Raw genomic sequence first — 56,179 nt, forward strand, 5'->3', positions numbered from 1 at the left:
CAGCAGCGCCGCCAGCACGCCGCTGCCGGTGCCGATGTCGAAGGCCAGCTCAGCGCCCGGCAGCGGGGCGTCGGCCGCCAGGTCTACGTATTCGCCGCGAATCGGCGCGAACACGCCGTAATGCGGATGGATGCGCGCGGCCAGCGCCTTCACTTCCACGCCTTTCTTGCGCCATTCGTGCGCGCCTATCAGGCCCAGCAGCTCGCGCAGCGACACCAGCGACGCTTCGCCGCCCTCGCCGTAGGCCTCCTGGCAGGCCTGGCGCAAGTCGGGCGCGCGGCGCAGCGGGATGGCGTAGTCGGCGTCCAGCGGCAGCACCAGCCGCGACAAAATCTGCGCGCGTCGTCCCTGGGCCTGGCGGTGCAGATGGAACGATTCCAGCGGGGTGGCGCCGGTTTTGGCGCCCTTGCGGTCCACGCGCCGCGCCAATGCCTGCAGCAGCTGGCGGGCGTTCTGGTAGTCGCCGCGCCACAGCAGGGTGCCGCCTTCGCAGGCCAGCTTGTAGGCGGCGTCGGCGGACAGGCTGTCGTCGGCGATCACGATGCGCTTGGGCGGCGGCAGGCCGGCTTCGGAGCGCCAGCGGGCGCTGCGCTCGGCGCCGTCCTCCTGCCAGTGGGCGATGGGGTGCGCTGGGGCGGCGGGCTGCGGAATCTGGGTCATGTCGTACGTCGGGTAAGGTTGGCCAAGGGTGGAGCCGCGTCTGCGCAGGGCCAATGGGCTGCGACTCGCCGCGAGGCGGCGGGCTTTGGCGTGCAGGACTGCGGGGAAGGGCTGAATGGTAAACGCAACGGGGCCATCCGTCATCAGGAAAACGCGCCGGTCCGCGCGGGCGGTCCGGCGCGATTAGGGGGCTTATTTCAGCTTGACGCCCCAGTTGTCTTCCACGCAGCGCTGGTAGTTGCCGGCCTGCAGCGCGCTGTACGGCGTCTGGTAGCTGATCAGCTGGCACTGGTAGTCGTGTTGCCACTGCCAGTCTTTTTCCCAGTAGATGTTGTAGGCGGCGGAGCTGGCGGAGGTGAAGCGTTGCATATTGGCGCAGGACAGCTGTTCGTTGCCGTAGTCCCAGCCCAGATCGTGGGCGAACTGCTTGTAGTAATCGATGCGGTTCTGCGCGGCCTGGCGCTCGGTGCCGCCGCCGCATTCGCCGTTGATGATCTGGATGGTGGTGGCGAAGTTGTTGCCGGCGCCGGCCGCTTTGTCGGCGGCGTTGGGCACCCAGGTGCCGTCCAGCACGTGCAGCATCGAGGGTTTGGGCGGTTGCGGGTAGACGAAGAAGAAGGTGGCGGAAGCGAGGTTGAGCCAGGTGCTGGCCACCAGGTCCGGGTTCTGCAGCAGCACCGATTGGTCGCCGTTGTTCATCGCCTGCGAGAACGGGCCGTAGTTGTAGTTGTACGACAGTTGCTTGGCGCCGCGGCCGTAGTATTTTTTCCAGCTGCCGTCCGCGTTTTTGCCGCAGGTCCATACCTTGTTGAAGACCGGATCGTTGCATTCTGTGTTGTAGCCGCAGGCGCTGCCGCTGTCGGTGCAGCCCATCTCGCGCAGGTAGGCCAGGCCCTGGCGCCATTGCGGCACGGTGTCGCTGGCGTCGTGGTTGCCGGTTTCCTGGCCGAAGTGGGCGAACATGGTGGCCAGGCTATGGCGGCAGATGGCGTCGGCGTCGCGGCCGTCGCTGTAGTCGTCGCAGACGCCGGGGAATTTGGCTACCGCCTGCAGAAAGCGGGTGTAGGTGTAGCTGGGGTCGCGGCGGCTGAAGTAGTAATCCCATTTGGCCGATGGCAGCAAGCGCTCCACGCGGCGCACGTTGGCGGGATTCGCGGCGCGGCCGGGCGTTACTTGTTCCACCTGGTCATTGGGCAGGGTGCGGATGGACGCCTTCACCTTGCGGAAGAAGTCGTTGTTGGTGAGGTCGGCTTCGTGTTGCAGCGCTTGCTGCAGTGTGGGAATGGGCAGCGCGGCGTCGTCCAGCTTGCGCAAGGTTCCGCCGACATGGGCGACCCACGATCCCTTGGGATTGGCGCCCGGGGCTTCGCCGCGGGTGGGCCATTTGGCCTGCCAGTCGCGGCCTTGCCATTGGACGGTCTGGCCTTTTTGATAGGCTGCGCCGGCGTTCCATGGAGCGGCGAGCGCGGAGCCCGTCAGCAGCGACAGGACAAGGGATGCGAATAGTTTCATATCGGTTCCTCGATGGTGGGGCATGCCGGATGGCACGTAATACCACTATGGAACCAATATGAAGTATGTCAAATGCAAATCAATGCCGCTAGTTCAATCCGTAGAGGAAGCGCCAGGCGGCGAGGGGCCAGAGCCGAGGCCGGCCGATGCGGAGCGCACAGGGCCGAAAAAACGGCCGCAGGCGCTCAGCGGCGGTGGTGCGACGGACGCGGGCCGGCGCCGGGGTTGGCGGTCGGGTGGCGGAAGTTGATGCGACCCTTGGTCAGATCGTAAGGCGACATTTCCACGGTGACGCGGTCGCCCAGCAGCACGCGGATGCGGTGCATCTTCATCTTGCCGGAGCCGTAGGCCAGGATCTCCATATTGTTGTCCAGTCTCACGCGAAAGCGCGACTCGGGCAGCATTTCGATGACGACGCCTTCCAGTTCGATCATGTCTTCCTTGGACATAGCGTTTCCTTTCTCATACGGTAATGAAATGGCTTCGCGCGGCTGTCGGTTCGACTGCCGCGGCGAGGCGTTTTAGCTTCAGTTCGGTGACCTTGCGGGATGGGCGCTAGGCGGGCCCAAGAGGCGAGGCTAAGCGTCGGGCCGCGCGGGGCTCGACAGCTGAAATCCAGAGGCAAGCCGCTATTGTACCGCCAAGCGGGCAGACTGGTCAGCTGTTTTGTTCTCATCGCGGAAAAAAGCGCTCAGCCGGCGCTCGCCTGCTGCTCGCAGGCCAGTTGGCCGACACGCACCAGCGCGGCCAGATAGCGTTCGTCCAGCGGGTAGCAGCAGGACAGCCGCATCGCGTTGCGGTAGCGGCCGCCGGGCGAACTGAGCGGGCCGGGGATCAGGCTGATCTTCTCGGCCATCGCGGCGTGGAACAGCGCCACGCTGTCGCAGCCCTCTGGCAGCTCCAGCCAGATCAGGAAGCCGCCCTGCGGCTGGGTGGCGCGGGTGCCGCCCGGAAAGTGGCGGGCGATCAGGCCGCGTACTTTTTCCACGTGGGCGGCGTAGCGGCGCTTCAGCGTGCGCAGATGGTGGTCGTAGCCGCCGGACTCCAGGAACGCGCCCAGGGTCTCGGCCAGCACCGCCGGCTGCGCGACGGAGGAGGCGAATTTCAGCTTGCGCAGCGCCGCGCCGAAGCGGCCGCCTTCCATCCAGCCGATGCGGAAATCTGGCGCCAGCGTCTTGGTGTAGCTGGCGCAGACGATGATCCAGCCGTCGTTGTCGAAAGACTTCACCGCCGGCGCCAGCGTGTCGGAAAACTGCAGCTCGGCGTACAGCGCATCCTCTATCAGCGGCACCTTGTGCTGGTTGACCAGCCGCGCCAGCCGTTTCTTGTTTTCCAGAGGCATGCAGCAGCCCAGCGGGTTGTGGACGTTGGGCATGGCTACCAGCGCCTGGATGCGCCCTTCGGCCAGCAGCACCTCCACCGCGTCTATCGACAGCCCGGTCTGCGGGTCGGTGGGAATCTCCACCGCCTTTAGACCCAGGCTGGCCAATAGCGGCAGCAGATTGAAGTAGGTGGGCGATTCCAGGCCCACCGCGTCGCCGTGGCGGGTGACCGCGCGCAGCGCCAGTTGCAGCGCCTCCATGCAGCCATGGGTGAGGATGATGTCGTCCGGCTGCAGCGTCATGCCCAGATCCATGCCGCGGCGCGCGATCTGCGTGCGAAGCTTCTCCGGGCCGGGCGGCAGCGCATAGGTGCTGACCATGCCGGGCTGGCGGCGCAGGATCTGGCCCATCAGCCGCGCCAGCTTGTTGCCGGGGTAGAAATCGCCACCGCGCGGGCAGGCCAGGGCCAGATCGATGAAGCCCTCGCTCTGTTGCGCCTGCAGCACGGTGCCGATCAGATCCAGCACCGCGTGCTTGGTCGGCGAGGCCGGGCTGCTCTGGGTGCCGGCCTGCCTGGCCGGCGACGGCAGCCGCGCGCGCACGTAATAGCCGGATTGCGGCCGCGCCTCGATCAGGCCGCGGTCTTCCAGCACGCGGTAAGCGCTGACCACGGTGTTCAAGCTGAGCTGGCGGTTGTGCGCGGTGCGCCGCACCGACGGCAGCCTCGACCCCGGCGGCAGCGTGCCGCGGCTGATCGCCAGCGACAGATCGTCTGCCAACTGCTGGTAAAGGGTGGAGGCGCTGTTCTGCATCGTCGGCTTTCGGCGGGGGAGAAGTACAACGCTCATCATAGTGGATGGTGACAGTTGCTGAAAAGATCAATCTGTAACCAGATCAATAATGGATTTTTGAATCTGTATCCATAAGAACGGTCCGCATAGCATGTGGGAGTGGGCAAGGGCTTGTCGCCGCTTGCTATTTCGCCGGAGAACCGCCATGCCAGAATTCGCCTTGCTGTCCTATGTCGCCCTGATGTCCATCACCCCGGGTCCCAACAACCTGATGCTGGCCTCGTCCGGCGTCAATTTCGGCTTCCGCCGCACCGTGCCGCACATGCTGGGCATCAGCCTGGGCTGCGCGCTGCAGGTGTTCATCGTCGCCATGCTGCTGGCGCAGATGCTGGGCTGGCTCAGCGCCTGGCGGCTGCCGCTGGCGGTGGCCGGCTGCGTCTATTTGCTGTGGCTGTCGTGGCAGATCGCCCGTTCCGGCCAGCCGGAGGCGCGCGAGCAGGCTCGGCCGCTGGGCTTCGTCGGCGCGGCCTTGTTCCAGTGGTTGAATCCCAAGGCCTGGGTGATGGTGTTGAATGCGTCCATCCTGTTCATGCCGGCAGGCGAAGGCGGCCGTTGGCTGGCGGCGTCGCTGCTGGCGCTAGCCTTCGCGGTTGTCAATCTGCCCTGCATCAGCGTGTGGGCCTGGGGCGGCGAAAAGCTGCGGCGCTGGCTGGCCGCGCCTCGTGCCTTGCTGCTTTACAACCTGACGATGGGCGCGCTGATGGCCGTCACCGCGCTCTGGCTGCTCTATGACGAACTGATGCCTGCGCTCGCCCAGATGGCATGATGTCCTTTTTTGGCAGGCGCTTGTCCGCTTGCGGCCTTATTTCCTGGCGCTATCCGCTTTACGATGCTGTCCATATCCACACCGCCGGGAGAGGCGAAATGAAAAAGACCGCATTGTTGGTGATCGATGTGCAGGAATCCTTCCGCCACCGTCCGTTCTGGACCGAGCAAGACTTGCCGGCCTATCGGGAAGCGCAGCAGGCGCTGATCGCCGGCGCCCAGGCGCGCGGCGTGCCGGTGATCAACATCCTGCACGAAGCGGGCGCGGATGGCCCGTTTTCCGCCGCTTCAGGCCTGGTACGGCCGCTGGACTGGATGACGCACCAGCCTGCGGCTACCTTCGTCAAGCACGTGCACAATGCGCTGACCGATTCCGGCCTGCAAAGCTGGCTGATCAAGCATGGGATCCAGAAACTGGCCATCTCCGGCATCCGCACCGAGCAGTGCTGCGAAACCACCACCCGCGTGGCGTCCGACCTGGGTTACGAGGTGGACTTCGTCACCGAGGCAACGCTGACCTTCCCGATGACCCATGCCGGCAGCGGCGTGGTTTACAGCGCCGCCGACATCCGCACCCGCACCGAGCTGGTGCTGGCCGGGCGCTTCGCCACCATCGTCACGGTGGAGGAGGCTTTGAGGAGGATGGCGGACTGATGGTGGGTCGGCCCGCGCGGGTGGCGAAAGTGCATGAAGGCCGCCGGCGCTTGCCGCTTGACGCTGGCATGTCATAAGGTGTCGTCATTGGATTTGTCTAAATAAGGAGAAGGCATGCCGCAACATGTAACGGACATTCCGCCCGATGGCCTGCCTGCATATCGGCTGCTGACCGGGCCGGACGATTCGGCGTTTTGCAAGCGGGTCAGCGAAGCGCTCGCGCTGGGCTACCGGCTGTACGGCTCGCCGGCGGCCACTTTCAACGGCGAGCGGGTGATCGTCGCGCAGGCGGTGCTGTGGCCGGGGAGCGACCATGCCGCTGGCTGACATAGCGCAGGCGCTGGCCATCGTGCTGGCCTGGGGCGTGAATTTCGTGGTGATCAAATGGGGCGTGGCCGGCGTGCCGCCGCTGTTGCTTGGAGCGCTGCGCTTCGCGCTGGTGGCGCTGCCGGCGGTGTTCATCGTCAAGCGGCCGGCGTTGCCGTGGCGTTACCTGGCGCTGTATGGGCTGACGGTGGGGGTGGGGCAGTTCGGCTGCCTGTTCACCGCGATCAAGCTCGGCATGCCGGCCGGTCTCGCCTCGGTGGTGCTGCAGTCGCAAGCTTTCTTCACCTTGTTGCTGGCCCGGGTCTTTCTGGGCGAGCGCTGGCAGGCCAGCCAATTGGCGGGGTCGGCGCTGGCCTTGGGCGGCCTGGCGCTGATAGGCATGGGCAAGGGCGGCGATATGACGGCGCTGGGCTTTGGCCTGACCATCGCCGCGGCCACCAGCTGGGCGGCGTCCAATATCGTGGTGCGCGCGATCGGCCGCGATGGCTTCAAAGTGGAGCCGCTGGGGCTGGTGATCTGGTCCAGCCTGGTTCCGCCGATTCCTTTCTTGCTGCTGTCGTGGCGGCTGGAAGGCGGCGAGCGCATCGAGGCGGCGCTGCGCGGCTTCGATGGGCAGTCGCTGTTCGCCGTCGCCTACCTGGCTTTTGTCGCCACCATGTTCGGCTATGGCTTGTGGAGCCGCCTGCTGGCGCGGCACGCCGCGGCCAAGGTGGCGCCGTTTTCCCTGCTGGTGCCGGTGGTGGGGCTGCTGGCTTCGCACTGGCTGCTGGGCGAGAGCCTGACCGCCGCGCAATTGGCCGGCAGCGGCTTGTTGATGGCCGGTTTGCTGGCGACGGTGTTCGGCGGCAGGCTGCTGGCATTGGCCGCCTCCAGGAGAACCAGCCGTGCGTGACGTTTATTTCGTGCTGTCGCCCAGCGTTTTGCTGCTGGATCTGGCCGGGCCGGCCGACGCTCTCCGCCTGGCGGGGCAGCAGGGCGCGGACTTTCGCCTGCATTACATAGGCGCGTCGGAGGCGGTGGACACTTCGCTGGGCTTGCCGCTGGGCGGCCTGGCGCCGTTGCCGGATGCGTTGCCGGAGGGCGCGGTGGTGGTGGCGCCGGGCTCGACGCCGTCCATCGAGGCCTATGCACGGCCGGAGGCGAGGCGCATTGTCGCCTGGCTGGCCGAGCGCCGGCGCCAGCCGGGCATCCGCTGGGCTGGCGTCTGCTCTGGCAGCCTGCTGCTGGCGGAGGCCGGCTTGTTCGACGGCCGCGCCTGCACCAGCCACCATACGTTGTTGGAAAGACTGCGCGCATTGGCGCCGGCCGCCCGGGTGCAGGAGAACCGGGTATTCGTCGCCGACGGCCCGTGCTACAGCAGCGCCGGCATCACCGCGGGCATCGATCTGGCGCTGCATCTGATCGCAGACTTGGCCGATCCCGCGATCGCCCGCGCGGTGGCGCGCGAGATGGTGGTGTATTTCCGCCGCTCGCCGCAGGACCCGGAGCTGTCGCCATGGCTGGCCTGGCGCAACCATCTGCACCCGGCTCTGCATCGGGCCCAGGACCTAATCTGCGCCGACCCGGTGCGGGACTGGCCGCTGGACGAGCTGGCCGCCAAGGTCCATGTCAGCACGCGCCACCTGTCCCGGCTGTTCCGCGACCAGGCCGGCGTTTCGGCGCACGATTACCACCGCGCGCTGCGCCTGGCGCTGGCCGAGCAGTGGCGTTCGGCCGGCCTGGGCAAGGAAAAGGCGGCGCTGTCGGCCGGTTTTTCCTCGGCCAGGCAGATGAGCCGGGCCGCCGCCGCGCATGACTGAGAAGCCGCGCATGCCGTCCGCTTCTCAAGTTTCATCAGTTATTGCCGATGTTTCAGGTTGACGAGCTCCGGGAATGGTTCATACCATTCCATCAACACCTATCGGTAATTGCCATGAATACAGTCCGTCGTACGTCTCGCTTCGTTTTGTTCGCCCTGATGGCCGGTCTGGCCGCCTGCGCCACCCCGGCCTCGCAGAAAGCCGCGATGTCCGCGCCGATGCCGATGAAGGAGAGCGGCGCGGTGCCGTCGGGCGTCGGCTATGTCGGCTCCGGCGACGAGACGGCCAGCGGCGAAGAGGTGAGGGTGGTGGTCAAGGAGGTTAACCCCTTCCAGCCCATCATCGTCCGCGTGACCGGCTCCGGCGCCGCGCCCTACACCAACAGTCTGACGCCGTCTCAGCGCAAGCTGCTGGCGATGCGCGCCGCCCGGCTGGACGCCTTCCGCGCGATCGCGGAACAGGTGCAGGGCATGAAACTGGTCGGCAACAGCTCGGTGTCCAATATGATCGCCAACAGCGATAGCTTCCGCACTTATGTGGACGCCTATCTGCGCGGCGTCACCATCGTTTCCACCGTGATGAAGCCGGACGGCACCAGCGAGGCGGTGGCTGAGATCACGCTGGACCAGGAGTTCTACAAGCAATTCCGCCACTCCATGGAAAAGACCGGCAGCGTGATGCAGGCGTCCAAGGAAACCGGCACTGCCGGCGCGCTCTGTCCGGAAGGCAATTGCGGCGCCACCAAGATCGTGCCGGCTCCGGCGGCCGCGCCAACACCTGCCGTCATGACCGTTTCGCCAGCCCGCTACAGCAACAATTTCTACGTGACCCAGTAATGACGCGAATCGCTATCCATGCCGCCGCCCTTGCGGCGGCATTTGTTTTGTCGGGCCCGACGCAAGCGGAAATCCTGACCGCCGAGGGCGTGGCGCCGCTGGACAACGGGCCGGTCGCCGCACGCGAGATGGCGATGCAGGACGCGTTGAAGCTGCTCTCCATCCGGCAGGGCGCGCGCATCGAGTCGACGCAGCTGGTCGATGCCGGCCGGCAGGGCGAATCCAGCACGCTGAGGGCCTTGTCTCCAGTGCAAGGCGCGGTGCGGGTCGTCAACGAGTACGCGCAGGGCAAGCTGTACCACGTCAAGGTTGAGGTGGATACCGGCTCGGCCAAGGCCGCTCAGGCGCCCGCGCCGGAACGGCGCGGAGACCCAGCCTGCCAGATGCCGGTGGGCCGGTCGCTGAAGCGCAAGCTGGTGACCACGTATTTCGATGTCGCGCATCCGGCCGACGCGTCCGATATGCCTGATCTGGCCACCGCGCTGCCGACTGAGTTGGCGCGCAGGCTGGCGCACAACAGCATGCTGGTGGTGAAGGACGCCAATACCGTCTCGGTGCTGGCCGACAGCCGCGTTGCCGAACCGGATGCCGGCTGGCAGGTCGCCAGCCAGCTGGGGCAGCGGGAGAACGTCCAATTCGTGGTGGCGGGCCGGGTGCTGTCCACATCGGTGATGGACAAGGGCGTGCGCAGGTCTTTGTTCGAATCCAACAATACCAGCCAGCAGGGGGTGTTCTACAACGGCCCCTTTGCCGGCATGTTCGGCGCGGGGGTCAAGTATGTGCCCACGCAGCGGCAGTTCGATCTGGAATTCTGGATATACGACGGGCTGACCGGCTCGCTGATCGCCAAGGACAGGGTCAGCGGCATCGTGAGCTCGAAAGGGCCGGTGATTCCGACCATGCCGCAGCCCTTCGCCTCCGTCGCGTTCTGGCAGAGCGACTACGGCAGGCAGGTGGATAGATGGCTGGATAATGTGTCGGACCGCATCGAAAGCGTGATTTCCTGCATCCCGTTCTCCGCCCGGGTGGTGCGGCTGGAGGGCAAAAGTGTCTACATCAACGCCGGCCTGTTGGACGGCATGGCGGTGGGAGACAAGCTGTTGTTGTACAAGCGCTCGAGCGGGCAGCCGCTGCGCGACCTGATCTCCGGACGGGAGCTGGGCATGCCGGAAAGCCTGAACGGCGATGTGACGCTGACCCAGGTCCAGCCCAATTTCTCGATAGGCGTGACGCAAGGCCGCGCCCGCGTGGCGGAGGGGGATTACGTCCGCTTCGGAACGGCGCGCTGACGGTGGTTTTTTCTGCCGGAAGTTCCGCCGTTTTCAATTTATTTTTGTATTGATAAGTATTATCAACTGATGTTACGGTGCTCCCCGCACTTCGCTTTTCGTCTCAATCGAACAGGGGATACACCTTGAAACAGCAACTGATGTTGGCCGCCGCGCTGGCGGCCGTGGCCGGCCCCGCGCTGGCCGAGGAAGTGGTGGTTTACAGCGCCCGCGGCGAGCAACTGCTCAAGCCCATCGCCGAGGCCTATAAGAAGGAGACCGGCGTCAACGTCAAGCTGGTGTCCGACAAGGAAGGCCCGCTGATGGAGCGCCTGCGCGCCGAGGGCCGCAACAGCCCCGCCGACCTGCTGCTGACGGTGGATGCCGGCAATCTGTGGCAGGCCGAGCGCATGGGGCTGCTGAAGGCGGTCAATTCGCCGGTGTTGGACGCCAACATTCCGGCCCACCTGCGAGACCCGGCCAAGCAGTGGTACGGCCTGTCCATCCGCGCTCGCACCATCTTCTACAACACCCAGCAGGTGAGGCCGTCCCAGCTGTCCAGCTATGCCGATCTGGCCGATCCCAAGTGGAAGGGCAAGCTCTGCCTGCGCACCTCCAAGAAGGTGTACAACCAGTCGCTGGTGGGCATGATGCTGGCCGAGATGGGCCCGGCCAAGACCGAGCAGGTGGTCAAGGGCTGGGTGGGCAATCTGGCCGCCGCGCCGTTCCCCGACGACACCAAGATGCTGGAGGCCATCGCCGCCGGCCAGTGCGAGGTGGGCATCGCAAACACCTACTACTACGGCCGGATGATGGAGAAGTCGCCGAAGCTGCCGGTAGGCATCTTCTGGGCCGACCAGGCTGGCAAGGGCGCCCACGTCAATATCTCCGGCGCCGGCGTCACCCGCCATGCCCGGAACGAGAAGGGCGCGGTGAAGTTCCTGGAGTGGCTGAGCTCGGAGAAGGCGCAGAACATGTTCGCCGACGTCAATATGGAATTCCCGGTCAATCCCAAGGTGAAGCCCGACGCCCGCGTGGCGGCCTGGGGCGATTTCAAGCACAACTACATCAACGTCTCCAATGCCGGCGCCCGGCAAGCCGAGGCGGTCAAGCTGATGGACCGCGCCGGCTACAAGTAAGCCGCCGCGATTTGTGTTGAACCGGGCTCGCCGTCTGCCGATGGCGGGCCCGCCGCCGTTGGATCGCATCGCATGCCTTTTACCGTTTCGCGCTGGCGCGCGTCGGCCGCCGCCGCCAGCCTGCTCACTTTGATACCGCTGGCGGTGATCGCCCTGGGCCTGTTGGAGCCGGACGCCGAAGTATGGCGCCATCTGGCGGAGCACACGCTGCCGGAGCTGCTGCGCAACACCTCCGTTCTGCTGCTGGGCGTCGGCGCCGGGGTGCTGTTGCTGGGCGTGCCGCTGGCCTGGCTGACCGCGGTGCATGACTTTCCCGGGCGGCGGTTTTTCTCCTGGGCGCTGATGCTGCCGCTGGCGATGCCGGCCTACGTGATGGCGTTTTCCCAGTTAGGCCTGTTCGATTTCACTGGGCCGTTCCAGACCTGGCTGCGCGAGGCTTTCGGCAGCTCTTCCTGGGTGCCCGACATCCGGTCGACGCCTGGCGTGGTGTTGGTGTTGTCGCTGGCTTTCTATCCCTATGTCTACCTGCTGGCGCGCAACGCGTTCGCCGGCATGGGCCGGCGCGCGCTGGAGGTCGGGCAATCGCTGGGCCTGTCGCCGCTGGCCGGCTTCTTCAAGGTGGCGCTGCCGATGGCCCGGCCCTGGATCGCCGGCGGCGTGGGCCTGGCGCTGATGGAGACGCTGGCCGATTTCGGCACCGTCGCCATCTTCAATTTCGATGCTTTCACCTCGGCCATCTACAAGGCCTGGTTCAGCCTGTTCTCGCTGCCCGCCGCCAAGCAACTGGCGTCGCTGCTGGTGTTGCTGGTGTTCGTCCTGCTATGGCTGGAGCAGCGCGCCAGGGGCCAGCGCGGCTATGTCCAGGCGGGCAGGGCGGCGCCGCTGCCGCGCACCCGCCTGGCCGGCACGCGCGGCTGGCTGGCCTGCGTCTTCTGCGCGCTGGTCTTGCTGCTGGCCTTCGTCTTGCCTTTCGGCCAGATCCTGGTCTGGGCGGCTGGGCATCTGGCCAGTGATCTGGACGCCGACCTGCTCGACAGTTTGAAGAGTTCGCTGTCGCTGGCGGCGATGGCGGCGCTCTTGGTGCCGGCCATCGCGTTGTGCCTGGTTTTCGCCGGCCGGCGCGATCCGGGCAGCCGGCCGTGGATCAGGCTTGCGACGCTGGGCTACGCAGTGCCGGGCACCGTGTTGGCGGTGGGGGTATTCGCGCCGGTGGCGGCGCTGGATAATCTGTTGCTCGAGCATTTCAGCCGCTGGCTGCCGGAAGGCGCGTCCGCCGTGTTCAAGGGCACATTGCTGGTCTTGATGCTGGCCTACGCGTCGCGCTTCCTGGCCGTGGCCCACTCCGCTCTGGACGCGGCGATGCAGCGCGTCAGCCGCAGCCAGGAAGAGGCGGCGAACAGCCTGGGCGTATATGGCGGACGGCTGTTGCTCCGTCTGCACCTGCCGCTGCTCAAGGGAGGCCTCTTCACCGCGATGCTGATGGTGTTCGTCGACGCGATGAAGGAGATGCCGATCACGCTGATGACCCGGCCCTTCGGCTGGGACACGCTGGCGGTGCGCATTTTCAACCTGACCAGCGAGGGCGAATGGCAGCGCGCGGCCTTGCCCTCGGTGGCCATCGTGCTGGCCGGCCTGCTGCCGGTCTTGCTGCTGTCGCGGCAGAAGCCTGGAGTGTGAGATGGACAAGACGCTTGAATTCGACGCGGTAAGCCTGGCTTTTTCCGGCCGGCCGGTACTGGACGGCATGAGTTTCTCGCTGGAGGCGGGCGAAATCGCCTGCCTGCTGGGCGGCTCCGGCTGCGGCAAGACCACCGCGCTGCGCTGCATCGCGGGATTCGAGGCGCCGTCGGCCGGTCTCATCCGGCTGGAAGGCGAGACGGTGTTCGGCGTGGGCGTGAATATGCCCGCCCATCGCCGCCGGGTCGGCATGGTGTTTCAAGACCATGCGTTGTTCCCGCATTTGACCGCCGCCGGCAACGTGGCTTTCGGCCTGTCCGAGCTGCCCCGCGCCGAGCGCAACGCCAGGGTGGCGGAGGCGCTGAGCTTGGTGGGGCTGGAGGGCGAAGCCGCGCGCTACCCGCACCAGTTGTCCGGCGGCCAGCAGCAGCGGGTGGCGCTGGCTCGCGCGCTGGCGCCCAGACCCAGGCTATTGCTGCTGGATGAGCCATTTTCCAATCTGGACGCCGAGCTGCGGGAACGGCTGGCGCGTGAGGTGCGCGCCATTCTGAAATCCCAGGGCATCGCCGCCTTGATGGTCACCCACGATCAGCACGAGGCCTTCGCCATCGCCGACCAAGTGGGCGTGCTGCACCAAGGGCGGCTGCAGCAGTGGGATGCGCCGGACGGGCTTTACCATCGGCCCGCCAATCGCTACGTGGCCGGTTTCATCGGCCAGGGCGCGTTTCTGCCGGGCAGAGTGAGCGGCCGCGCGGTGTGGCTGGAGACCGGCGAGCTGAGATGCGACCAGGGCTTGCCCTTCGACGATGGCGTCGAGGTGGACGTGCTGCTGAGGCCGGACGCGGTGCTGCCGGAGCCGGGCAGCCCGCTGCGAGCGAGAGTGGTGGACAGGGTGCTGCGCGGCACGGTCAGCCATTACGCGCTGGAGCTGCTGTCCGGCCGGCGGCTGCTGGCCGAGCTGGGCCATGAGCGGCCGCTGGCGGTCGGCGAGATGGTAGGCATCCGGCTGCAGCCGCAGCCGCTGCTGGCGTTTCCCCGAGAATAAGGCTCAGGCGAAAGCCTGGCAGACGTCTACCCACTGGCCGGCGGTGATGTCGCCCAGACGGCCGGGGCTGATCCGCACCGCGCTGTGCACCGCCCCGGCCGCCGGCAGCACCTCGTCGAAAGCCTGGATCGACACGTCGAGATAGATGGGCAGCTCTCGGGCCAGGCCGAAGGGGCAGACGCCGCCGACCGGGTGGCCGGTGATGGCCTCCACCTCCTCCGGCGGCAGCATCTTGCCCTTGCCGAAGGCATCCTTGAACTTGCGGTTGTCGATGCGGGCGTCGCCGCGCGCGACCAGGATCACCTCGCGGCCGTCGCTGAGGCGGAAGGCCAGCGTCTTGGCGATGCGGCCGGGTTCGACGCCATGGGCGGCGGCGGCCTCGGCCACGGTGGCGGTGCTGACGTCCAGCTCGATGATGGCGATGTCCGCTTGGCGGGCGGCGAAGAAGGCTTTGACCGATTCCAGGCTCATAGGCGGTTCTCGTCGGAAAGATGGGTGCGGGTCCATTATTCCCGATGAGAACCAAAGACGCCAGGCTCTCAGGTCTGGTGGACGATGGCAGCCAGCTTGTCGGCGATGTCTTGCGAGGTGGCGGCTTGTTCTTCGGCGGCGTTGGCGATCTGCACCACGAAATCACGCATATTGTTGATCTCGTTGACGATGGTTGTCAGCGCCTGCTCGGCGCGCAGGAAGTCGCTTTCGGTGGCGTCCACTTGCTGGCGGCCGCGCTCGATGGCTTCCACGTTCTGCTTCACCTCGTTCTGGATGTCGCGGATCATGTCGCCGATTTCCTGGGTGGCCTTGGTGGTGCGCTCGGCCAGCTTGCGCACCTCGTCGGCCACCACGGCGAAGCCGCGGCCCATTTCGCCGGCCCGCGCCGCTTCGATGGCGGCGTTCAGCGCCAGCAGATTGGTTTGGTCGGCGATGTCTTTGATCACGCCTATGATCTGGCCGATGGTGACCGAGCGCTGGCCCAGCGATTCAAGGCTGTCGGCGGTGTCGCGCACCATGCCGCCGACGTTTTTCATGCTGCCGCTGGTTTCGTTGACGATGACGGCGCCTTTGCGGCCTTCGTCCAGCATCAATTCAGCGGATTCCGATGCCGATGTGGTTTGCACGGCTACGTTCTGGATCGTGGCGCTCATCGCCTGCATGTTTTCCGACAGCTCGTTGACGCGGGCCTCCAGAAACTCGCGCCGCTGATTGCCCTGTTCCTGCAGTTTCTGGGCGCGGATTTCGGAGGACACATCCTGGAAACTGGCCATGAAGCACAGCAACTGGTTTGGGTTTGCCGAATCCCAGATTGGAAATACCTTGGTTTCGAACATCACCTCGCCGACGGGAATCATCGCGATATGCTGATCGATTTTGCGGCCGGCCAGGTCGGCCAAAATGCGGCGGTTGTGTTCCGGATCCCGGTGGAACTGGTGGATGCTGTGGCCGTGGGCGTGGTTGACGTCGACGCCGGGGCGGAACTTCTGGTTCATCATGTCGCGATGCTTGCCAAAGGCTTCGCGCGCGGTCTTGTTCATGTAGAAAATCACGTTGTCGCGGCTGGTGTCGCACAGCATGATCAGATTGTCCGCATGGTCCAGCACGCTTTCCAGCTGGCGCACTCGGCGCGCCGCGTCTTCGGCCTTGTCTGCCGTCTTTGTGAAGCCAAACATCCCAGTCTCCCGCCTACGTGTTTTTACTGAATTTGTTATTTTGGGTTTGGTTGACGCGGCAGGTAAAAGCAAGCTTTTTCTGGGTTTTGGTCAAGTTGTATGCATTGATTTTAAAGAAAAATTTATTCATTCAGCGGTAGTTGCAAGGTCTCCTTGACCTCTTCCATCACCACGTAGCTCTTCGATTCTTTCGCCGACGGCAACTGCAGCAGGATGTCGCCCAGCAGCTTGCGGTACATCGACATGTCAGGGATGCGCGCCTTGATCAGGTAGTCGAAATCGCCGGACACCAGGTGGCACTCCAGGATTTCCGGAATGCTCATGATTTCGCGGCGGAATGCGTCGAAGATGTTGCCGGACTTGGCCTCCAGCTTGATTTCGACGAACACCAGCAGCGAGCCGCCCAGCGCGTGGGGGTTAAGGCGGGCGTAATAGCCTTCGATGATGCCGTCGCGCTCCATGCGCCGCACCCGCTCGGTGCAGGGGGTGGTGGACAGGCCTACTTTTTCGGCCAGCTCGGTCATGGCGATGCGGCCGTTTTTCTGCAGGATGCGCAGGATTTTGCGGTCCATCTTGTCCAGGGCTTTGGCGGCGGCGGTAAGTGGCTTCATGTTTTCACTGTTTACATGAGAAAGATTTGAGAAAGATCATTTGATTCTTATCAATTTCAGTGAAAAAAACCAGATGTCAATGCATATACTAGCGGAATTCACTATCTGGTAGTGGCAAGACTACAAACGGAGAAAGACAATGAAGGTAATCGTGCTGGGCGGCGGCGTTTTGGGCGTATCCACCGCGTGGTATCTGGCCAAGGCGGGCTGCCAGGTGACGGTGCTGGAACGCCAGGATGGCGTGGCGCTGGAAACCAGTTTCGGCAACGCCGGCCAGATTTCCCCCGGTTACTCTGCGCCGTGGGCTGCGCCCGGCATTCCGTTGAAAGGCCTGAAGTGGATGTTCCAGCGGCATGCGCCGCTGGCCATCAGCCCGGACGGCAGCCTGTACCAGTTGCAGTGGATCGCCAAGATGCTGGCCAACTGCAATGAAAAAGCCTACGCGGTCAACAAGGGCCGCATGATGCGCCTGGCCGAGTACAGCCGCGACAAGATCAAGGAACTGCGCGCCGAAACCGGCCTGCAGTACGAAGGCCGCCAGGGCGGCACGCTGCAGCTGTTGCGCAGCCAGGCCCAGGTTGAGGGCATGGCCAAGGACATCGCCGTGCTGCGCGAGTGCGGCGTGGACTTCAATGTGCTGGACCCGGACGGCTGCGTCCGCGTCGAGCCGGCGCTGGCGGCGGTCAAGCACAAGCTGGCCGGCGGCCTGCAGCTGCCCAATGACGAAACCGGCGATTGCAACCTGTTCACCAGCCGCCTGGCGGAACTGGCGCGCGCCAAGGGCGTGGAGTTCCGCTTCGGCGTGACTGTGGACGGCATCGAGAACGACGGCAAGCGCATCACCGGCGTGCGCGTCGGCGACGAACTGCTGCGCGCCGACCATTACGTGGTGGCGATGGGCAGCTACTCCCGCGACATGGTGAAGGAGCTGGGCATCGACATCCCGGTCTACCCGGTGAAGGGCTACTCGCTGACGGTGCCGATCACCAATCCGTCCGGCGCGCCGACCTCCACCATCCTGGACGAAACCTACAAGGTGGCGATCACCCGCTTCGACGACCGCATCCGCGTCGGCGGCATGGCTGAGCTGTCCGGCTACAACCTGGAACTGAACCCGCGCCGCCGCGAAACGCTGGAGATGGTGGTGGGCGATCTGTACCCGAACGGCGGCGACATCAAGGCGGCCAGCTTCTGGACCGGCTTGCGTCCGATGACGCCGGACGGCACGCCCATCGTCGGCGGCACCCGTTTCGCCAACCTGTCGCTGAACACCGGCCACGGCACGCTGGGCTGGACCATGTGCGCCGGCTCCGGCAAGGTGCTGGCCGACCTGATCACCGGCGCAAAGCCGGAAATCAGCGTCGACGGCCTGTCGATGCAGCGCTACGCCAAGCAGGGCGAGACCCTGGTGGTGCCGGTGATCCGTCCCGCGGTGCAAGGGGCCTGATCCGATGCGTCCGTTGATTGCGACGATACGGCTGGACCATCTGCGCCACAATTATCTGTTGGCGCGCGCCGCCCACGGCGGCAAGACGCTGGCGGTGCTGAAGGCCAATGGCTACGGCCACAACGCGGTGCGTTGCGCGCAGGCGCTGGCCGATATCGCCGACGGCTTCGCCGTCGCCTGTCTGGAAGAGGCGCTGCAGCTGCGCGCCGCCGGCGTGGCCGCGCCCATCCTGCTGCTGGAGGGGGTATTCGAAGCGGCCGAGCTGGCCGAGGTCGAGCGCCATCGCTTGTGGCTGGTGGTGCAGAGCGAGAGCCAGCTGCGCATGCTGGAGGAAGCCAATCCGGCCGAGCCGTTCCGCGTCTGGCTGATGCTGGACAGCGGCATGCACCGCGAAGGCTTTTTGCCGCAGCATTACCGCGCCGCTTGGCAGCGGCTGCGGGACAGCGGCAAAGCGGAGAGCATCGTCAAGATGACCCATTTCGCCCGCGCCGACGAGCCGGGGGTGCCGATGACCCAGGCGCAGATAGAAACTTTCGACGCCGCTACTGCCGATTTGCCGGGGGAGGAGAGCATGGCCAATTCCGCCGGCCTGCTGTGTCATCCGCGCGCGCGCCGCGACTGGGGCCGCGCCGGCATCGTGCTATACGGCGCCAGTCCCTTGCCGGCGGGCTATCCGCAGGGCGATGAATTGAAGCCGGTGATGCGTTTGAGCAGCCGGATCTTCGGCGTGCGCGAACTGGCCGCCGGCGAACCTATCGGTTACGGCAACAATTTCGTCACGGATCGCCCGACCCGGGTGGGACTGATCGCCTGCGGCTACGCTGATGGTTATCCGCGGCTGGCGTCCAGCGGCAGTCCGGTGGCGGTGGACGGCCGCCGTTCGCGCATCATCGGCCGGGTGTCGATGGACATGATCACCGTGGATCTGAGCGATCTGCCCGAGGCCGGCATCGGCAGCGAGGTGGAATTGTGGGGCGACGCGGTATCGGTCAACGAGGTTGCCGCCGCCGCCGGCAGCATTTCCTATGAATTGCTGTGCAATATCAAGCGCGCCCACTTTGCATTCGTATAAGTTTTTTCTGATTTTCTGAAAGGTATTTCAGAATCAAACGACTAAGGGACAAGCCCGGCCATTGGCCGGGTTTTTTATTTATATTGCATCTTGTGTTGCGTCAACGCCGCAAGGCTGGCATCAAGCTTGGGTAATTTTGTCATTATTTGATAGTTATTCTCATTAGCCTGGACGTGCAATGGGATTTCTGTTTTCCTTTGTTAAAAATAGTTAAGAATCTAGTGATGATTAAATACAAAAAACTATCTTCGGCCAGATTGTGGCGGATGGCGGGGATGGTCTGCTGGGGCGTGGCGGCGCAAGCCGCGGAAGTGCCCGGCATGTCCGGCAGCATGCATCAGCAGATGGAAAACGATTCGCGGCGCTTGTTGCAGGACAACAGCCGCCGCTTCGACGCCATTATCCAGCAGCAGCGCCTGCGGCAGATGCTGCCGGACAGCAACACCATGCATCGGCCGGAAGCGGAGGACATGAGCGAGCTGGATTGCCTGCGCGTCAAGGGCGTGCGTCTGGCCGGCATCAAGCTGCTGAGCCGCAAGGAAGTGGCTTCGCTGGGCGAGCTGGCGGGCGACTGCCTGAGCAATGAAGAGCTGAACCGCTACAGCCGCGCCTTGACCCAGCTTTATCTGAAGAAGGGCTATATCGCCGCGCGGGTGGCGGCCGAAGGGCCGGACGAACAGGGTGTGCTGACCTTGCGCGTGCATGAGGGCCGGGTGGAAAAAATCGTCAGCGCCGACCGGCGCAGCAACCCGGCCACCTTGTTTCCCGGGGTGATTGGACGGCCGCTGAACATCCATGACGCCGACCAGGGCCTGGACCAGGCCAACCGGCTACCGTCCAGCAAGGCGACGCTGGACATTTTGCCTGGCGAAACGGTAGGCGGCTCCATCCTGAGCCTGCGCAACAATATGGATGCGCCCTGGCGGCTGAACTTCAACGCCGACAACACCGGCCGCGACAGCACCGGCCGGGTGCAGGCCGGGGTGGGGCTGTCCTGGGACAGCCCGCTGGGCTTGTCTGATTTCGTCAGCGTGTCGGCGCAGCGCACCAGCAACGACAACGCGGTGCGGCACAGCCGCAGCGAGTCGCTGTTTTATTCCTTGCCCTACGGCTATTGGACTTTCAGCGCCTTCGCCAGCCGCGCCGATTATCTGAACACACAGCAGTTTCCTAATGGCGTGGCGCAGTTGTCCGGCAGTACCGCTCAGAGCGGCCTGCGTACGGACTGGGTAATGAGCCGCGGCCAGGACCAGACCACCTCACTGATGGCCCAGCTAACCCATAAGCGGGTGCGCAATTATTTTCTCGACAGTGAACTCGGCGTCAGCAGCCCGACGCTGAGCGTGGCCGAGCTGGGCTTGTCGCGTCTGCAGCTGCTTAGCGGCGGGGTGTTGATCGCCGATGCCGGCGTGCAGCGCGGCACCCGTTGGCTGGGCGCCAGCGCGCCGGACCCGCGTTCGCCGGACGGCCCGAATCCGCAGTTCACCAAGTGGAAGGCGTCGCTGAACTGGTTCCAAAGCCTGGCCTTTCCCGGCGGGCCGTACCAGCTCAACAGCGCGCTGGTCGGCCAGACCAGCCGCGACTACCTGCCCGGCGTCGAGCAGATGGACGTGTCCGACGCCAGCGCGGTGCGCGGCTTTCGCCGCAACACGTTGGCAGGCGAAACCGCCTGGTCCTGGCGCAACACGCTGTCGCGCCGCTTCGAGATGGCAGGCGTTGGCATGACGCCGAGGCTGGGATTGGATGGCGGCCGGGTATTGCCGAACGGCTCGGTCCAACAGTGGCAAAGCATTGCCGGCGCCAGCCTGGGCCTGGCGTTCAGCTATCGCAAGGCCAGCCTGGATCTGGAATACAGCCGACCTTTGCACAAGCCCGCCGGCTGGCAGCCGGAAGGCCATCAGTTGTTCGCCAGGCTGGCGTTGTCCTGGTGATGCCTTTGGCATCTGTTTTTAAAAGTATAAATATTCTGAAAGAAATTAGCTGCGTACGCGACTAAGCGGTATTGGCAGTTTTTCATTTGAATTGATTTAAAAAGAGACGTAGATTAGAAATCAAACGTATGTTTTAGTGCGGGTAAGAACGGCAGGCAGGCCGGCGATGCTCGCGCGACATGGGTTGGATGAAGCGGCCTGAGGCCGGATCTGCTTGTTCTTTGGATGAACGGGACTCAAATCATGAAGAAAAAAATAAATTTCGGATTATCGGCAACGGGGAAAGTGGCCGCGACGCTGACCCTGGCGTTTTGCGTGGCGGAAGCCACGCTGGCAGCCGGCATCGTAGCCGGCGGCAACGGCGCGCAGCCTCAGGTGAGCAATGCCGCCAACGGCGCGGCGGTGGTCAATATCGTGGCGCCCAGCGCCGCGGGCCTGTCGCATAACCAGTACCAGGATTTCAACGTCGGCAAGCCGGGCGCGGTGTTCAACAACTCCGCCACCGGAGGCCAATCGCAGCTGGCCGGCCAATTGGGCGCCAACGCCTTGCTGGGCGGGCGCGAAGCCAGCGTGATCCTGAATGAAGTGATCAGCCGCAATCCGTCTCTGCTGCTGGGCAAGCAGGAAGTGTTCGGCAAAGCCGCTGATTATGTGCTGGCCAATCCCAACGGCATCACTTGCAGCGGCTGCGGCTTCATCAATACTCCGCGCGCGTCGCTGCTGGTGGGCAATGCCAATATCGAAAACGGCGCCATCGCTTCCTTGCAGGCTGCGCGGAACGGCAACGCGCTCACCGTCAACGGCTCCGGCCTGAGCGGCGTCAACGTGCTGGACCTGATCGCGCCGCGCATCGATGTGCGCGGCAATGTCGCCGCGCGCGACCGGATCAATGCCCGCGCCGGTTTCAATCTGGTGGATTATCAGGGCGACGACGCCAAGATCATCCGCAGCGACAAGGCGCCTGAGGGCGTGGGTTCGCTGGACAGCGTGTTCTTGGGCGCGATGCAGGCCGGCCGCATCAATATCATCAGCACCGCCGACGGCGCGGGCGTGAACGTGGGCGGCAGCCTGAACGGCACGCAGGAAGTGTCGGTCGAGGCCAATCAGGGCAAGCTGGCGCTGGAAGGCGCGCAGATTCGCGCCAGCGAAGGCAAGGTGGCTTTGGCCGCGAGGCAGATCGACAGCCGCGGCCGGGTGGAGACTTCGACCACCCAGGACAGCAGCCATGACGAGAGCTGGTTCATCTGGAAAACCGGCGAAACCAATACCGCCAGCAACAGCAGTGACACCCGCATCAAGCGCAGCGCCATCAGCGCGCGCGACGATGTGGCGCTCAGCGCCGGCGACGCCGCCACGCTGGCGGCCACCGACATCAGCGGCCGCAATGTGGCGCTCAGCGGCAAGGATGTGACGCTGGACAGCCAACTGGCGGAAAGTACATCGAGCAGCAGCAATCACGCCTGGAAAAACTCCTGGGCGTACAACCGCGACCAGAACGACACCACTCAGCGCCAGGAAGGCGTGCGCATCCGCGCAGACCAGGATGCCACGCTGACCGCGGCGGCATCGGCGGCGGACAATCAAGCCGCCGACGGCGCGCAGCCGCGCGGCCAGATCGCCATCCGCGGCGGCAGCGTCACCGCCGGCCAGGATATCCGCCTGCAGGCCGACGGCGGCGTGAAGCTGAGCGGCGTGACGGAGACCGACACCCACCGCGACCAAGGCAACCGCAAGAATGACGGCGCCAGCCTGGAAACCGGCTCCTGGGACAATACTTCCAGCGAGCAGCGCCTGGCGCAAAGCCAGCTACGCGCCGGCCGCGATCTGAACATCCGCGCCAGCGGCGACATCGACGCCAAGGCGGCCAAGCTGGCCGCAGGCCGCGACGCTGGTCTGGAAGCGGGCGGGGCGCTTAGCCTGGGCGTGCAGCAAACCGTGAGCCTGAACAACCAGCGCAACGACCAGGTGTACTGGGGCGGCATCGGCGGCGGAGGCAACCGCGACAACGGCAAGACCGATACCGTCAACACAGGCAGCGATCTGACCGCCGGCGGCAAGCTGACGCTGCAGGGCGACAGCGTGGCGATCGCCGGCAGCCGCGCCCGCGGCGAGCAGGACGCGGTGGCGATCAGCCGCAACGGCGATGTCAGCATCGACAGCGTGGTCAACCAGTCGCAAACCCGCACCGACCAGCGCAGCGGCACCGCCTTCAACATCACCAAGAGCAGCAGCAAGGGCAACGCCAGCCAGCAGCAGGCGGTCAACGCCGAGCTGAAGTCGGACACCAATCTGACCATCCAGTCCGCCAAGGACGTGGCGATCAGCGGCAGCCAGGTGCGCGCCGGCGGCGAGCTGAACGTTTCCGCGAACGGCGACATCAAGGTGGCGGCGTCGCAAACCCGCGACACTGTGCAGAGCAAGGATACCGAGCTGGCGCTGCGCGGCGTCGGCGAAATCACCGGCGACAAGCAGTACCGCGGCGGCGTGCGCATCGAGCACACCAGCAGCAGCGTGGACCGCGATGCGACCCAGAACCAGGCGGCGACGCTGTCCGGCGGCAAAGTGGCGCTCAACGCCCAGGGCGACCTGGCGGTGACCGGCTCCACGCTGAACGCCGGCGCCGGCGGCGCGGCCCTGAGCGGCCAGAGCGTCAGCCTGAACGCGGCGCAGGACACGGTGAAGGAAAGCAAGAGCAGCAGCGTCACCGGCGGTGGCATTTACATCGACGCCGGCCTGGACAAGACCGGCCTGGCGCTGGGCGTGGACCAGAAGAACAGCAGCAGCCGCTCCGAGAGCAGCACGGCCCAGGCCAGCGCCATCAATTCCAAGGGCGGCGTCAGCATCGTCGCCGGCAATGGCGACGGCGACATCCGCAACCAGGGCACCCAGGTCAAGGCTGATGGCGACATCAAGCTGGCCGGCGGCCGCATCGACAACCAGGCGGCCAACAGCACGCAGAAAACCACCACCGACAGCAGCCATTGGGGCGTGGAGGTGGGCGTCAGCGCCGATTACAGCGGCGTGACCCGTCCGCTGGTGGCGGCTGGCGAAAAAGTCGTCAAGGGCGATGTGGCCGGCGCCGCAGGCGCGGCCGGCAATCTGGGCGCGGCCAATCTGGGCGTGGATGTCGGCGTCAAGGCCGGCGTTGGCACCGAAACCAGCCAGTCCAGCACCGCCCAGGCCAGCAGCCTGAACGGCGGCAACGTCAAGGTGGACGCCAAGGCAGGCCTGAGCGACCAGGGTACCCAGTATCAGGCCGCTAATACGGTGGAGATCAAGGCGGACAGCCACCAGTTCACCGCCGCGGCCAATACCCAAAGCCAGAGCGGCAGCAAGACCGAGGCCGATGTCGGCGTGCGCGTCTACACCACCACCGGCGAAGACGTGAACGTCAAGGCGGCCGGCAGCGGCAGCACGGTGACCAGCGCGTCCTCCAGCTCCACCGCGGTGACCGGCGGCATCCGCGCCGGCAACGGCGTCAAAGTGGACGTGGACAACAACGCCGCTTACCAGGGCGTGGCCATCGCCGGCGGCAAGGGCGCGGCCAGCGTCAACGCCGGCGGCGACCTGAGCTTCAGCCAGGCCAACAACACCCGCAGCAGCGAGCAGCGCACGGTGGGCGGCAAGGCCAACCTGGCCATCACTACCAGCCCGATCGAAGGCGGCGGCAAGAATGTCGGCGGCAGCGGCGGTGTGGCGGTGAGCGTGGACAAGCAGCAATCCAACTCCAGCGCCGCCGTGGTCGGCGGCGTGGACGCCGATGTCGGCGTGGCATTGACGGCCGGCGGCAAGCTGGCCCTGCAGGGCGACAAGATCGCCAGCCGCGGCGACGTGGCGCTGAAGGGCGACAAGGTGGAGTTCAAGGCCGCCGAATCCAGCGCCGACAAGTCCGGCAGCCAGTGGGGCTTTGACGTCAAGGCTGGCGGCAGCCAGAGCAATGGCCAGGAGAAGGCGGGCCAGGGCTTCAATGTGGGCGCCGGCGGCAATTACGCCAGCACCGACGAGTCCAGCCGCAGCCAGGCCGGCGGCAGCGTGGCCAGCGGCGGCAAAGCCAGCATCGAGGCCGGCAGCGGCGGCATCCGCCTGAGCGGCACCCAGGTGCAGGGCGACACCGTCAAGCTGGATAGCCAGGGCGATGTCCGCCTGGAGTCGGCGCAGTCCAGCAGCCAGCGCAACAACTGGGGCGTGGCCGGCAATATCGGCGGCGGCAACAAGGCCAGCAGCGACAAGGAAAACGGCCAGATCAAGCCGGACAGCACCAAGAACGTGCATGACGTGAGCGCGGGCTTGAGCGTCAAGGTGGATCAGCAGGACAAGCTGAGCAACGCCAATGCTTCTGTCACCGCCAAGCAGCAGGTTGAGCTGAACGCCGAAGGCAACGCCACTCTGGCCGGCGCCAACGTCAGCGGTAAGGCCGTCACTGGCCAGGTGGGCGGCAAGCTGGCGCTGGAAAGTCGTCAGGACCGCGACAACAGCGTGAAGGTGGATGTGGCGTTGGGCGTCAACAGCTCCAACGGCAAAGAGGCCAGTCTGGTCGATCAGGCCGCCGACAAGGCCGGCCCGCTGAAGGACAAGGTGAAGGAGAAGGGCACCGAGCTGGTCAACGCCGCGTCTGACAAGGTGAAGGAGAAGTACGACAGCCTGGCCTTCAACAAGGGCCTGAAGGAAGACACCACCAATGCGGTGAGCTTCAACGCCAACAGCGAAACGGTCACCCTGCCCGAGCAGCCGACCTCCGGCCCGGCCAAGTCCGGCACGCTGGACACCCTGGCGCGCAAAGGCGGGAACACGCTGAAGGACAAGCTGCTGAACGCCCAGGACAAGGGCACCGAGCTGAAGGCCGATGTGGACGTCAGCGTCAAGCGCGACAACTCGGTCGGCGCCGTCACCGGCATCGCCGGCGCCGACGGCGTGACGCTGCAAGTGGGCGGCAAGACCCAGCTGACCGGCGCGACCATCTCGTCCGCCAACGGCAAGGTGGATCTGGGCGACTCCAAGGTGGAAACCGCCGACATCGCCACCGAACGCTACAACGGCGGCGGCGGAGTCAAGCTGAACAGCACGCCGTCCGGCATCCTGAAGCAAGCCGTCAGCGATGTGACCTCCGGCAAGGCGCCGCTGATCCGTGCCGAGCACGAGAATGTGCCGACCGTGGTGCAAGGCGGCATCCAGAGCAAGTAAGACGCTTGATCCAAGCGAAAACCCCCGTCAGGAATCTGGCGGGGGTTTTGTTTTGGAGTGGCTGTTAGAGCGGCTAGCAAACCCCTGATGCTGCGTTGCGCCGACTTGCCGTACTCAAGTACTGCCTGCGTCGGCGCGCCTTGTCTCAGCCGTGAAACTGGTTTTTGTTAGCCGCTCTTATTGCAGGGGTATGAACTCGGTCTCGCCCGGCACCATGGGGAAGCGTTGGGCGATCCAGTCCGCGCGGGCCTGAGCCAAGCGCTCGCGGCGGCTGGATACGAAGTTCCAGTCCAGATAGCGCGGGCTGGCCGGCGGCGTGCCGCCGAGCAGCATCACCCGGCTGTCGCGCCGCGCGATCAGCTCTCCGCCCTGGCCGTTTCGCAGCAGGCCCAATTCGTTGGCGTTCAGTACGGCGCCATCCACGTCCAGCTCGCCGGCGGCGACATAGGCGGCCAGCTCGTCCACGCCTTCGGGCAGCGCCAGCCTCGCGCCGGCCTGCATGACGGCGCTGGCGTAGAACACCGGCAGAGGATAGGCGACTGGCGCGCGGCGGCCCCAGCCTTCGCCCATCAGCAGGTTCAGCTCCACGCCGTCCTGCTCCCAGCGCGGCAAGTCCTCGGCTGGGTAGTGGGCGAAAGCCGGCTCGCACTCCTCCAGCTCGTCCGGCAGCGCTAGCCACAACTGCATGCCTTCCACCGCCGCGCCTTGCCGGCGGATATCGGCTGGCACCCGCTCGGAGTGGGTGATGCCGCTGCCGGCGGTCATCAGATTGACCGCGCCGGGCTCGATGCGCTGCACGGTGCCCAGGCTGTCGCGGTGCATCATTGCGCCGGAGAACAAGTAGGTGACGGTGGCCAGGCCGATGTGCGGATGCGGCCGCACATCGCCGGCGCTGCCTTCTGCGGCGAAATGGGCCGGGCCCATGTGGTCGAGAAACACGAAGGGACCGACGCGGCGCGCCTGGCGGGTGGGCAGCAGCCGGCGCACCGGAAAGCCGATGTCGCGGGTTTGGCTGGCTATGGTTTGCGTAAGCAGCGGCATGATGCCTCCTGGCAATGGCATGCGGGTCAGAAACGTCCGTCGCGGAAATCGCTGATGGCTTCTTCCACTTGTTCGCGCGTATTCATCACGAACGGCCCCCACTGGGCGATGGGCTCGCCCAGTGGTTTGCCGGCGATCAGCAGCAGGCGGCTGTCGGCCGCGGCGCGGATGGCGACGCTGTCGTTGCCGGCGCGGTTGTCCAGCACCGCCATCTGCCTGGCCTTGACGCCGCGCTGCTGCGCGCCGACGGCGACTTCGCCCTGGTAAACATAGAGGAAGGCATTGTGGCCGACCGGGATTTCCAGCGTTTCCTCACTGCCGGCGTCCAGATGCAGATCCAGGTAGAGCGGTTCGGTGGCTTCGCGCTCCATCGCGCCGGCCTGGCCCCGCCAGTGGCCGGCGATCAGGCGGGCCTCGCCTTGGGCTGGCGCAGACGGGATCTCGGCGGCGGGAATGTCCCGATACCAGGGCTCGCACAGCTTGCGTTCCGCCGGCAGGTTCAGCCATAGCTGGAAGCCGTGCATCAGGCCATCCTCCTGCTCCGGCAGCTCGGAATGGACGATGCCGCGCCCTGCGGTCATCCATTGCACGCCGCCAGGGCCGAGCAGGCCTTCGTTGCCGGCGTTGTCGCGGTGGCGCATGCGGCCGGCCAGCATGTAAGTGATGGTTTCGAAACCGCGGTGCGGGTGGCTGGGAAAGCCGGCGATGTAATCGTCGGGATTGTCGGAGCGGAATTCGTCCAGCATCAGGAAGGGGTCCAGCCGCCGCTGCAGGTCGGCGGTGAGCACCCGCAGCAGGCGCACGCCGGCGCCGTCCGATACCTCGCGGCCATTGATGATGTGTTCCACTTCGCGGCTGGTCTTGCTCATGTTTCTCTCCGGTCTGGATTCATGCCCTTTATTTTTGCAGTGAAAAATCAGATAAAAAAGCGCAAAATTCAGCGTATATATATCTAAAAATATGATCAATTATGAAAACGACGCTGGATCAATGGCAAGTGTTGCGGACCATCGTGGAGGAGGGCGGTTTCGCCCAGGCGGCGGAGAAGTTGCATCGCAGCCAGTCATCGGTCAGCTACGCGGTGGCCAGGCTGCAGGAGCAGCTGGAGGTCGCTTTGTTGCGGCAGGACGGGCGGCGGATGCGGCTGACCGGCGAGGGGGAGGTGCTGCTGCGCGAAGCCGCCGAGCTGCTGCGCCACGCCGACAGGCTGGAACGCCGCGCGGGAAGCCTGCGCCGGGGCTGGGAGCCGGAGCTCAAGGTGGCGTTGGACAGCTTGCTGCCGGCCGAGGTGATGCTGGCCGCATGCGGCGATTTCGCCGGCCATTGCCGGGAGACGCGGCTGCAGTTGCATGAGGTGGTGATGTCGGGCGCCGACGACGCCTTGTATCAGGGCGACGCCTCGTTGGCGGTGGCGGGGAGGGTGCCGCAGGGTTTCCTGGGGGACTGGCTGCTGGACGCGGAGTTCATCGCTTGCGCGGCGCCGGGCCACCGTTTGCACGCCTTGGGCGGCGAGCTGGACAGCGAAAGGCTGCGCGGCGAGGTGCAGGTGGTGTTGAGGGATTCCGGCATCCGCCAGCCGAGGGACGAGGGCTGGCTGGGCGCGCATCAGCGCTGGACGGTGTCGCAGCCGGAGACTGGCATCGCGATGGTGGAGGCTGGCCTGGCTTTCGGCTGGCTGGCGCGCCATCGCATCCGGCGTCAGCTGGCCGAAGGCAGCCTGAAGCCGCTGCCGCTGAAGAGCGGAGCTGTGCGCAAGGCCTCGCTGCACCTGGTGCTGGCGGAACCTTCGTCCGCCGGGCCCGCTTGCCTGTATCTGGCCGAAGCGCTGAGGAGGGCCGCCGCCGACTGGCGGAGCGGCTGCGCTCAGTGATTGGCCTGCTGGCCCTTCAGATAGCTTTCCAGCGCATGGCCGGCAGACAGGATGTGGAAGCGCAGGAATTCCGCCGCCTCGTCCGCCTTGCCTTGGCGGCATAGCTCCAGCAGCCGGGTGTGCTCTTCATGAGCGCGCTCCATGGTGCGGGTGAACAGGATCTGCATCCGGGTGTAGCGGTCGGTCTTGTTATGCAGCTGCTCGATCAGCGCCAGGGTGTTTGGCCGCTTGGCTGCGCGGTACAGCGCCAGGTGGAAGCGGGAGTTGATCTCGCCCCAGTGGCGCACGTCGTTGTTGTTGAGCGCCACTTCGAACTCGCGCAGCGTCTGCTGGGCGGCGTCGTGGTCGGCCGAGCTTTGACAGGGGATGGCGGCCTTCAGCAGCGAGCACTCCAGCATCGCCCGCACTTCCAGCAACTCCAGAATGTCCTCCAGCGACAGCTTGGAAACCAGCGCGCCCTTGTGATCGATGATCTGGATCAGCCCCTCGGCCTCCAGCTGCCGCAGCGCTTCCCGCACCGGCACCCGGCTGACGCCGTATTCATTGGACAGCGCCTCTTGGCGCAGTTGTTGGCCGTCGGCGAACTCGCCGGACAGAATGCGTCGGCGCAGGGATTCGGTGACGGCACTGGTAAGCGTCTGGCGCTTGATCGGCTGCAGGGTGGTCATGGTGGATGGGCTTATCTGTCAGTCAATCGGATACATGCAAATGTATTCGATTATACGGAGCTTCACTGTACTGGCAAGCGGCAAAACTGAACATTTTTGTCGCAATTCTATAATTGCGGAGGCGGGAAAAGATAAAGCCCGACGCGAGGTCGGGCTTTGCTGTTTCTGGGGTGGATGATGGGACTCGAACCCACGACAACCGGAATCACAATCCGGGACTCTACCAACTGAGCTATATCCACCACTGTTTGTTGCCGCCGCTTAAGCGACTGGCGCGCCCGACAGGAATCGAACCTGTAACCCCCAGCTTAGAAGGCTGGTGCTCTATCCGGTTGAGCTACGGGCGCTCTATCGGGCATTGTGTCTGGTCGGGGCGGCGGGATTCGAACTCGCGACCCCCTGATCCCAAATCAGGTGCGCTACCAGGCTGCGCTACGCCCCGAACAGAGACCGCAACTATACGGATGAGGCATGGGGCTGTCAACGGCTTTGTGCAAATATTTTCGGGGCTTTCCGGGGTGTTTTCGCCTTGGCGGAATGGCGTGTTTGTTTTTTCTTTATTTATCTTGATCTTAAGAAAAATAATCCGCCGAGCGCTCTTACTGCACTGCGCAATTAATGCGAGAATAGCGGCCGTTATTCATTGCACCAATATGGGAATCAGGCATGTCGGCACAATTGATCGATGGCAAGGCGGTAGCGGAAAAACTGCTGGAGAAGGTGCGCGCGGGCGTGGAAGAGCGCCTGGGACAGGGCAAGCGGGCGCCGGCGCTGGCGGTGATCCTGGTCGGAGACAATCCGGCCTCCGCGGTTTACGTGGGCAGCAAGAAAAAGGCCTGCGAAAAGGCGGGTATCCGTTCTGTCGCTTACGATTTGCCGGCCGCCACCAGCCAGAAGGAATTGCTGGAAATCATCGATGGCTTGAATGCGGATGCCGGCGTGGACGGCATTCTGGTGCAATTGCCGTTGCCGGCGCAGATCGATCCGCAGGCGGTGATCGAGCGCATCGATCCGAAAAAGGATGTGGACGGTTTTCACCCGTATAATGTAGGCCGCCTGGCGATCAAGATGCCGCTGCTGCGGCCGTGCACGCCGCGCGGCGTGATGACGCTGCTGGAAGAGTACGGCATCGATCCCAAGGGCAAGAAGGCGGTGATCGTCGGCGCGTCCAATATCGTCGGCCGCCCGCAGGCGCTGGAAATGCTGCTGGCGCGCGCCACCGTCACCGTCTGCCACAGCGCGACGCAGAATCTGGCGGAGGAAGTGGCCGGAGCGGATATCCTGGTGGCCGGCGTCGGCATTCCCAATTTCGTCAAGGGCGAGTGGATCAAGCCGGGCGCAGTGGTGATCGACGTGGGCATCAATCGGCTGGATACCGGAAAGCTGTGCGGCGACGTGGAATTCGATGTCGCGCGCGAGCGGGCAGGCTTCATCACCCCGGTGCCGGGCGGCGTGGGGCCGATGACGGTGGCGACGCTGTTGCAGAACACGCTGGATTCCGCCAATCTGAACGACTGAGCCGACAGCCGCCCGAGCGGCGGCCCAAGCCAGCTCGCCACAGCCGCCGCAGCGCCGGGCTGTGGCGATTTTGTTTTCGGGAATGCCGGCTTGCCTGCGTCATGGCGGCGTTCGAATGTGCAGACAGCCGCGCTTGGCTGTTTTAGTATCAGATTTAGTATCACATAAAACTAATTTACGGATTTGCTTCATGAGTCACGACAAGCACTCGGCGACGCTGTTGATCAGCGCGCCGGACAAGAAGGGCCTGGTAGCGGCCATCGCCAATTTCCTGATGACCTACAACGCCAACATCATGCATGCGGACCAGCATCAGGACACCAGCGAAAATCTGTTCCTGATGCGGGTGCAGTGGGATCTGGACGGCTTCACGCTGCCGATGGACAGCTTCGCCGCCGCGTTCCAGCCGATCGCCGACGAGCACGGCATGAACTGGAAGGTGTCGCTGTCCGCGCGCAAGCCGCGGATCGCCATCTTCGTGTCCCAGTACGAACACTGCCTGGTGGATCTGATGCACCGCTGGCGCATCGGCGAGCTGGATTGCGACATCCCGCTGGTGATCTCCAACCACGAAACCTGCCGCCGGCTGGTGGAATTCAACGGCATTCCTTTCCATGTGATCAAGGTCACCAAGGACAACAAGGCCGAGGCCGAGGCCGAGCAGTTCCGCCTGCTGGAAGAGGCGGGCGTCGATTTCATCGTGCTGGCGCGCTACATGCAGATCCTGTCCAGCGGCTTCGTCGAGCGCTATCCGGACCGCGTGATCAACATCCACCACAGCTTCCTGCCGGCCTTCGACGGCGCCAAGCCTTATCACCGCGCCTTCGCGCGCGGCGTGAAGCTGATCGGCGCCACCAGCCACTATGTGACCGAGGATCTGGACGAGGGCCCGATCATCGAGCAGGAAGTCACCCGCATCTCGCACCGCGACACGGTGGAGGATCTGGTGGAGAAGGGCCGCGACCTGGAAAAAGTGGTGTTGTCCCGCGCCGTGCGCTGGCATCTGGATAACCGCGTGCTGTCGTACAGCAACAAGACCGTGGTTTTCGACTGAGGATGCCATGCGCCTGTTGATCGACGATGTGCTTGATTTGCTGCGCCTGCGGGTCAAGCCGCTGGCCGCCTACCAATATGCCTGGTGGCAGCCGGCGCTGTTGCTGACGCTGATGGGCGCGGTTTCCAGCGGCGATACCGCCGAGCTGGGCGGAAATATCGCCGGCCGCATCGGCTTCATGGTGCTGTTCACCTGGCTGCAGACCCTGCTGTTCGCCCGCTTCATGGGTGTCTGGCTGCGCTGGGGCAAGGGCGAGGTGGGCGGCTCGCTGTTCGGCCTGGTGGTGGTGGCCAGCGGCCTGCAGTTCGTGGAGCCGCTGACCAGTTGGCTTCCGGGGGACGCCGCTAAGGTGATGGACATCCTGCTGTCGCTGCTTGGCCTAGTGGTGCTGGTCAACGCGCTGTCCAAGGTGGCGCAGGTGTCCGTGATGCGCACGCTTGCCGGCGTGGTGCTGTTCGCGCCCTTGTCGCTGCTGTTGCTGGCGGCCACGCTGTCTTTCGCCAAGACCGCAGGCTGGGTGGAGCTGCCCCAGGAGATGGTGGAGATGATGCAGCAGCAGGGTGCTGCCAGCGATGCCGCGTCGGCGGTGAAAAAATAAACCGCATGGGAGGCAAGAAAAAAGGACACGCGCACGCGTGTCCTTTTTGTTTTGAGGATTGAATCCTTCAGTCCACCTTGGCGATGTAGCGGGCCAGGCCTAGCAGCGCGCGCAGCGCTTCTCCTTTGGCGGTTTCCTCGTTGCGCAGCCTGGCGTAGCGGCGCAGGATGGCCCGTCCTTCGACGAATAAATCCATATCGGTATCCGGCGACGACACCAGCGCGATGCGCTCGATCTCGTTCTGCGGCTTGGGCTGTCCCTGGGCGATGCACAGGTAGACCTTGTGGGCGTTGAACGGGGTGATGTGGTCGAACAGGTACAGCATGGAGTTGATGCGAAGCCCGGTTTCCTCGCGGATTTCGCGGATCAGCGCCTGGGAGCGCAGTTCGCCGCGATTGGCCTTGCCGCCGGGGAGGTTGTAACGGCCGCCGCGGCTGGCGGTGACCAGCACGCCGTCCGGCATCTCGATGATGGCCGTGGCGCGCCTGGCCAGGTCGCTGGGCAGGCGCTCGTTTTTACGATCTTCCAAAACACTCATTCTTCCAATAAATATTATTTGACGGGGTCTTGATGCCCCGGGCCAGCATTCCAAATGCAGATGGCGCTCTTTGAGGAGCGCCGTCTGTACTTCAATAGGTAGAATTACTGGTTACATGCCATTTTATATCAAGGCATGGCCAAGTCCAGTGCATTTATACGAGTTTGACCAGTAAGCCGCCAAGGCCGACGAGCAGGCAGTAAAAGCCGAAGGGACGCAGCGACTCGATTTCGGTTTTTTTGAAGTAGCGCATCAGGAACCAGGTGCTAGCATAGGCGCACAGTCCCGAAACGGCGCCGCAGGCCAGTAGCAGCCCCCATTGCGGGGCGTCGCTGCCATGGTGCGCCAGCTTGGGAATTTCCAGCACGCCCGCCGCGGTGATGATGGGCGTGGCCAGCAGGAAGGAAAAGCGGGCGGAGGAGGCGTAGTCCAGGCCGTGGGCCAGGCCGGCCACCAGCGTGGCGCCGGAGCGCGAGAAGCCCGGCAGCAGCGCCAGCGCCTGGCCGGCGCCGATCTTGATCGCGCCGGCGAAGGTCAGCTCGGACAGCTCGTGCGACGCGGTCTTCTTTTTCAGGCGGTCGCCCCACAGCAGCATCAGGCCGTTCAGCGCCAGGAAAACCAGTACCGCGGTGGCGCTGGTGAACAACGCGCGCAATTGTTTTTCCAGCAGCAGACCCAGCAGGCCAGCCGGTATGGTGCCGGCTATCACCAGCCACATCAGGCGCGCGTGCGGATTGCTGGCGCGGCCGCCAGCTTTCAGCCAGCCGCCGATCAGGTCTGTCCAGTCGCGGCGGAAGTAGATCAGCAGCGCGGCGGCGGTGCCCAGATGCAGCATCACCATGAAGGGCAGGAAGTCGGGATGGGTGCGGTTGATCGACCAGTGCAGCCAGTCGGGTATCAGCACGCCGTGGCCCAGGCTGCTGACGGGAAATAATTCGCTGATGCCCTGGATCACGGCAAACAGCAAGGCTTCGGTCGCGTTCATGGCTCCCCCTTGGATAGGACGCGGAAGAAACGGGCGGCGGATCCGCCGCGCCCGTTTTGGAAGAATGACCGCTTCTTAACGCGCAAGCCAGCTGTCCGGTTTACCGGATCGTTCAGTGCGGGCGGCGCGGCTCTTCCCGATCCAGCTCCTGCTCTTCCTGCTCCAGCTGGCGGCGGATGGCGGCGAAGAAGTCGTGGATGCCGTGGACGGAGGGGGAGAGCGATGCCAGCAGCTCAGCCCGGGTCTCGGCGTCGATGGCGTCGACGAAGGGGCGCATTTCCGGGTCGGGATGGCGCTCGAAGCCCAGGATCATGATCGGCTCGAGCAGCGGCGCGTTGTCGGGGGAGTCGAACAGCAGGCCCCAGTCGTCGTTCAGCAGCTCCATGCCAGCGGCGAAGCCTTCGGCCCAGTCATTGCCGGTGGTCTGGCCGGCCGCGTCGGCATCCAGCCATGGCTGAAACTCGCCTTGCTTCAGCGCTTCGGCGATGTCCTGCCAGTGTCCGCGCAGCAGCGCCACGAACTGCTCCAGCGCTTTTTCGCTGGGAAAGGCCGACTCGTCGTCGAAAGCGTCCCCCAGGATCAGCGGCAGGCACTCCGCCGGGCGCACGGGCTCCGGGCCGGCGAGCAGCGCGGCGAAGAAGCCGTCCAGCCGCTCCAGATTCATGCAGCCGTGGCCGGCGAAGCGGGCGAGGGTGGCGGACAGGCGTTGATAATCTTGTTCGCTGAGCGGCTTGTGCGACATGGCGGATTCTTCTAGTTAGGTCAGGCGGCCATTATGGGGCAGGGCGGGGCAAAACAAAACCGCCCGCGCAGGGGCGGGCGGCTTGGCGGGGCGGTCGGGGCTTAGTAGGAAGCCAGCACCAGGCCGGCGATCAGCGCCGACAGGATGCTCACCAGCGAGGAGCCGTAGACCAGCTTCAGGCCGAAGCGGGACACCATATTGCCGCGCTCTTCGTCCAGGCCCTTCACTGCGCCGGCGATGATGCCGATCGAGCTGAAGTTGGCGAAGGACACCAGGAAGATGGATAGCACGCCGCGGGTGTAGCTGGACAGGTGCGCCGCCTGGTTCTTCAGTTCCAGCATGGCGACGAACTCGTTGGTCACCAGCTTGGTGGCCATGATGCTGCTGGCGGTCAGCGCTTCGTGGCTAGGCACGCCCATCAGCCAGGCGAACGGCCAGAACACGTAGCCCAGGATGGTCTGGAAGTTGATGCCGAAGATGGAGGTGAAGATGAAGTTCACGCAGGCGATCAGCGCGATGAAGCCGACCAGCATGGCGGCCACGATCACGGCGATCTTGAAGCCGGTCAGGATGTACTCGCCCAGCATCTCGAAGAAGGACACGCGGTGCGCGTCGCTGCTGATCAGTTCGTCCTCGCCCAGCGCGCTGTCGTAGGGGTTGATCAGCGACAGCACGACGAAGGTGCTGAACAGGTTGAGCACCAGCGCGGTCACCACGAAGCGCGGTTCGATCATCTGCATGTAGGAGCCGACGATGGACATCGACACGGTGGACATCGCGGTGGCGGCCAGCGTGTACATGCGCTTCTCGTCGAAGGTGTGGATGATGTTCTTGTAGGCGATGAAGTTTTCGGACTGGCCGACCATCATTGAGCTGATGGCGTTGAACGACTCGATCTTGCCCATGCCGCTGATCTTGGACAACACGAAGCCGATCGCGCGGATCACTACCGGCAGCACGCGGATATGCTGCAGGATGCCGATCAGCACCGAGATGAACACGATGGGCATCAGCACATTCAAGAAGAAGCTGAACTCATCCTTGTTCTGGATGCCGCCGAAGGCGAACTTGGTGCCTTCGCCGGCGAAGTCCATCAGCTTGGTGAACACGCCGGAAATGCTGCCGACGATGGCGAGGCCGTAAGTGGTATTGAGCAGGAAGAACGCCAGGGCGATCTCGATGACCAGCAGCTGGATCACGGAGCGGATCTTGATGTTCTTGCGGTCGCGGGCGACCAGCTGGGTGAGGGCCAGTACCACGATCAGGCCGATGATGAATTGGACGATATGCATGATGAATGTCGCTTTGTGGGTTCCTCCTGCCTAGGCAGGTATCGAGCATGGTTCCGGTCCCGCCTGATGCCGCGGGCCGTATGCCGGTTTTTATAAAATGCGGTCAGCGCCGCGCCGGGCGGCATGCGCTTGGGGCGGATGCCATCGGCGTGAGCACAATGCGCTGAAGCAGAGAATAATACTTGTCTTTAGATCAAACAATCTGTCTTTAGATAAAGAGAAGCGGCCCGCCCCGGCGCATGCCTGGGGCGGGCCGCTTTTCATGTCTATTGACCCGATTGGGCTTCCTCCGCCTCGCGGCGGGCTTGCTCGGCGAAGTAATGCGCGCGGCGCGCTTCCTTGGCTGCGGCTTTCTCCGCCAGCTCGGCGGCTTTCTTTTCCTTCTCAGCGTTTTCTTCCGCCAGGCGGGCTGCCTTGACGGCCTCGCGTTCGGCGGCTTCGATCGCCTCGATCTCCTCGACTTCCTTGCGCGTTTTGCACGGGCTGGTTTTTTCGAACCAGGCCACGGACTCGACGTGCGCGGTGTGCGGGAACATGTTGATGATGCCGGCCGCCTTCAGCGTGTAACCTTTGGTGTTGACCAGGATGCCGGCATCGCGCGCTAGCGTGGCCGGGTTACAGGACACGTAGACGATGCGCTTGGGCGCGGTGTCCTCGGTGATGGCCTTCAGCAGCTGCACCGCGCCGTCGCGCGGTGGGTCCACCAGCATCTTGTCGAATTTTCCTAGGGCCGCGAACGACTCCTCGGTCACTTCGAACAGGTTGGCCATCTCATAGCTCACCTTGTCCTGCAGCTGGTTATGCGTGGCGTTCTCCACCGCGCGCTTCACCAGCGGCTGGCTGCCTTCCATGCCGTGCACGATGGCGCCGGAACGGGCGATGGGCAGGGTGAAGTTGCCGATGCCGCAGAACATGTCGGCGATGCGCTCGCCCGGCTGCGGGTCCAGGAACTTCAGCGCGCGGGCCACCATCACCGCGTTGATTTGCGGGTTCACCTGAGTGAATTCGGTGGGGTAATAGGGCATCTCCACCGCGAACTCCGGCATGCTGTAGGTCAGCTTGGGCGCGTCCAGCGGGTAGATCGGGTAGCAGGTCTCCGGGCCCTTGGGCTGCAGCCAGACCTGCAGCGGGCGCTCGGCGGTGCCGTGGGTGTCGGAAAACGCCTTCAGAATGGCGAAGTCGGCGTCGGTGATGGCGTCCATATTGCGGAACACCAGAATGTCCAGCTTGTCGCCGACCGCCACTTCCACCTGCGGCATCCGTTGGCTGATGGACAGCGTGGCGATCATCGCGCGCAGCGGCATGATCAGATCGGAGATGTGCTTGGGCAGGATGTGGCACTCGCGCATCTCGGCGATGTAGCTGGAGTTTTTCTCGTGGAAGCCCACCAGCACGCCGCCCTTCTTGGCCACCATGCGGGCGGACATGCGGGCGCGGTGGCGATAGTGCCAGGCCGGACCGGCGATGGGGGTGAGCACGCGTTCCGCCTTGACCTTGCCGATGCGCTTGAGATTGTCTTCCAGCACGCGCTGCTTGACCGCCACCTGGGCGGTGAATTCCACGTGTTGCATCGAACAGCCGCCGCAGACGCCGAAGTGCGGGCAGCGCGGCTCGGCGCGCATGAAGCTTTCCTTCAGCACCGCGGAGGTGTTGGCGTTTTCGTAGCTGGGCTTTTTGCGGTAGCTGCTGTAGACAACTTTTTCGTACGGCAGCGCGCCATCGATGAAGATGGTCTTGCCGTCAACGTGGGCGACCCCCCGGCCTTCGTGGTCCAGCGATTCGACCAGGGCAATAGTCTGTGCGTGCGTCATCGTCTTGCTTGCAAAATCAAACGGTAAAACGCGGATTTTCTCAAAAACCGGCGATTCTTGCTGGTTTTTTTACGATCCCGGAATTCGCCGCCTTTCTGTTAGAATCAGCAGAGTGAATCATGGTTACAGAAGGTGCGGTATGTTGAAGCGGTTGTCGGTGCTGGCGCTGGGATGGTGGCTGGCTGTTCCCGTACAGGCGGCGGTGATGCCCGCGCCGGATGTCGCGGTCAATCCCATAGGCCGCCACCTGGTGCTTAATCTGCCGCAGGCGCGGCTATTCCTGTACCAGGACGGCAAACTGGCGCGGATCTTCCCGGTGGCGGTTGGCAAGATGCTGACCCAGACTCCGACCGGCAGCTTCGACATCACAGGCATCTACCGCGCGCCGAGCTGGCATGTGCCCAAGTCCATCCAGGAAGAGATGCGGCGCAACGGCAAGGAAGTGCAGACCGTGGTGCCGCCAGGGCCCAACAACCCGCTGGGCCCGGTCTTCGTACGCTTCGGCGAGAACAGCCTGGGCCTGGGATTCCACGGCACCAACGCGCCGGGCTCGGTGCCGGGTTTCCGCAGTCACGGCTGTGTCCGGCTGCGCAACAACGACGCGTTGGAACTGGCAGGCACAGTGAGCCGCGGCGACGCGGTCACCGTCGCCTACCAGACCATCATCTTGAGCGAGGACGAGGCCGGCCAGCTGTGGCTGACCGTCTACCGCAACCACTACCGGCAGAGCGATCCCTCGCTGCCGTACTTGGCGGACACGCTGCTGGCCTGGCAGCGCCAGCACCAGCAGGCCTTGTTCGGCCAGCGGGTGGACAACGCGTTGAGGCAGCGCGACGGCAAGCCTGTTTGCCTGAGCTGCAAGAGCGCCAAAACCGACATCAACGGCAGTCTGAGCGCCTTGCCCTGGCTGTCGAAGATGAACCCGCCGGTTCCGCCCGCGCCCGCCGCGCCGGCGGCCAGCCAGCCGCAGAACGAGCGCCAGCCGGGACCGCCGTCGGCCAGGGCCGGCCAGCGTGTCCGGCCGGCCGCCAAGGCGGGCTGAGTCCGTCGGTTTGAGCCAACGCATCCGGGCCGCGATCGCGGCCCGGATGCGTTTGGCGGCGCGTTTACTGCGCCGCGGCCTTCAGCGCCTGGCCGATATCGGCCAGGATGTCGTCGATGTGCTCGATGCCGATGGAGAGCCGAATCAGTTCAGGCTTGACTCCGGCGCTCAGTTGTTCCTCCGGCGACAACTGGCGGTGGGTGGTGGTGGCTGGGTGGCAGGCCAGAGATTTGGCGTCTCCGATATTGACCAGCCGCGTCACCAGTTGCAGCGCGTCGATGAAGCGGCCGCCGGCCTCCGCGCCGCCCTTGATGCCGAAGGACAAAATGCCGGAGGCGCGGCCGCCCAGGTAGCGGTCGGCCAGCGGCTTGCTGGGGTGGTCCGGCAGGCCGGCGTATTCCACCCATTCCACCGCCGCGCTTTCCTTCAGGAAGCTGGCCGCTTTCAATGCGTTGTCGCAGATGCGGTCCATCCGCAGCGCCAGTGTTTCTATGCCCTGCAGGATCAGGAAGGCGTTGAACGGCGACAGCGCCGCGCCCATGTTCCGCAGCGGCACCACGCGGGCGCGGGCGATGTAGGCGGCTTCGCCCAGCGCTTCCACGTAGTTGACGCCGTGATAGCTGACATCCGGCTCGTTCAGGCGCTTGAAGCGCGCCTTGTGTTGTCCCCATGGAAACTTGCCGGAATCGACGATGGCGCCGCCTATGCTGTTGCCGTGGCCGCCCAGATATTTGGTCAGGCTGTGGACCACGATGTCGGCGCCGTGTTCGAACGGCCGGCACAGATAGGGCGAGGGCACGGTGTTGTCGACGATCAGCGGCAGGCCATGTCGATGGGCCTCGGCGGCGAAGGCGGCGAAGTCCACCACATTGCCCAGCGGGTTGCCTATCGATTCGCAGAACACGGCCTTGGTGCGCTCGTCCACCAGCGCGGCGATCGCGGCCGGGTCCTTGTAGTCGACGAAGCGGACTTCGATGCCCAACTGCGGGAAGGTGTGGGCGAACAGGTTGTAGGTGCCGCCGTACAGGGTGCGGGTGGCGATGATGTTGTCGCCGGATTCGGCGATGGTCTGGATCGAGTAGCTGACCGCCGCCATGCCGGACGCCACCGCCAGCGCGCCGATGCCGCCCTCCAGCGCCGCGATCCGTTTTTCCAGCACGTCGGTGGTGGGGTTCATGATGCGGGTGTAGATATTGCCCTGCACCTTGAGGTCGAATAGGTCGGCTCCGTGCTGGGTGCTGTCGAAGGCGTAGCTGGTGGTCTGGTACAGCGGCACCGCTACCGCCTTGGTGGTCGGGTCGGGGCTGTAGCCGGCGTGGACGGCGAGGGTTTCCAGTTTCATCGTGGGCTCCGGTTGAGTGGGCGGGTGGCTGCAGGCGCTTGTCATGATCGCTTACCTTAATGCCGCCGCGCGCTTGCCACAAGGAGATATCGATGATGCCGGATATAACTTTTGAATCTATTTAATCCATCATCGATCAGTCTTGCTTGGTTTATTCCCATCCAGGATGGTTGCGCCGCAGCTCCGCCCAGATTTTCAAAACGTGGGCCGCGTAGGGCTGGGCCTTGCTCGGGGTGGGGCTGTGATAGGCGCCGATGCCGGCTACCCAGCTGCCGGTGCGCCTCACTTCGGAAGAGAGCAGCCAAGCGGCGACCTGAACATTGACGCAGGGATCGTATAGCCGGGCGCGGTCGATATTGTAGCGCGCCAGTTTGGGCAGCCAATTGTCGTTGATCTGCCAGTAGCTGATGTCGTTGCTGCCGTTGCGGTTATGGCCGGTAATGTAGGGATTGCTGAACTGGACGCCGGACTCTTTTACTTTCAGCGCCATCAGCAGCAGATAGGGCACGCTGAAGCGGCGGGAGGCGTCCAGCGCGCAATTGGCGGTGCGTCTGATGTCGAAGTGTTCCGTGACCCGGTCGGCGGGGGCCGCTTGGCAGGAAAGGGCCGGCAATAGCGCAAGGATGAAAGCCCATTGCCGGCGAGAGGGATGGAATCGGCGTGTCTGGGGGTTCATGGCAGACGCCGCAGGGGTCCCAGGGCTTCCCGAACCTTGCGCTCTCCGGCGCCGTCGTCGAGGAAGGGGCCGATTCGAACCTGGAATTTCCTGCCGACATCCTGGATCTGGCTGTCAAATCCCTTGGTTTTGTAGGCGGCGGCTACGCGCGCGGCCAAGGCGCGTTTGGCGAAGATTCCGCCGTCCATCGCGTATTTCTGCGAGGGTGGCTTGTCTGGCGCCTTGGCGGCGGCCGGCGAGCCGATGATCATTCGCGTGTAGTCGAGCGCGATGGTCCTGGTTTTTGCGTCCACCACCAGTACGTAGGGAAACTGATCGCCGATGGCTTGCAGCACCGTCAGCGCCGGTTGCGACGCGCTTTTGATGCGTACGATGGCGGTATTGTCGGCGGCGCCGCGTTCTTCGAAGCGCCAGCCAATGGCGTCGGCGAGGTCTCGGGCGATCTCGCGGGGCGAGCCGGTGTAGTCGGCAGAGTACGCCTGTCTGAGATCCTCGGCCGGATTCGTCGCAGCGCGCGGCATCCCCTGGCGGCCGTCTTTCGCCGCATCCGTGGCTTTGGTCACGGTTGCCAGTTCGGAGGAGCCGCCCGGGCGATTGTATGGGGGCGGGGCGCAGGCGCTGAGGGCGGCTGTGAGCAGCGCCAGCCATGATGGTATTTTCATTCTCTAAAATTTATTTGATAAAATAGTAACTATATCAAACAAAAAATTGGTAGGCTACTCCCTCGGTGGCTGAGAGGGTTGCCGCTTTGGATTCGCATTGTGTTGATCTGTGCATGATCTTATTTGACTGGCATCTATAAAATGTTTGATATAATATTCACTAAAGTGAACTATTAGGGTTCGGCTGTGAAGAAGAAATTATTGCTGGCGACGTTTGTTCTGATGCACGCGGTCCAGGCGCGCGCTGGATTTCTGTACTTGGGCGGCGATACCGGTTTGCAGCCTCCTGGCACGGGTTTGGTTGGCGGGGCCGAGGTCAAGGCGCCGCCATCACCGCCGCCTTCTCCGGCCGCGGCGCCATCGCCAGCAGCGCCTGCGCCCGCGGCGGTGCCGCCTGTGGCGCCGCTGCCCATGGCGGCGGCAAGTCCGTCCGCAAAGGAGGCAATGACAGCAGCGACAGCCGAAGGGGCTGCCGCCAGCCGCGTCGTGCTGCGCTTGCAGCCTGGGGCGGGCAGGGTTTCCGCCGCGCTGCGCGACTTTGCCAAAACCAATGGCTGGGTTCTTGCCTGGGAGTTGGATCGCGATTTTCCAATCGACTATCCCGCGACTTTCAGCGGCTCTTTTCTCGATGTGATCGAGCAGGTGGCCAGGTCGCTGCAGAACACGGATTCGCCGGTGCGGGTCAAGGTCTACGAAGCGAACAAGGTCATTCGCGTGCTTCAAGCCGCACGATGAGGGGATGTATGAGGAATATGCTTGTTGTCGCGTGCTGCTCGGTCATGGCGGCCGGCTGCGGCACGCCGGGCCTGTTGCAGAACACGGATGAGCGCATCGGCGACGTGCAGGACGCATCGCGCAAGGCCGGCGCGGAGTTGGCGTATCCGGCGGCGGAGCTGGTGGAGCGGAATGGCGGAGCCTGGCTTGCCCATCGTTCGGTCGTGATGGATGAGGCGGACGCGTTGCCGGCTCGCTTCGAGGAGCCGGCCAGCTTCGCATCCGGCAGGGCATTGCCGCTGTCGCTGCTGCTTGAACAGATCGCCAAGGAGCAGGGAGTCGTCATCCGTCTGGCGCGCGATATCTTCAGCGCCGGGGCGGCGAAGCAGACCGGCGCCGCGCCGCAGACGGCGGCGCTGCCGGCGCTGCAGCCGGGTTTGGGAGCATTGCCGCTGCCCGCAGCGACTGGAGGCGATGGAGAGCCCAGGGCGCAAGTGAATTACAGCGGCAGCCTGCGCGGCTTGCTGGATGCCGTGGCCAACCGTACCGGCACCTACTGGGTGTACCGCAGTGGGGCGGTCAAATTCTCTCGCTTGCTTACCCGGACTTTTCAGATCAAGACCATGCCGGGCACCTCCAGCTATGTGGCCAAGGTGGGCAAGAGCTCGCAGAGCAGCACTGGCGGGGGCGGCACCGCTGGCGGTTCCAGCCTGAATTTCGGCTCGGACTCATCGGTCAGCATGAATTCGGAAATGAAATACTGGGACCGGCTCAGCGATACGGTCAACAGCATGCTGTCGCCGCTTGGGCGGGCGGTGTCGTCCGAGATGACCAGCTCCATCACGGTGACCGATTCGGCCGACGTCATTGAGCGCGTGAGCCGTTACGTCGATGGCGAAAACGCGGTACTGGGGCGGCAGGTCAGCTTGTCGGTGCAGGTGTTTTCGATCCGCCTGACCCGCGACTCTGCGGCCGGCATAGATTGGGATCTGGTGTATCACGCAGCGCAAAGCGGCTGGGGCAGCTCGTTCCGGATGGCGGGCAATTCGGATACTAGCCAAGGCGTGTTCGGCATCACGATGGATTCCGGGCAGTTCAAGGGATCGAAAATCCTGTTGCAGGCGCTGAGCCAACAAGGACGCGTGAGCACGGTGGTCAATACCAATGTCGTCACCCTCAATAATCAGCCGGCGCCGGTGGCGGTCACCAGCAACCGCGGCTATCTGGCCCGGGTCACCAGCACGCCCGGCACCAACGGTTCCGGACCCAGCGTTGGGTTGGAGCCGGGCCTGATCTCGACCGGCTTCGTCATGAATTTGCTGCCGACCTTGCTGAACAACAGCAGCGTCATGTTGCAGGTTCAGATCGATCTGTCCGAGTTGATGGGGATCGATGAGGTCAAGTCCGGAGACAACCTGATCCAGACGCCGAATACTTCGTCGGTGCAGACGATGCAGCGCGCGGCGCTGAAGTCCGGACAGACGCTGATCCTGAGCGGGTTCCGCCAGGCCAGGAACAATACGCGGCGCAAGGGCGTGATTGCGTACGAGGGCGGCACGAAGACCGCCTCGCAGAGCGACGAGGAAGTCATCGTGGTCATCTCGCCGCAACTGACCGAGGGCGTGTGAGGTGTCCCGGCTGCTGTTCGGCAATCTGGTTGTCGAGGTCCAGTGGGAAGCGCTGCTTGGGCTGAGCAAGGAAGCGGACGAGATCCGCGAACTATCCTCACGTCGGGGAACCAAGCAGTTCCTGGTGTTGCGCAATCAGCTGGGTCCGCATGTGGTGGGCTTGGCCGACTTGCCCGGCAATGTGCGCAAAACGGCGTATTTCGCTCTGGCCGGCCTGCTCCGGGAAATGTCGGACGATGACAACATTCTCTTCCTGCATACCGATCCGGAGGATGCGGAAAGCCTGATTTTCATCGCCATACACGAGGGCAAGCCGACATATGACCGCGTGGTTTCCCGCGGCGAGGCCATCGCCGCGGCCAGGCAGTTCATCCAGGAGGTCGGGACCGGGGTCACCGTCTTGGGCGATGTGTCCGAAGGCCCGCTGGTTGCGACCAGGTTGCTCGATCTCGAGCATATCGTCAGCGCGCTGGCCGATGAGGATAAGGCGGCGTCACGCTTCCAACCCTTGCCTGGCGGCGGCCGCTGGGCGGTCGCCTTGTTGATGCTGGTTCTGGCGGGCATGGGGTGCGGCGCCTGGTGGTGGACCCAGGAACAAGAGCGCGAACGGCTGGCGAGCCTGGCGACGCTGCAGGCGGCCAGCCCAGATCCGGCGGCGATCTATCGCGGCCAGATGGAAAAAGCCTGGCAGGGACTTCCGTTGCGGCATGGCGTGGGGTATGCCCGGGCGATGCAGGGCGTCGTCCAGCAATTGCCGTTGTCGGCGGGCGGATGGCGGATCAGCCGCATGTTTTGCCAAAACGGCGTTTGCGCGCTGACTTGGCTGCGCGGGGTCGGGGGCACGTTCGAAACCTTGCTTGCGCAGCGCCGTAATGTCCGTTTCCAGGACATGAATACTGCGGAGGAGAGCCTGGATTTCGCTCCGCCGGCCGGCGCTCCCGCGATTGAAGCGATGGATGCCTCGCAGTTCTACCTAAGGGCTGGTGTGCGGATGCAGATGCTGGATGACTACGGAAAATCCTTCTCTGGGGAAAGCCGGCTGCAGGTGGCCTTGAACAAGATAGAGCCTCTGGTGCCGGTGCCGCCGGAGTTAAAGAGCCGGGCGGTCCAGCTTCGGCCGCTGGGCAAGGGGGACTGGATGCTGCAAGGCCATCTGGCGTTTCTGGATTCCTTGCCGGGCCTGATGGAGAAAGCCAACAACATGACGATAGATCAACTCGCAGTGACGGTAGATGACAAGAATCCCGCATTTTCGGCGAAGGGAGCGTTCTATGTCCGCTAATCCGCTGAAATGGCTGGCGCTCGCCGGGTTGGCGCTGGCTTTGCCCGCGGCGGCGGAAACCGTAGACAGTTTCGCAAGAGGGGCGTTGTCGTCGAGCGGCGGCATGCCGCCGCTGCCCGCCGCGGGAGCCGCGCCCGCACTGCCAGGGCCGGGGGGGGAGGCTGCGGCGCAGCCGTTCGACCTGATGTTTATCCAGAGCCGGGGCAAGGTTCGCAAGGCTTATATCGTGGTGGGCGGAAAATACGGCCGGGCAGTTCAGGCCGGCGACATGTTGCAGGAGTGGAAGATCGCGGCGGTGGGCGAAGACTATGTCGACATGGCGCGCCGCGGCAAGCGGACGCGTTTGCTGATGGATGCCGGCGCGGCGATCTCGGAGCCGCGCTGAACGCGGGAAGGAGTGGATCGTGGAAGTGTGGAAATGGTTGACTGGCGCGTCGCGGCGGGATGAGGGCGCGGAGCGCAGGGCACATGCCCGGAATGCGACGAGAGGGGTGAGAGCCATGCCGGCGAGCCCGATCGCCCAGCTCAAGCTGGAGGCTATCCGGCATCAGGGATGGCGGCAGGAGAGCGAACTGATATTGCCCGGCCATGAGAACGACGCGATGGTGCTGGTCGCGGCCAAGGCGAAGCAATACATCCTGCTTCTGGAAGATGCCGCTTATCGCCAGCTTCGGCACAGCGATCTGCTGCAGCGCTTCGACGCCGGGGTGCGCGGCCGGACCCGTTTCGCTTGTCTCGGCATCTTCGTGGGCAGCATGGAGGAGATCCTGCTGGTTCACTCCCAGCTGCAGCAGCATGGCATGGAGACCGGGCTGAGGGGAGGAGACGCCAAGACCGGCGGCTATCGAAATTTCGACATGGTGATCGAAAAGGCGATCGATCTGCGCGCCACCGATATCCATTTCGAGTTTCGCGACAGCGGCCTGGTCCAGGTTCGCTACCGCGTCCACGGCAAGCTGAGGGACAGCGACCCTAAGGATAAATTGCTGCGCGATTTCAACGCGATGATGGATGCGGTTTCCACTGCTTACAACTCCCGTGCTGACTCCAGCAGCCGCAGCCACAACCATTTCGATGAAAACAAGCATCAAAGCTGCTCCATCAGCCTGGCTATCCAGGGACGCAACTACCAGTTGCGTTTCCAGAGCATCCGGGAAAACCGCGGCGTCGACATTGTCCTGCGGATACTGCTGAACGAGGCGGTGGAGAAGGACATCATGAGCCTGGCTGAGCTGGGCTACTCGGCCGATCAGGTGGAAGCATTGGAGGACGCGGTGTTCCGCTCGCCCGGGCTGACCATCATCGCCGGCGAGACCGGCTCGGGCAAAACCACCACTTTGCGCACGTTGATGACTTACGAGCGCCATTCCGGCAAGAAGTTTTTCTCCATCGAGGATCCGGTGGAGTATATCCAGCCGCATGTGACGCAAATTCCCATCCAGCGCAAGGCGGAGGACAGCCGCAAGGACGGCAGCGAGACCGCGTTCGGCGCGGCCTCCAAGGTCTTGCTGCGCGGCGATCCGGACAAGGTGATGGGCGGCGAGATCCGCGATGTGGAAACCGGTTCGTTCGCCAAGGCCATGACCCAGACCGGCCACCAGGTGTTGTCCACCGTCCACGCCGCCAGCGCTTTCGGCATCATCCCGCGGCTGAGCGACGACGAGGTCGGCATGCCGATCCACGCGCTGGCGGCGCCGGACTTCCTGACCGCGCTGGTTTATCAAAAGCTGGTGCCGGTGCTGTGCCCGGCATGCAGCCAGCCGGCGGCAGGCTGCCTGGATGAGTCGTATCTGCGCACCATCGCCGATCTGGGCATCGATATCGAGGCGGTGAGAGTGGAGGGGGCGGGGTGTCCCGAGTGCCGGCATCTGGGCAGCATGGGACAGACCGTGGTCGCCGAGGTGTGCGAAGTGACTGAGGAAATGTTGCCGCTGATCCGGGAGGGACGGTTCTGGGAGGCGGAGAAGCGCTGGCGCGCTCTGAGCAACGGCCGCCTGGACGATCCGACGATGCTGGGAAAGACCGCGATGGAGCATGCGCTCTACAAGATGTCGCTGGGCTTGCTGGACCCTCGCGATGTGGAGTCGGCGTTCCGCAAACTCAAGAAGTACCGCCCGCTGACGCCGGCGGAGAAAACGGAATGCGCATGAGCCGGTTTCGCGGAGAAGGGCCGGGCGAGGCGAGGAGGAGCCAGTCATGCTGGATTTGCTGAAGCGGTTTTTCGGCATCGCTCCCGCGGATGAGTCGAAATACGCAGGCCTGGCCAAGGCGCGGCGGAAGTTTCTGAAACTGCGCGCCAAATTCTACGGCGATCTGGCCGATTCGATCGAGGACGGCGCCAATCCCTATGAGTTGTTTTCCCACAAATACGCGTTGGCGCGCGAGCGCGGCAACCCGATGGCGCCCTTGTTCGCCTATTGGCGCCAGCGGGCGGCGTCGATGAATCTACGCGGCACCTGGGAGGGAACGGTTCCGGCGGACGATCTGATGGTGATCGGTTCCGGCGAGCGCGGCGATCTGCCGGAGGCGCTGCGCTTTTTGGCCAGGGTGGTGAAAATCAGGGAGGGCAACGCCAAGGCCATCAAGATGGCGGTGGCGTTGCCGATTTTTCTGCTGGTCCTGATGAGCGGGGTGCAGCTGGGGGTGGCCATCGGCATGATGCCCATCATGGAGCAGATCATGCCCGCCGAGCGCTTTCCATTCATTGGCAAGGTGCTGTACTACATGTCGGCGGCAATACGCGATTTCTGGTTTCTGATCTATGGGCTGCCGGTGTTGCTGGGCTTCGCCTATTTCTGGTCGCTGCCGCGCTGGACCGGCTCGCTGCGCAACCGGCTGGACCGCCATCTGCCGTACTCCGTGTATCGCGATTTGAAGGCCAGCGAATTTCTGGTGTCGCTTGCGGCGCTGTCGCAAGCGAATACCGCGGTGTTCGATGCGGTGATGCTGCTGGAGCGCGGCGCCACGCCATGGATGCGCTGGCATTTGGCGCGGATCCGGATTTCGCTTACCGCCAACCGCAGCATCCTGAAAGCGATGGATACCGGTTTGTTTTCCGAGGAGATTTTCGACCGCTTGTCGGAATATTCCGAACGCAGCAATTTCGAAGACGGCATCCGCAAGATAGGGCTTGGCACGATCGAAGAGATCGCCGAGGCGATAGGCGAGCGCTCGGCCATCATGCGCAACGCGCTGGTGGTGATGGTGGGCGGATTCATCCTGCTGACCATCGCCGGCATGATGATGACGGCGCTGGAAGCGGGCAATCAGATTCAGCAAATGACCACCGGAGGGTAATTTACTCTACCTATACAAATAAATATTTATCATAGTTACTATTTTAATTAACTTTACATAGTGGTGGGAGATACTCATGCATGCATTGCCAATACAAACTATGGCGACCCGTAACGGCTCGCTCAAACGCCAGGCCGGCATCGATCTGATCCAGCTTTCGGTCGCCGTCGGCATCATCGCTTTCATTCTGGCGGTCGGCTTTTTGGTGGTGCCTACGGTAATGACCAATATCAAGGTCAACTCGGAAACCTCGGACATTCAGCAATCGGTTTCCAATGCCCTGCGCGTGTTCGGCAGCGGCGCTGACAGCAGCGGCTTGACAACCGATGTGGCGGTCAGCCTCAAACTGTCGCCGCCGGATCGCATCAGCGGCAAAAACATTCTGAACCGCTTTGGCGGCACGGTGGACTGGAGCCATGGCAGCGTTTTCGGCAACGAAGACGGCTTGACGATTACGTCGAAGGGCTATTCGGCGGAAGCCTGCGCCAAGCTGGTGCCGAATGTGCAGGCATTGTTTGCCAGGATCAAGATCGGCGGCACTACGGTGAAGGACACCGCCAATGGCACGGCGCTGAGCGTGAGCTCTCTGGGCATCGCGTGCAATCCTGGCGGCGGCAAGACTGCTGATATCGAGTTCGCATTCACCAAATAACAGCGGCGCCCCGCCGGAAGCGGGGTGGCGGCGAGAGTATCCGGATACATGATGCAAGAAATGATTACCGACGTTCAGTTGCACGTGCGCGACTGGCAGTCCTGCGTGCTGTTTCCCGGACAGATCCGGCCGGCGGACGCGCACAGGGCTTTCCTGCAGGAAATGGCAGAAGCGGTTTTGGCCGAGCAAAAACAGATGGAGCAGCGCTCGGGTTTCACCGTGGCGGTTGGCGGGGCGCGCTGGCGCGTACAGCGCATGCAGCCATTCCGTTACGCCTGCCGCAAGGTGATGGGTCAGGCGCCCAAGCTGAATGAGCTGGGCTTGCTGGAATGCCACGTGCGGATGATGCAGTCGGACGAGTTGAAAAAGAGCGGCGGCTTGGTGCTGTTTTCCGGCCTGACCGGCTCCGGCAAGACCACCACCTTGAATGCGATGCTGGTGTCCCGGCTCGAGAAGTTCGGCGGCTTCGCCCAGACCGTGGAGGATCCGGTGGAGATCGTCATCGAGGGCTGGCATGGCGAGGGCTATTGCACCCAGATCGATGTGACGGATTGTCCCTCGGGGCAGGAAATCAGCTTTGATCACCGTTTCGCCGAGGCGATCACTACGTCCTTGCGCTCCTTCCCGGCGCGCGAGCGTTCGATACTGATGATAGGCGAGGTGCGCGATCCGCATAGCGCGGCAGAGTTGCTGCGGATCGCGGTGGACGGCCACCTGGTCTTGTCCACCATACACTCGCGCGATATTCCCACCGCGCTGAGCCGGCTGGCTTCGCTGGCGCGGGCCGGCGGCGAGATCCAGGCCGACAAATTCATCGCCGACGCCTTGCGCATGGTATTTCACCAGCGCCTGGACAACGGCATTCCGCAAGTAAGTTCGCTGGATGTGCGCGAGCGCAGGGATCTTTACCAGTTCCTGAGCAAGGGCGAGTACGCGCGCCTGGAAGGAGAGGTGGACATCCAGCGACGCATGAACGTTCAGAACAGGGGAAGCTGATGCGCAGGAAGCAGGCAGGGGAGTTGCTGATCAGCCTGGCGATCGCCGTGACCTTGATAGGCATGTGCCTGGCTTATCTGGGGGTGCGCCAGGTGAACGATTGGCGGGAAAGCCGGGGCCGGCAACTGGGCGGCGCGCTGGCGGGGTTGGCCAGAGGCGTGAACAGTTATGTCGTCGAATATCACCCCAAGATCGTAGAGGCCCTGTTTGCTTCCGGACCGCCGATTCCCTTGGTGGACAAGGGCGTGTTGGTCGCCAAGGATGTGTTGCGCCCCACGGTCCAGGAAATTGTCAAGTACGCCGGCATGGGCGGCTTTGGCGACAAGCCGCCGGGCACGGATGGCAATTACCAGATCGTATTGAAGAGGGGCAGTCAATGCGCGGATGCGGCGACTTGCAATATCGACGCGCTGACCTATGTCGATAAACCATTGATTTTGCCGTACCCCTCCGCCTCGGACAAAGTCGACTATGTGGCCGCCGCCGCCGCCGTGCAGACGATAGGAGTCAACGGCGGGATGTCGATGCTGCAGAGCAAGCAGTTTCTGACGTTTCCGGATAACCGCGGGCAGAAGGCGCTGCAGATGGAAAATCCAGCATCGGATCAGCAGGGCGGCATCGTCGCCGTGCGCGGCGGCTATCTGCGCTCGGATATGGACCAATTTCTGCGGCGCGACGGCAGCCGGCCGATGACGGGCAATCTGAACATGGGGGGCGGCAACATCGGCGCCGCCAAGGACATCGCGGGGACGGGCTCGCTGACGATGGATGGGAGTGCGATTGTTGCCGGCAGCATGGCGGCCTTTCAGAACATCACCGCAGGAGCGGATTTGTCTGCCGGCGGCAACCTGACGGTGGAGAAGCTGGCGACGATGAAAGGCGAGCTCATCGCCAAGGAGCGGCTGACCGCCAATAAATACCTGCAATTGGGAGGAGACTCCAGAGCGGTGATTGGGGCGGATTGCTCGCCGAACGGCTTGGTGGGGCGCGATGAGGATGGCTTGATCCTGTCATGCCAGAGGCTGAAGTGGGCGCCGGGCGGTTTTTCGCAAACCAAGCCCGCGGTGGCGGAGGTTGAAACTTGCGGCAAGCAATCGATGCGTCCGCCCAAGGGGGACAGGGGCAATGCGTCGATCGCCTATTGCGAGGAAGGGGCTCGATTGGTGGCGGGGGGCTACTACCTGACTGGCTGGCCCAATCAGGCAGACGAACATCTATATGAGAAGTACACCCTCGCGCCGGAGGAAAGCGCGCCGCTGGCCTTTTACACCATAGCGCGGGACGAATATCCGCAGGGCTTCAAGTCCCGCAACGACGAACGTCCGTTGCCGCGCGACAAGTTGAACCGCGAGGGCTGGTATGTCTGGACCGGGGGGGCGGAGTCGGGCTGCTGGAAGGCTGTAGCCATGTGCACCAAATAAATATGGCCAGGGCGCGGCAACCGGCTGCGTCCTGCGCCGTTTTACGTCTTCTTGATCCATGGCAGCGTTGGTCTGAGGCTGCGGTTTCCTCTCCATGCGTTCGCGCTCCTTCCTTCCTTCTCGCTGCGGACATGGCCGCTGCTGGGCCGCCTTTGTCGCATCCTGACGCATGTTATGAGTAAATTTGATGACTATGTCTTGAGGCGCTGAGCAATCCGGATGGACATTGCGGATTGGGCGCGCATTCTCGATCGCTAAGGCCGCGCATCTAACGCTGTACTCATGGGTGATGACTTCGGCATGTTTCGGCTTCGCCGACTTGTCGCCAGGCCGGGCGCCTGCGGGCAGGGCGGGCCATGCCATTATCCAGGATGAATGAGCATTAAAATACCGGGTCGGCGCGCTTGTGCGGCAATGCGATGTTTCGCGCTTGGCAAGCATTGTAGCGCGTGGATTTGCGTGGAAAATCACCGTTTTGCATGAGCGTTATTTAGCGTTTTTTTAATAAAAAGTTGTGTTAAAGTATGTATCTTAATAAATTATTAATTGGATTTGGCATTGCCGTTGACATGCTTTTCCGTTATTGAAGCTTGCAGCATGTATTGATTGAACGTTCCGGCGGCGGTCTCCCTTGTTGGGTGTCAAGGCGGTTTTGGGCGATTGGATCAGGGTGACGAGTTGGGAATGGGTGTGAAGCGGATGATGATGCGTGTCGTTTTGTCTGGCATATGCTCTGGTGTGTTGGCTGAGACTTCCTTGGATAGGGCTGGAAGGGTTGATAGAGGTTTGGTATGAAAAAAATTCAAGCGGTGCTGAAGGACATTGCGCAAAAATCCCTGCTGCTGGCTAGCTTGATCGATGAGGCGATTCGGGTCGGCGCGCTGACCCAGGAGCGGGCCAATGATCTTGTTCAAGGATTGAGCGTCAGGGGACAGCTGGCTGATAGTCTGGAAACCATGCTGCATTGGTGTGCGGATGATGTCGGCGATCCAGCCGTGATTGAGGAGTTTCAGGAACTTGCAGTCTGCATGCGCGACTATTTGTTCTGGGTGGAAGATACGGTGTGCCAAATCCGGGTCGCTTTGAGGAGCGCCGCTGACTGCGTCGAGCGGTAGAAACACTCGGAACTCATGTATTTGGACCTGCGGCGGCAACGCCGGCGGATTCGACCGAAGGTGGTTGGCAGGCGGTTATTTCGCCTTGAGGGCGGACGGGCTGGAGGCGAGGCATTATTGAATGCTTCTTGAGTTGATAGTCGCGGTCATTCCTTACCTTTCCTGTAGACTTCGTTTTCCGATGATACTAAATCAATATTTTTGTTTTTTTTATCTTGAATTTGGCATGTCAGGCTATTTGCCGTGGTGGTGGTCGCCCAGGGACGAGCTGGGTGTTTTTATGCCCGTTGATTGTCTGACAATGGTGGTTTGTGTTTCTGGCAGCGCGGCGGAGTGGCTGGCAACGTACCGTTTTAAAATGCGGATAACCCGGACATGGAGGAGGCTCATGTATGAGCGGCGTAGTCGTTGGCGTTCGTGGAAATGAATTTTTGTGACCTTGTGGTACACTCTAGTAGTAATGAAACTAAAAGAAACTGTAACCTCCGGGCTGCGCCAAGAGGCAGGGTCACTCATGGTAACTGAGTGAGGGGAAAAGACATGTACGATGACGGACGCGTATTTTTGGTTGCGGGCTATTGGGCAAAACTTAAGAAAGCGTTCTCGGCGGCTTCTGTGTATGTCATTGCGGACACTGCGACCGTCGCATCCAGTTTGGCAAAGCGTTGCATGCCGCAGTTTCAGCCGGCGGGTGTGATGAGTCTGGCCGAAGTGCGTCGATATGTAAATTACATGAATCGGATCGCCGCCGGCGACGAGGCTTGCCTGATGCAAGAGGGGGTGGCTTTTGGCGATGACGGCCGCCTGCCCGCGGAGCGGGTTTTCGTTGTTGTCGGGTTTTCTAAGACTCATGCGCCGGACCGGAATCCCGTGGTCAATTTCGTGGCTGCGCGCAGTGAGGCTGAGGCGGCGGTTCTGCAGCAGGGCGCGATGCCTAGTCTTTCCGTTTCTGGCGTGGTGGATTTGGCCAGATTGACGGAGTTGTTGTACCGAATGGAAAGGGTGGCAACTGGAGAGGTGCCGGCGCTAAAAGAACATGGTGTCATTCGGTAATGATCGGGTCTATCGCAAAAAGGTGTGACAGATGTCTACGGTGAACATCCCGGTGTATGAACGTCAACTTGCGGCGGTATTGCCGGAGGAGTTGCAGGCTTGCTACTTCAGGGGCGAGGTGCCTGAGTCGATGCGGCAACGGTTTGACGAGTGGAAGGCCGGCGCTTTTCTGGATGGAGCGCCGCCGGCTTCCATGACGGAAAGCAATGTAGCGAAGTTTTTCCTGAGGGCGGAGGCGCTCGGGGCGCGGGATGCGTTGGGCGCCATGGCGTTGTCCGTGTTGTTCCCCATGAGCAACGCGCCCATCACCGCGCTGGATGCTGCTGCGGTGAGGCGCGCTGCGGTTGCCGGCCACGCTCAGCTGGCGCGAGAGCTGGTGGATATGGCCATCCATCCCGCCGATGTCGCACCGGCCAACCGCCAACCGCCGGCCGCGGATCGGCGCCTGGCCGAATCGGCGCAGCCTGAAGGGGAAAGCATTGACCGCAATTTGCTGGATTTTTTTCAAATGCGAGGCAATGCCAAGTACCGCAAAGACTTGATGATTAATGTGGCGCTGGAGGAGGCTCACGGCGCCAAAGGGCTTGCCGAGCGGGTGGAGCGGCGCATGGGCGTCCTGGCCGAGCCGGAGCGGGGGTGGGTGAAGCGACTGCTGGATGGCGAGCCGCCCGCCGACGTCATGAAGGATGTGCGCCGCGCCAAGGCGCCTTAGATCCAAGTATGGTTTCGCCGAGCGATGGCCCTTGGGGCCATCCGGCGCAGTGTCAAGGCTGGCTGCTAGCCCTGCCCCAGGGCTGTCTTCAGATACCAGGCGGCGATTTCATTTCCCCAGAGCAACGCTACCGCGGCTGCGCCGATGAGGTAGGGGCCGAATGGTTGTGGCGCATGGCCGTCAATCTTCCGCATCGCGATCAGCGCGCCGCCGGCCAGCGCGCTGCTTATGGCGCCGAGTCCGATAATCAGCGGCAGTTGCTGCCATCCTAGCCAGGCTCCCAAGCCTGCCATCAGTTTGACATCTCCGGCGCCGAGTCCATCCCGTCCTGTGCATAGGCGGAACGCGGCGGCGATCGCCCGCATCAGCAGATATCCGGCCATCGCGCCGATTACCCCGTCTTGTAGTGGAATGAATAGATGAAAGAGATTGGCGGCTAGACCCAGCCACAGCAATGGCTGGGTCAGCGTGTCTGGCAACAGTCTGACATCAAGATCAATCAGCGCCAGCGCGGACAGCAGGAACAGAAAAACCAGGCTGGCGATGGCGGTGGGATGGGGGCCTAGCCGCCAGCCTATTCCAAAGAAGGCTAGGCCGATGCCGAGCTCGACCAGGGGGTAGCGCAAGCTGATCTTGGCGGCGCAGCCGGCGCAACGTCCGCGAAGCAGCAAATAGCCAAGAAGCGGAATCAGCGTCCATCCGGCCAGCGGGGCATGGCAGGCGGGGCAATGCGAGCGCGGGTGGGATAGGGTCAGCGTTTCAAGCGGCGGCATCGGCTGGCCGGCGGCTTCGGCGCATTCGCGTCGCCAGGCGGATTCCATCATTTTTGGGAGCCTGTGAGCCAGCACATTCAAGAAGCTTCCAAGCAGCAAGCCCAAGACCAGCAGCGCGGTGGCGAATTGAGCGGTGAGTGCGGCGTTTAGGCTGAGCCAGGAAAATAGCCCTGTCAGCGCGATGCTCGCGCTTCCGATGAGAAGCGCGCTTTTCCGGTCGATCATGTGTTCCTGGCTTTCTTTCGGACAAGGTTTGTCAGTGGGAATGTGGCATGCAATTTTTGTGATCCGCCAACATAAAGTTTGATTTAGTATCTACTTCAATATAACATATTTCTGGCATTGACCTATGTGACGAGGTGTCGGAATGAGTGGAATGCATGATTTTGGCGATGCGGAAAGCCTGGCCTTGGATAGGGAGGAGCCTGGTTTTGCCGATGAGCGCTCAGCCGCGCGAGATGCATGGCGGCAATCTTTGCCGCACCAGGACTTCAAGATGGAGGAAAGGCCCGCGCACCCGCTGCAGGGGGGCAAGCCTAAGCGCGATATCCGGCGCGTGGCGGTGCTGGCGTTGATCGCATGGCTTGTTCTCACCCTGCTGGGGTTGCTGTTATGGCAGAAGTTTTTGAGTCCGCAGCCGATTGTCGAGCCGCTGGCGGCTGCTGCGGCGCCTGTCAGCCGGCCGGCGATGCCGGCGCCGCGTCAGAACGCTGCGAAAATTGGCGCGGCATCCGCGGCGGCCGGGCGTGCTGCGCCGCCAATGCTTGCCACGCGGACCAACGCTTCCGCCCCGTTTGCCGCTCAGCAGTCTGCAACGGCGCCGGATGCGCCGACATCCGCTCCATCCGGGCGAAAATCCGCGGCTCCGGCGCTTGACCCCAGGGCCATCAACCAGAAGTCCGCGCCCCCGGAGGAAACGCTGGCGGCCAAGGT

50 protein-coding genes, 3 tRNA genes and 1 pseudogene (1 of these 54 cut by a window edge) are annotated in these 56,179 nt (G+C 63.7%); 32 read left to right on the plus strand and 22 right to left on the minus strand.

Going from position 1 to position 56,179, the window contains the following annotated elements; all coding sequences use genetic code 11:
• The 4 genes and pseudogenes from LQR33_RS01440 to LQR33_RS01455 all read right to left on the minus strand — a co-directional run.
• Nucleotides 1-660, minus strand: a pseudogene (locus LQR33_RS01440) (methyltransferase); the annotation flags it as partial.
• 192 nt (nt 661-852) lie between these two features.
• On the minus strand, nt 853-2,172 hold the full coding sequence (locus LQR33_RS01445; protein ID WP_231467141.1) for a glycoside hydrolase family 19 protein: 1,320 nt from the start codon (nt 2,170-2,172) through the stop codon (nt 853-855).
• A 185-nt stretch (nt 2,173-2,357) separates the two neighbouring features.
• Entirely contained in the window at nt 2,358-2,621 is a 264-nt protein-coding gene (infA, locus tag LQR33_RS01450) for a translation initiation factor IF-1 (RefSeq protein ID WP_021478917.1), read from the minus strand.
• Between the two features lie 242 nt (nt 2,622-2,863).
• Entirely contained in the window at nt 2,864-4,306 is a 1,443-nt protein-coding gene (locus LQR33_RS01455) for an aminotransferase-like domain-containing protein (RefSeq protein ID WP_231467143.1), read from the minus strand.
• Nucleotides 4,307-4,490: 184 nt separating this feature from the next.
• Between LQR33_RS01455 and LQR33_RS01460 the strand changes: the two genes are divergently transcribed.
• The 10 genes from LQR33_RS01460 to LQR33_RS01505 all read left to right on the plus strand — a co-directional run bounded on the left by LQR33_RS01460 (nt 4,491) and on the right by LQR33_RS01505 (nt 13,855).
• Nucleotides 4,491-5,111, plus strand: a complete 621-nt coding sequence (locus tag LQR33_RS01460) for a LysE family translocator (protein ID WP_231467145.1) — start codon at nt 4,491-4,493, stop codon at nt 5,109-5,111.
• Nucleotides 5,112-5,209: 98 nt separating this feature from the next.
• Nucleotides 5,210-5,764, plus strand: coding sequence for an isochorismatase family protein (locus tag LQR33_RS01465; RefSeq protein WP_231467147.1), 555 nt, complete (start codon nt 5,210-5,212; stop codon nt 5,762-5,764).
• A gap of 114 nt (nt 5,765-5,878) precedes the next feature.
• Complete coding sequence (locus LQR33_RS01470; protein ID WP_231467148.1) at nt 5,879-6,091, plus strand: DUF1737 domain-containing protein; 213 nt, start codon at nt 5,879-5,881, stop codon at nt 6,089-6,091.
• Nucleotides 6,078-6,983 carry an EamA family transporter gene (locus LQR33_RS01475; protein WP_231467150.1) on the plus strand — a complete coding sequence of 302 codons (906 nt, stop codon included), beginning with the start codon at nt 6,078-6,080 and terminating at the stop codon, nt 6,981-6,983. The genes LQR33_RS01470 and LQR33_RS01475 overlap by 14 nt, the downstream gene beginning before the upstream one ends.
• The gene (locus tag LQR33_RS01480) at nt 6,976-7,890 is read left to right on the plus strand and encodes a GlxA family transcriptional regulator (protein ID WP_231178801.1); all 915 of its coding nucleotides are present in this window, start codon (nt 6,976-6,978) and stop codon (nt 7,888-7,890) included. The genes LQR33_RS01475 and LQR33_RS01480 overlap by 8 nt, the downstream gene beginning before the upstream one ends.
• A 113-nt stretch (nt 7,891-8,003) precedes the next feature.
• The gene (locus LQR33_RS01485) at nt 8,004-8,726 is read left to right on the plus strand and encodes an LPP20 family lipoprotein (RefSeq protein ID WP_231467152.1); all 723 of its coding nucleotides are present in this window, start codon (nt 8,004-8,006) and stop codon (nt 8,724-8,726) included.
• Complete coding sequence (locus tag LQR33_RS01490; RefSeq protein ID WP_231467155.1) at nt 8,726-10,015, plus strand: flagellar assembly protein T N-terminal domain-containing protein; 1,290 nt, start codon at nt 8,726-8,728, stop codon at nt 10,013-10,015. Before LQR33_RS01485 ends, LQR33_RS01490 begins: the two co-directional genes overlap by 1 nt.
• 125 nt (nt 10,016-10,140) lie before the next feature.
• Complete coding sequence (locus tag LQR33_RS01495; RefSeq protein ID WP_221668713.1) at nt 10,141-11,133, plus strand: extracellular solute-binding protein; 993 nt, start codon at nt 10,141-10,143, stop codon at nt 11,131-11,133.
• Between the two features lie 72 nt (nt 11,134-11,205).
• Nucleotides 11,206-12,810 (plus strand): ABC transporter permease, encoded by a 1,605-nt coding sequence (locus LQR33_RS01500; protein WP_231467156.1) that lies wholly within the window; start codon nt 11,206-11,208, stop codon nt 12,808-12,810.
• 1 nt (nt 12,811) lies between these two features.
• Entirely contained in the window at nt 12,812-13,855 is a 1,044-nt protein-coding gene (locus LQR33_RS01505; protein WP_221668715.1) for an ABC transporter ATP-binding protein, read from the plus strand.
• 3 nt (nt 13,856-13,858) lie between these two features.
• Here the strand turns inward: LQR33_RS01505 and LQR33_RS01510 are convergent, their stop codons facing one another.
• The 3 genes from LQR33_RS01510 to LQR33_RS01520 form a co-directional block, all read right to left on the minus strand.
• The gene (locus LQR33_RS01510) at nt 13,859-14,326 is read right to left on the minus strand and encodes a YbaK/EbsC family protein (protein ID WP_021475684.1); all 468 of its coding nucleotides are present in this window, start codon (nt 14,324-14,326) and stop codon (nt 13,859-13,861) included.
• A gap of 68 nt (nt 14,327-14,394) precedes the next feature.
• Nucleotides 14,395-15,522: a methyl-accepting chemotaxis protein gene (locus tag LQR33_RS01515; protein WP_166440422.1), complete on the minus strand. Its 1,128-nt coding sequence runs from the start codon at nt 15,520-15,522 to the stop codon at nt 14,395-14,397.
• A 122-nt stretch (nt 15,523-15,644) separates the two neighbouring features.
• Nucleotides 15,645-16,133 carry a winged helix-turn-helix transcriptional regulator gene (locus LQR33_RS01520; RefSeq protein ID WP_166440423.1) on the minus strand — a complete coding sequence of 163 codons (489 nt, stop codon included), beginning with the start codon at nt 16,131-16,133 and terminating at the stop codon, nt 15,645-15,647.
• A gap of 139 nt (nt 16,134-16,272) precedes the next feature.
• On the opposite strand from LQR33_RS01520, the gene LQR33_RS01525 reads away from it, so the two are divergent.
• The 4 genes from LQR33_RS01525 (at nt 16,273) to LQR33_RS01540 (ending at nt 25,764) form a co-directional block, all read left to right on the plus strand.
• Complete coding sequence (locus tag LQR33_RS01525; protein WP_231467158.1) at nt 16,273-17,580, plus strand: D-amino acid dehydrogenase; 1,308 nt, start codon at nt 16,273-16,275, stop codon at nt 17,578-17,580.
• A gap of 4 nt (nt 17,581-17,584) precedes the next feature.
• Complete coding sequence (gene alr, locus LQR33_RS01530; RefSeq protein WP_221668717.1) at nt 17,585-18,652, plus strand: alanine racemase; 1,068 nt, start codon at nt 17,585-17,587, stop codon at nt 18,650-18,652.
• Nucleotides 18,653-18,876: 224 nt separating this feature from the next.
• A complete protein-coding gene (locus LQR33_RS01535) occupies nt 18,877-20,583 on the plus strand; it encodes a ShlB/FhaC/HecB family hemolysin secretion/activation protein (protein WP_231467160.1) in 1,707 nt (568 codons plus the stop codon).
• A 243-nt stretch (nt 20,584-20,826) separates the two neighbouring features.
• Nucleotides 20,827-25,764, plus strand: a complete 4,938-nt coding sequence (locus LQR33_RS01540) for a hemagglutinin repeat-containing protein (RefSeq protein WP_231467162.1) — start codon at nt 20,827-20,829, stop codon at nt 25,762-25,764.
• 177 nt (nt 25,765-25,941) lie between these two features.
• On the opposite strand, the gene LQR33_RS01545 is transcribed toward LQR33_RS01540, so the two are convergent.
• Both LQR33_RS01545 and LQR33_RS01550 read right to left on the minus strand, forming a co-directional pair.
• A complete protein-coding gene (locus tag LQR33_RS01545) occupies nt 25,942-26,805 on the minus strand; it encodes a pirin family protein (RefSeq protein WP_221668721.1) in 864 nt (287 codons plus the stop codon).
• Nucleotides 26,806-26,831: 26 nt separating this feature from the next.
• Nucleotides 26,832-27,674, minus strand: coding sequence for a pirin family protein (locus LQR33_RS01550; RefSeq protein WP_221665580.1), 843 nt, complete (start codon nt 27,672-27,674; stop codon nt 26,832-26,834).
• A 101-nt stretch (nt 27,675-27,775) separates the two neighbouring features.
• Between LQR33_RS01550 and LQR33_RS01555 the strand changes: the two genes are divergently transcribed.
• Nucleotides 27,776-28,675, plus strand: a complete 900-nt coding sequence (locus tag LQR33_RS01555) for a LysR family transcriptional regulator (protein ID WP_221665581.1) — start codon at nt 27,776-27,778, stop codon at nt 28,673-28,675.
• Here the strand turns inward: LQR33_RS01555 and LQR33_RS01560 are convergent.
• From LQR33_RS01560 to LQR33_RS01575, 4 genes are all read right to left on the minus strand, one after another.
• The gene (locus LQR33_RS01560; protein ID WP_021475694.1) at nt 28,669-29,343 is read right to left on the minus strand and encodes a GntR family transcriptional regulator; all 675 of its coding nucleotides are present in this window, start codon (nt 29,341-29,343) and stop codon (nt 28,669-28,671) included. The genes LQR33_RS01555 and LQR33_RS01560 overlap by 7 nt on opposite strands.
• Before the next feature lie 166 nt (nt 29,344-29,509).
• A tRNA-His gene (locus LQR33_RS01565) sits at nt 29,510-29,585 on the minus strand.
• 28 nt (nt 29,586-29,613) lie between these two features.
• Nucleotides 29,614-29,690, minus strand: a tRNA-Arg gene (locus LQR33_RS01570).
• Nucleotides 29,691-29,708: 18 nt separating this feature from the next.
• Nucleotides 29,709-29,785: transfer RNA gene (locus LQR33_RS01575), tRNA-Pro, on the minus strand.
• 224 nt (nt 29,786-30,009) lie between these two features.
• Between LQR33_RS01575 and folD the strand changes: the two genes are divergently transcribed.
• The 3 genes from folD to LQR33_RS01590 all read left to right on the plus strand — a co-directional run bounded on the left by folD (nt 30,010) and on the right by LQR33_RS01590 (nt 32,513).
• A complete protein-coding gene (gene folD, locus LQR33_RS01580) occupies nt 30,010-30,861 on the plus strand; it encodes a bifunctional methylenetetrahydrofolate dehydrogenase/methenyltetrahydrofolate cyclohydrolase FolD (RefSeq protein ID WP_166440431.1) in 852 nt (283 codons plus the stop codon).
• A 190-nt stretch (nt 30,862-31,051) separates the two neighbouring features.
• A complete protein-coding gene (gene purU / locus LQR33_RS01585; RefSeq protein WP_231467164.1) occupies nt 31,052-31,915 on the plus strand; it encodes a formyltetrahydrofolate deformylase in 864 nt (287 codons plus the stop codon).
• A 7-nt stretch (nt 31,916-31,922) separates the two neighbouring features.
• Nucleotides 31,923-32,513 (plus strand): hypothetical protein, encoded by a 591-nt coding sequence (locus LQR33_RS01590; protein WP_221665582.1) that lies wholly within the window; start codon nt 31,923-31,925, stop codon nt 32,511-32,513.
• A 67-nt stretch (nt 32,514-32,580) separates the two neighbouring features.
• Here LQR33_RS01590 and LQR33_RS01595 read toward each other — a convergent pair whose 3' ends face one another.
• From LQR33_RS01595 to rlmD, 5 genes are all read right to left on the minus strand, one after another.
• Nucleotides 32,581-33,051, minus strand: a complete 471-nt coding sequence (locus LQR33_RS01595) for an NUDIX hydrolase (RefSeq protein WP_166440433.1) — start codon at nt 33,049-33,051, stop codon at nt 32,581-32,583.
• A gap of 154 nt (nt 33,052-33,205) precedes the next feature.
• Nucleotides 33,206-34,036: an undecaprenyl-diphosphate phosphatase gene (locus LQR33_RS01600; RefSeq protein WP_166440434.1), complete on the minus strand. Its 831-nt coding sequence runs from the start codon at nt 34,034-34,036 to the stop codon at nt 33,206-33,208.
• Between the two features lie 112 nt (nt 34,037-34,148).
• Complete coding sequence (locus tag LQR33_RS01605; protein ID WP_166440435.1) at nt 34,149-34,778, minus strand: YecA/YgfB family protein; 630 nt, start codon at nt 34,776-34,778, stop codon at nt 34,149-34,151.
• A 101-nt stretch (nt 34,779-34,879) separates the two neighbouring features.
• Nucleotides 34,880-36,070, minus strand: coding sequence for a NupC/NupG family nucleoside CNT transporter (locus LQR33_RS01610; RefSeq protein ID WP_166440436.1), 1,191 nt, complete (start codon nt 36,068-36,070; stop codon nt 34,880-34,882).
• 266 nt (nt 36,071-36,336) lie between these two features.
• Complete coding sequence (gene rlmD / locus LQR33_RS01615) at nt 36,337-37,881, minus strand: 23S rRNA (uracil(1939)-C(5))-methyltransferase RlmD (protein ID WP_231178813.1); 1,545 nt, start codon at nt 37,879-37,881, stop codon at nt 36,337-36,339.
• A gap of 139 nt (nt 37,882-38,020) precedes the next feature.
• On the opposite strand from rlmD, the gene LQR33_RS01620 reads away from it, so the two are divergent.
• Nucleotides 38,021-38,923: a L,D-transpeptidase gene (locus LQR33_RS01620; protein WP_231467167.1), complete on the plus strand. Its 903-nt coding sequence runs from the start codon at nt 38,021-38,023 to the stop codon at nt 38,921-38,923.
• Between the two features lie 64 nt (nt 38,924-38,987).
• Here LQR33_RS01620 and LQR33_RS01625 read toward each other — a convergent pair whose 3' ends face one another.
• The 3 genes from LQR33_RS01625 to LQR33_RS24300 form a co-directional block, all read right to left on the minus strand.
• On the minus strand, nt 38,988-40,265 hold the full coding sequence (locus LQR33_RS01625) for an O-acetylhomoserine aminocarboxypropyltransferase/cysteine synthase family protein (RefSeq protein ID WP_221664531.1): 1,278 nt from the start codon (nt 40,263-40,265) through the stop codon (nt 38,988-38,990).
• 151 nt (nt 40,266-40,416) lie between these two features.
• On the minus strand, nt 40,417-40,941 hold the full coding sequence (locus tag LQR33_RS01630; protein ID WP_221664530.1) for a lytic transglycosylase domain-containing protein: 525 nt from the start codon (nt 40,939-40,941) through the stop codon (nt 40,417-40,419).
• A complete protein-coding gene (locus LQR33_RS24300; RefSeq protein WP_231467169.1) occupies nt 40,938-41,504 on the minus strand; it encodes an SPOR domain-containing protein in 567 nt (188 codons plus the stop codon). The genes LQR33_RS01630 and LQR33_RS24300 overlap by 4 nt, the downstream gene beginning before the upstream one ends.
• A gap of 285 nt (nt 41,505-41,789) precedes the next feature.
• On the opposite strand from LQR33_RS24300, the gene LQR33_RS24305 reads away from it, so the two are divergent.
• From LQR33_RS24305 to LQR33_RS01695, 12 genes are all read left to right on the plus strand, one after another.
• The gene (locus LQR33_RS24305) at nt 41,790-42,338 is read left to right on the plus strand and encodes a toxin co-regulated pilus biosynthesis Q family protein (protein ID WP_231178816.1); all 549 of its coding nucleotides are present in this window, start codon (nt 41,790-41,792) and stop codon (nt 42,336-42,338) included.
• A 17-nt stretch (nt 42,339-42,355) separates the two neighbouring features.
• Nucleotides 42,356-43,945: a PilN family type IVB pilus formation outer membrane protein gene (gene pilN / locus LQR33_RS01645; protein ID WP_221664527.1), complete on the plus strand. Its 1,590-nt coding sequence runs from the start codon at nt 42,356-42,358 to the stop codon at nt 43,943-43,945.
• A gap of 1 nt (nt 43,946) precedes the next feature.
• Complete coding sequence (locus LQR33_RS01650) at nt 43,947-45,227, plus strand: type 4b pilus protein PilO2 (RefSeq protein WP_221664526.1); 1,281 nt, start codon at nt 43,947-43,949, stop codon at nt 45,225-45,227.
• Nucleotides 45,217-45,612 (plus strand): hypothetical protein, encoded by a 396-nt coding sequence (locus LQR33_RS01655; RefSeq protein WP_166440445.1) that lies wholly within the window; start codon nt 45,217-45,219, stop codon nt 45,610-45,612. Before LQR33_RS01650 ends, LQR33_RS01655 begins: the two co-directional genes overlap by 11 nt.
• A gap of 115 nt (nt 45,613-45,727) precedes the next feature.
• Nucleotides 45,728-47,377: a GspE/PulE family protein gene (locus LQR33_RS01660; protein WP_231467172.1), complete on the plus strand. Its 1,650-nt coding sequence runs from the start codon at nt 45,728-45,730 to the stop codon at nt 47,375-47,377.
• 46 nt (nt 47,378-47,423) lie between these two features.
• The gene (locus LQR33_RS01665; RefSeq protein ID WP_166440447.1) at nt 47,424-48,524 is read left to right on the plus strand and encodes a type II secretion system F family protein; all 1,101 of its coding nucleotides are present in this window, start codon (nt 47,424-47,426) and stop codon (nt 48,522-48,524) included.
• 76 nt (nt 48,525-48,600) lie between these two features.
• Nucleotides 48,601-49,176 carry a type 4 pilus major pilin gene (locus tag LQR33_RS01670; protein WP_231467175.1) on the plus strand — a complete coding sequence of 192 codons (576 nt, stop codon included), beginning with the start codon at nt 48,601-48,603 and terminating at the stop codon, nt 49,174-49,176.
• A 60-nt stretch (nt 49,177-49,236) separates the two neighbouring features.
• Nucleotides 49,237-50,172: an ATPase, T2SS/T4P/T4SS family gene (locus LQR33_RS01675; RefSeq protein ID WP_221664523.1), complete on the plus strand. Its 936-nt coding sequence runs from the start codon at nt 49,237-49,239 to the stop codon at nt 50,170-50,172.
• 23 nt (nt 50,173-50,195) lie between these two features.
• Entirely contained in the window at nt 50,196-51,593 is a 1,398-nt protein-coding gene (gene pilV / locus LQR33_RS01680; protein ID WP_205692589.1) for a shufflon system plasmid conjugative transfer pilus tip adhesin PilV, read from the plus strand.
• 791 nt (nt 51,594-52,384) lie between these two features.
• The gene (locus LQR33_RS01685; protein ID WP_166440451.1) at nt 52,385-52,708 is read left to right on the plus strand and encodes a hypothetical protein; all 324 of its coding nucleotides are present in this window, start codon (nt 52,385-52,387) and stop codon (nt 52,706-52,708) included.
• Nucleotides 52,709-53,248: 540 nt separating this feature from the next.
• Nucleotides 53,249-53,761, plus strand: a complete 513-nt coding sequence (locus LQR33_RS01690; RefSeq protein ID WP_221667116.1) for a hypothetical protein — start codon at nt 53,249-53,251, stop codon at nt 53,759-53,761.
• Between the two features lie 40 nt (nt 53,762-53,801).
• Nucleotides 53,802-54,473, plus strand: a complete 672-nt coding sequence (locus tag LQR33_RS01695; RefSeq protein WP_231467177.1) for a hypothetical protein — start codon at nt 53,802-53,804, stop codon at nt 54,471-54,473.
• A gap of 65 nt (nt 54,474-54,538) precedes the next feature.
• Here LQR33_RS01695 and LQR33_RS01700 read toward each other — a convergent pair whose 3' ends face one another.
• Entirely contained in the window at nt 54,539-55,471 is a 933-nt protein-coding gene (locus LQR33_RS01700) for a prepilin peptidase (RefSeq protein ID WP_231467179.1), read from the minus strand.
• A 151-nt stretch (nt 55,472-55,622) separates the two neighbouring features.
• On the opposite strand from LQR33_RS01700, the gene LQR33_RS01705 reads away from it, so the two are divergent.
• On the plus strand, nt 55,623-56,179 hold the 5' portion of the coding sequence (locus tag LQR33_RS01705) for a hypothetical protein (protein ID WP_221667115.1). The gene runs 271 nt beyond the window's last position; only the first 557 of its 828 coding nucleotides appear in the window; the start codon lies at nt 55,623-55,625; its stop codon lies off the right edge, out of view.

The organism is Chromobacterium piscinae, from assembly GCF_021129175.1.
Classification (GTDB): domain Bacteria; phylum Pseudomonadota; class Gammaproteobacteria; order Burkholderiales; family Chromobacteriaceae; genus Chromobacterium; species Chromobacterium piscinae.

Coding starts and splice junctions, on each gene's coding strand:
- LQR33_RS01595 (WP_166440433.1), bottom strand. CDS start 33,051: ATGAGTGTTTTGGAAGATCGTAAAAACGAGCGCCTGCCCAGCGACCTG.
- LQR33_RS01560 (WP_021475694.1), bottom strand. CDS start 29,343: ATGACCACCCTGCAGCCGATCAAGCGCCAGACGCTTACCAGTGCCGTC.
- pilN (WP_221664527.1), top strand. CDS start 42,356: ATGCTTGTTGTCGCGTGCTGCTCGGTCATGGCGGCCGGCTGCGGCACG.
- LQR33_RS01660 (WP_231467172.1), top strand. CDS start 45,728: ATGCCGGCGAGCCCGATCGCCCAGCTCAAGCTGGAGGCTATCCGGCAT.
- LQR33_RS01505 (WP_221668715.1), top strand. CDS start 12,812: ATGGACAAGACGCTTGAATTCGACGCGGTAAGCCTGGCTTTTTCCGGC.
- purU (WP_231467164.1), top strand. CDS start 31,052: ATGAGTCACGACAAGCACTCGGCGACGCTGTTGATCAGCGCGCCGGAC.
- LQR33_RS01460 (WP_231467145.1), top strand. CDS start 4,491: ATGCCAGAATTCGCCTTGCTGTCCTATGTCGCCCTGATGTCCATCACC.
- LQR33_RS01700 (WP_231467179.1), bottom strand. CDS start 55,471: ATGATCGACCGGAAAAGCGCGCTTCTCATCGGAAGCGCGAGCATCGCG.
- infA (WP_021478917.1), bottom strand. CDS start 2,621: ATGTCCAAGGAAGACATGATCGAACTGGAAGGCGTCGTCATCGAAATG.
- LQR33_RS01590 (WP_221665582.1), top strand. CDS start 31,923: ATGCGCCTGTTGATCGACGATGTGCTTGATTTGCTGCGCCTGCGGGTC.
- LQR33_RS01555 (WP_221665581.1), top strand. CDS start 27,776: ATGAAAACGACGCTGGATCAATGGCAAGTGTTGCGGACCATCGTGGAG.
- LQR33_RS01475 (WP_231467150.1), top strand. CDS start 6,078: ATGCCGCTGGCTGACATAGCGCAGGCGCTGGCCATCGTGCTGGCCTGG.
- LQR33_RS01605 (WP_166440435.1), bottom strand. CDS start 34,778: ATGTCGCACAAGCCGCTCAGCGAACAAGATTATCAACGCCTGTCCGCC.
- LQR33_RS01620 (WP_231467167.1), top strand. CDS start 38,021: ATGTTGAAGCGGTTGTCGGTGCTGGCGCTGGGATGGTGGCTGGCTGTT.
- LQR33_RS01675 (WP_221664523.1), top strand. CDS start 49,237: ATGATTACCGACGTTCAGTTGCACGTGCGCGACTGGCAGTCCTGCGTG.
- LQR33_RS01455 (WP_231467143.1), bottom strand. CDS start 4,306: ATGCAGAACAGCGCCTCCACCCTTTACCAGCAGTTGGCAGACGATCTG.
- LQR33_RS01490 (WP_231467155.1), top strand. CDS start 8,726: ATGACGCGAATCGCTATCCATGCCGCCGCCCTTGCGGCGGCATTTGTT.
- LQR33_RS01510 (WP_021475684.1), bottom strand. CDS start 14,326: ATGAGCCTGGAATCGGTCAAAGCCTTCTTCGCCGCCCGCCAAGCGGAC.
- LQR33_RS01685 (WP_166440451.1), top strand. CDS start 52,385: ATGAAAAAAATTCAAGCGGTGCTGAAGGACATTGCGCAAAAATCCCTG.
- LQR33_RS01525 (WP_231467158.1), top strand. CDS start 16,273: ATGAAGGTAATCGTGCTGGGCGGCGGCGTTTTGGGCGTATCCACCGCG.
- LQR33_RS01470 (WP_231467148.1), top strand. CDS start 5,879: ATGCCGCAACATGTAACGGACATTCCGCCCGATGGCCTGCCTGCATAT.
- LQR33_RS01520 (WP_166440423.1), bottom strand. CDS start 16,133: ATGAAGCCACTTACCGCCGCCGCCAAAGCCCTGGACAAGATGGACCGC.
- LQR33_RS01600 (WP_166440434.1), bottom strand. CDS start 34,036: ATGAACGCGACCGAAGCCTTGCTGTTTGCCGTGATCCAGGGCATCAGC.
- LQR33_RS01465 (WP_231467147.1), top strand. CDS start 5,210: ATGAAAAAGACCGCATTGTTGGTGATCGATGTGCAGGAATCCTTCCGC.
- LQR33_RS01670 (WP_231467175.1), top strand. CDS start 48,601: ATGCATGCATTGCCAATACAAACTATGGCGACCCGTAACGGCTCGCTC.
- LQR33_RS01485 (WP_231467152.1), top strand. CDS start 8,004: ATGAATACAGTCCGTCGTACGTCTCGCTTCGTTTTGTTCGCCCTGATG.
- LQR33_RS01500 (WP_231467156.1), top strand. CDS start 11,206: ATGCCTTTTACCGTTTCGCGCTGGCGCGCGTCGGCCGCCGCCGCCAGC.
- LQR33_RS01655 (WP_166440445.1), top strand. CDS start 45,217: ATGTCCGCTAATCCGCTGAAATGGCTGGCGCTCGCCGGGTTGGCGCTG.
- LQR33_RS01690 (WP_221667116.1), top strand. CDS start 53,249: ATGTACGATGACGGACGCGTATTTTTGGTTGCGGGCTATTGGGCAAAA.
- LQR33_RS01535 (WP_231467160.1), top strand. CDS start 18,877: ATGATTAAATACAAAAAACTATCTTCGGCCAGATTGTGGCGGATGGCG.
- LQR33_RS01630 (WP_221664530.1), bottom strand. CDS start 40,941: ATGAACCCCCAGACACGCCGATTCCATCCCTCTCGCCGGCAATGGGCT.
- LQR33_RS01625 (WP_221664531.1), bottom strand. CDS start 40,265: ATGAAACTGGAAACCCTCGCCGTCCACGCCGGCTACAGCCCCGACCCG.
- folD (WP_166440431.1), top strand. CDS start 30,010: ATGTCGGCACAATTGATCGATGGCAAGGCGGTAGCGGAAAAACTGCTG.
- alr (WP_221668717.1), top strand. CDS start 17,585: ATGCGTCCGTTGATTGCGACGATACGGCTGGACCATCTGCGCCACAAT.
- LQR33_RS01545 (WP_221668721.1), bottom strand. CDS start 26,805: ATGCCGCTGCTTACGCAAACCATAGCCAGCCAAACCCGCGACATCGGC.
- LQR33_RS01550 (WP_221665580.1), bottom strand. CDS start 27,674: ATGAGCAAGACCAGCCGCGAAGTGGAACACATCATCAATGGCCGCGAG.
- LQR33_RS01665 (WP_166440447.1), top strand. CDS start 47,424: ATGCTGGATTTGCTGAAGCGGTTTTTCGGCATCGCTCCCGCGGATGAG.
- LQR33_RS01515 (WP_166440422.1), bottom strand. CDS start 15,522: ATGTTTGGCTTCACAAAGACGGCAGACAAGGCCGAAGACGCGGCGCGC.
- rlmD (WP_231178813.1), bottom strand. CDS start 37,881: ATGACGCACGCACAGACTATTGCCCTGGTCGAATCGCTGGACCACGAA.
- LQR33_RS01540 (WP_231467162.1), top strand. CDS start 20,827: ATGAAGAAAAAAATAAATTTCGGATTATCGGCAACGGGGAAAGTGGCC.
- LQR33_RS01445 (WP_231467141.1), bottom strand. CDS start 2,172: ATGAAACTATTCGCATCCCTTGTCCTGTCGCTGCTGACGGGCTCCGCG.
- LQR33_RS01610 (WP_166440436.1), bottom strand. CDS start 36,070: ATGCATATCGTCCAATTCATCATCGGCCTGATCGTGGTACTGGCCCTC.